Below are 56,072 nucleotides of genomic sequence, written 5' to 3' on the forward strand. Positions count from 1 at the left end.
CCACCGGCGAGCTGCCCGAGGAGGCTCCTGGCCTTCGCCCCCGGCCGCTTCGAACCCGCCGCCGCCCCCGTACTCCAGGAGCAGCCCGTATGACCCAGCAGCCCGCCGCACCGGAATCCACCGCGACCGCCACCGTTTCCGTCTCGGTGAACGGGGAAGCTCGTGCCGTTCCCGCCGGGACGGATCTGGGTGCCCTGGTCGGCGCCCTGACCCCGGCCCGCTCCGGGGTCGCCGCGGCCGTCAACGAGAGCGTCGTCCCGCGCGGCCAGTGGGCCGCCACGACGCTCGGCGAGGGCGACCGCGTCGAGGTCCTGACGGCCGTACAGGGAGGCTGACCATGTCGGACGACGTCTTCACGCTGGGACCTGCCACGTTCGGGTCCCGGCTGATCATGGGCACCGGCGGGGCCCCGAGCCTGGAGGTGCTGGAGCGTTCGCTGATCGCCTCGGGCACCGAGCTGACCACGGTCGCGATGCGCCGCCTCGACCCCACCGTGCAGGGTTCGGTGCTCTCCGTGCTGGAGCGGCTCTCCATCCAGGTCCTGCCGAACACCTCGGGCTGCTTCACCGCGGGCGAGGCGGTACTGACCGCTCGGCTGGCCCGGGAGGCGCTCGGCACGGACTGGGTGAAGCTGGAGGTGGTGGCCGACGAGCGGACCCTGCTGCCCGACCCGATCGAGCTGCTGGACGCGGCGGAGATGCTCGTCGACGACGGGTTCACGGTGCTGCCGTACACCAACGACGACCCGGTGCTCGCCCGGAAGCTGGAGGACGTGGGGTGCGCGGCGATCATGCCGCTGGGCTCCCCCATCGGCTCCGGGCTCGGTATCCGCAACCCGCACAACTTCGAGCTGATCGTGGACCGGGCGGGGGTGCCGGTGATCCTCGACGCGGGGGCCGGGACCGCATCGGACGCGGCGCAGGCGATGGAGCTGGGGTGTGCGGCTGTGATGCTCGCCTCGGCGGTGACCCGGGCCCAGGAGCCGGAGCTGATGGCGGGTGCGATGCGCCACGCGGTGGAGGGCGGGCGGCTCGCGTACCGCGCGGGCCGGATTCCGCGCCGGCACTTCGCCGAGGCGTCCTCGCCGGTGGATGGGCGGGCTGCGCTGGATCCGGAGCGGCCGGCGTTCTGAGCGCCGGTACGTGATCGGGGCGCTGCCCCCCCCCCCGCTCCTCAATCGCCGGAGGGGGCTTGAACTACCGGAGGGGCTTGGATTGCCCCCCGGGTGGGCCGGCCGGCCCAGGGCGTGACCAAGGGACGTGTCCCTGTCACGGATCGGCTGCAGAACGGCCCCGGGCGTGCCCCGGCCCGTCCGGGGTGTCCGTGGCGGCTCGTAGACTCTCGGGGTGGACACGACCCTCCAGGACCCTCTCGTCGGGCAGCTGCTCGACGGCCGGTATCGCATTGAGGCGCGCATCGCCGTCGGCGGGATGGCCACGGTCTACCGGGCCGTGGACACCCGCCTGGACCGGGTGCTCGCCCTCAAGGTGATGCACCCGGCGCTCGCCACCGACGTCTCGTTCGTCGAGCGCTTCATCCGGGAGGCCAAGTCGGTGGCCCGCCTGGCGCACCCCAATGTCGTCGCGGTCTTCGACCAGGGCGCTCAGGGCGCGTACGTCTATCTCGCGATGGAGTATGTGGCGGGCTGCACGCTGCGCGACGTGCTGCGCGAGCGCGGGGCCCTCCAGCCCCGGGCCGCGCTGGACATCCTGGAACCGGTCCTCGCCGCGCTCGGCGCCGCGCACCGGGCCGGGTTCGTGCACCGCGACATGAAGCCGGAGAACGTCCTGATAGGGGACGACGGACGGGTGAAGGTCGCCGACTTCGGCCTGGTCAGGGCGGTCGGCACGGCCACCGACACCACCGGCTCGCTGCTGGGCACGGTCTCGTACCTGGCCCCCGAGCAGATCGAGCACGGCACCGCGGACACCCGCAGCGATGTGTACGCCTGCGGGGTCGTGCTGTACGAGATGCTCACCGGCGCCAAGCCGCACACCGGCGAGAACGCCGCCCAGGTCATCTACCAGCACCTCAACGCCGACGTCCCGGCCCCGTCCGCCGTCGTGCCGGGGCTCCCGGTCGCGCTGGACTCGCTGGTGGCGAGCGCGACCGCCCGCAATCCCGAGGTGCGCCCGCACGACGCGGTGCTGCTGCTGGCCGAGACCCGTGAGGCCCGCGCCGGGCTGACCGACGCCGAGCTGGACGCCGTACCGCCGCAGGCGCTGTCGGACGCCCACGACGGCGCGGACGACCGTACGAGCGTGATCCCCCGGGCCCTTCCGGAAGACGGCGACGGGGACGGCGTGCACCGCACCAGCCGCCTGGCGATGCCGCCTGCGGGGCCCGCCGCTCCGGCCGGGCGCCGGGCCGGCCGGAGCGGTCCGTTCGGCGGGCCGCACCGCAGGCTCATCATCGCGCTCGCCGCCGTCCTGCTGACCCTGGGGATCGGCACGGGCGTCTGGTACATCAACTCCGGCCAGTTCACCCAGGTCCCCTCGGTGCTCGGGCAGACCCAGCAGACCGCCGAGAAGCGGATCGCGGACGCCGGGCTCGGGCTGAAGGGCGTGGACCGGGTCTTCAGCGACACGGTCGAGCGGGGCGAGGTCGTGAGCAGCGAGCCCGCCTCCGGCGACCGGATCCGGGGCAACGGCTCGGTGCGGCTCGTCGTCTCGCGAGGCCCGGAGATCGTGCGGGTCCCCGATGTGGTCGACGCCTCCCTCGCCGACGCCCGGCGCTCCCTGAAGAAGGTGGGCCTGGTCCCGGGGATGGTGACCAGGGAGTTCAGCGAGGACGTGGACCGGGGCAAGGTGATCCGCACGGATCCCCGCGCCGGTACGGACCGCAATCCGGACACGGCCGTGGCGCTCGTCGTCAGCAAGGGCGCCCCGATCGACGTCCCGGACGTCACCGGGCTCTCCGCCGGGGAAGCCACCGCCGAGCTGGAGGCCGAGGGGCTGAAGGCCGAGGTGCTGCCCGGCCGGGTCCACTCCCCCGAGGACGAGGGAGCCGTCGCCGAGCAGTCCCCCAAGGAGGGCGCCGAGGCGGCCGAGGGCGACACGATCCAGCTGACCGTCTCCAAGGGCCCCCGAATGCTGGACGTCCCCGACGTCACCGGCCGGGACGTCGACGAGGCGCGGAGCACCCTGGAGGAGGCGGGCTTCGAGGTGAAGGTCGACCGGCCGTTCCTCTCCTTCAGCGACACGATCGCAAGCCAGTCCGTGGACGGCGGCGAACAAGCCCCCGAAGGCTCCACAATCACCATCAAGACCAGGGGGCTCTAGAACCTGATGGACGTTCTGCGGAACCCGGTGGGCGGGCATGTCCCGGTGGCGGGCGGCCTCGCCAAGGTCGGCCTGGAGTACGCGCGCGAGCTGGCGGCGGAGACCGTGCAGGTCTTCGTGGCGAACCCGCGCGGCTGGGCGACGCCCGCCGGGAACCCGGCGCAGGACGAGCTGTTCCGCGCCGAGTGCGCGGCGGCCTCGATCCCGGCGTACGTGCACGCCCCGTATCTGATCAACTTCGGCTCGCACACCGAGGCGACGGTGGAGAAGTCCGTGGAGTCCCTGCGCCACTCGCTGCGGCGGGCGCGGGAGATCGGTGCGCTGGGCGTGGTCGTGCACACCGGTTCGGCGACCGGCGGGCGGCCGCGCGCCGAGGCGCTGGCCCAGGTGCGGGAGCACATGAGGCCGTTGCTGGACGAGCTGACCCATGACGACGATCCGGATCTGCTGCTGGAGTCGACGGCCGGCCAGGGCTTCTCGCTCTGTTCCCGGACCTGGGACTTCGGCCCGTACTTCGAGGCGCTGGACTCCCACCCGAAGCTGGGCATCTGCCTGGACACCTGCCACATCTACGCCGCCGGGCACGACCTGACCGGTCCGACGGGGATGCGGCAGACGCTGGACCTGCTGGTGGAGACGGTCGGCGAGGGGCGGCTGAAGCTGATCCACGCCAACGACTCCAAGGACGTCGTGGGCGCCCACAAGGACCGGCACGAGAACATCGGCGCAGGGCACATCGGGGCGGAGCCGTTCGCCGAGCTGTTCGCCCATCCGGCGACCGAGGGCGTACCGCTGATCATCGAGACGCCCGGCGGCAAGGAGGGGCACGCGGCGGACGTGGCCCGGCTGAAGGAACTGCGCGGCACCCGCTAGAGCGCTACAGCTCCGGGCCGTCGCCCGGCTCTTCCTGGTAGGAGTAGCGCTGCTCGGACCAGGGGTCGCCGATGTTGTGGTAGCCCCGCTCCTCCCAGAATCCGCGCCGGTCCGCCGTCATGTACTCGATGCCCCGGACCCATTTCGGGCCCTTCCAGGCGTACAGGTGCGGGACGACGAGGCGGAGCGGGAAGCCGTGCTCGGCGGTGAGGAGTTCGCCGTCCTTGTGGGTGGCGAAGAGGGTGCGCTCGGAGGCGAAGTCGGCCAGGCGCAGATTCGAGGAGAAGCCGTACTCCGCCCAGACCATCACATGGGTGGCGTCGGGGGCGGGCGGCGCCAGTTCGAGGATCGCCCTCGCCGGGACCCCGCCCCATTCGGCGCCGATCATGCTGAACTTCGTCACGCAGTGCAGATCGGCGACGACCGAGGAGAACGGCAGCGCCGAGAAGTCCTGGTGGTTCCAGCAGTGCTTGTCGCCGTCGGCGGTGGCCCCGAAGACCCGGAACTCCCAGCGGTCGGGCTTGAACTTGGGAACGGGCCCGTAATGGGTGACCGGCCATCCGCGCTGCAGTCGCTGTCCTGGTGGAAGCTCCGACTGCTCTGCTCCGCGATTCTCCCGGTTTTCCGGCTGACCCATGTCTCCATGGTGACAGACAGGCAGGGGTGGTCATGACCAGGGAGGACCCCCCACCGGGGCAACTCGTACTAAGCGTGCACTTACTGGACGGCCGCTGAGCACGGTGCGAGGATCTGGCCAACTTGCCAGATCGATCACCGGTTGGAAGGAGCCTTTGCCATGCAGGGCGACCCCGAGGTCCTTGAGTTTCTCAATGAGCAGCTGACCGCCGAATTGACTGCGATCAACCAGTACTTCCTGCACGCCAAGATGCAGGACAACTTCGGGTGGACCAAGCTCGCCAAGTACACCCGGGCCGAGTCCTTCGACGAGATGAAGCACGCCGAGATCCTCACCGACCGGATCCTGTTCCTGGACGGACTGCCGAACTACCAGCGGCTGTTCCATGTCCGGGTGGGTCAGACGGTGACCGAGATGTTCCAGGCGGACCGCCAGGTCGAGGTGGAGGCGATCGACCGCCTCAAGCGCGGTATCGAAGTGATGCGCGGCAAGGGGGACATCACCTCCGCGAACATCTTCGAGTCGATCCTGGAGGACGAGGAGCACCACATCGACTATCTCGACACCCAGCTGGAGCTGGTGGAGAAGCTCGGTGAGCCGCTCTACATCGCGCAGCTGATCGAGCAGCCGGAGAGCTGACCGCCGGGCGGCCGCTCAGGCGGCGTCGGAGAGGACCGGTCGGGCCACGGAGGCGGCCACGGGCTCCTGTCGCTGGTCGAGCAGCTCGCGGCGCGGGCAGTCGCCGCGTCCCAGCAGAGCCTGGATACGGCGCACACAGCCGCCGCAGTCCGTGCCGGCCTTGCAGGCCGACGCGATCTGCCGGGGTGTGCAGGCACCGGCGTCCGCATGCTTTTTGACCTGGGCCTCGGTGACGCCGAAGCAGGAGCAGACGTACATGCGGTTCACCTCCCTGCGGGTCGGTCGCTGGTGCCGCCCCGGTCTTCGTCGGTGAGGCTAACCTAACCTTACCCGTCCCCCGGGCGGCGCAAAAGTCCTGGGTACGACTGTGGGGCACGGATCACATGGATCCGTGCCCCACAGGTGCGTCCGGCGAAGACTTCTACTGGTCGCGGTACATCTCGGCGACGAGGAAGGCCAGGTCGAGCGACTGGCTGCGGTTGAGCCGGGGGTCGCAGGCCGTCTCGTAGCGCTGGTGCAGATCGTCCACGAAGATCTCGTGGCCGCCGCCCACGCACTCGGTGACGTCGTCGCCGGTCAGCTCCACGTGGATGCCGCCCGGGTGGGTGCCGAGGCCCTTGTGGACCTCGAAGAAGCCCTTGACCTCGTCCAGGACATCGTCGAAGCGGCGCGTCTTGTGGCCGGAGGCGGCCTCGAAGGTGTTGCCGTGCATCGGGTCGGTCACCCAGGCGACGGTCGCGCCGGAGGCGGTGACCTTCTCGACCAGCTCGGGGAGCTTGTCGCGGACCTTGTCGGCGCCCATGCGGACGATGAAGGTCAGCCGGCCCGGCTCGCGCTCGGGGTCGAGGCGGTCGACGTAGCCGAGCGCCTCGTCGACGGTGGTCGTCGGGCCGAGCTTGATGCCGATCGGGTTGCGGACCTTCGAGGCGAACTCGATGTGCGCGCCGTCCATCTGGCGGGTGCGCTCACCGATCCAGACCATGTGGCCGGAGGTGTCGTACAGCTGGCCGGTGCGCGAGTCGGTGCGGGTCAGCGCCGTCTCGTAGTCCAGCAGCAGCGCTTCGTGCGAGGCGTAGAACTCGACCGCCTTGAACTCGGCCGGGTCGGTGCCGCACGCCTTCATGAAGTTGAGCGCGTTGTCGATCTCGCGGGCCAGGGCCTCGTAGCGCTGGCCTGCGGGGGACGACTTCACGAAGTCCTGGTTCCAGGCGTGGACCTGGCGCAGGTCGGCGTAACCACCGGTGGTGAAGGCGCGCACCAGGTTCAGCGTGGAGGAGGACGCGTGGTACATCTGCTTCAGCCGCTGCGGGTCCGGGACCCGGGCCTCCTCGGTGAAGGCGAAGCCGTTCACCGAGTCGCCGCGGTAGGTCGGCAGGGTCACGCCGTCGCGGGTCTCGGTCGACTTGGAGCGCGGCTTGGAGTACTGGCCCGCGATCCGGCCGACCTTGACGACCGGCACGGAGGCGGCGTAGGTCAGGACGGCGCTCATCTGGAGCAGCGTCTTCAGCTTGGCCCGGATGTGCTCGGCGGACACGGCGTCGAAGGCCTCGGCACAGTCGCCGCCCTGCAGCAGGAACGCCTCGCCCTTGGCGACGGCTCCCAGACGGGCGCGCAGCTGGTCGCACTCGCCCGCGAAGACGAGCGGCGGATACGACGCGAGGTCCGCGAGTACATCGCGCAGCGCCTCGGAGTCGGGGTACTCGGGCTGCTGCGCCGCGGGAAGGTCTCGCCAGGTGTTGCCACCGGCGACGGAGGTATTGGCGTTCACGGTCACGTGCACAACATTACGGGGTCCCGGTGGGCGTCCATTCGAACGCTCAATAGGTGAGACACCCGCTCAGGTGCCCGGATCGTCCGCTAAGGTCGGGGCATGTCGACGCAACAGATCCAGATCTCGATCCAGAACTGGTGGTGGACCGCTCATCCGGCGGCCCGCTGATTCATCGCGCTGACACTTCGCGAAAGGCCGCCCGAGGGGCGGCCTTTTCTGTGTTCAGGAGCCGTTCCTCTCCCTGTGAACTTCGTGCGGATCCCCCCGTGGACTCCGTACGGACCGTCCGGAAGGAACCGCTCACCGTGTCCCAGACCCCGTCCCGATCCGCCTCAGTCCTCATGCGCCGACTGCTCGCCGAGGACGCCCCGCCGTTCGCGCTGTTGCGCCGCCGTGCGCCCGGCCGTGACCACGATCACGTCGAACTGCTGATCGGCGGGGTGCGGGAGGCGGACCGGCTGGCCGATCTGCCGGTGGGCGCGTCGCCCGCGCTGGCCCTGGTGCCGTTCCGGCAGATCGCCGAGCGCGGGTTCGACGTCCGCGACGACGGCACCCCGCTGAGCGTGCTGGTCGCCGACGAGTCGTACGAGCTGGAGCTCGCGGAGGTGCTGGCGGCGCTGCCCGCGCATGACGTGAGGGTCGAGGACCGCGGCTTCGATGTGCCGGACGGGGAGTACGCGGACATCGTGCGGCGGGTGATCCGGGACGAGATCGGGCAGGGCGAGGGCGCGAACTTCGTGATCCGGCGGACGTTCCGGGGCGAGATCCCCGGGTTCGGTCGGGCGGACGCGCTGGCGCTGTTCCGGCGGCTGCTGGCGGGCGAGCGGGGCGCGTACTGGACGTTCGTGGTGCACACCGGGGACAGGGTGCTGGTGGGGGCCAGCCCGGAGGTGCATGTGCGGATGTCGGGCGGGACGGTCGTGATGAACCCGATCAGCGGGACGTACCGCTACCCGGCGGAGGGGCCCACCGCGGAGAGCCTGCTGGCGTTCCTCGGGGACCGCAAGGAGAGCGAGGAGCTGTCCATGGTGGTCGACGAGGAGCTGAAGATGATGTGCACGGTGGGCGACATGGGCGGGGTGGTGGTCGGCCCCAGGCTCAAGGAGATGGCCCACCTCGCGCACACCGAGTACGAGCTGCGCGGGAAGTCCTCGCTGGATGTGCGGGACGTGCTGCGCGAGACGATGTTCGCCGCGACCGTGACCGGCTCCCCGGTGCAGAACGCGTGCCGGGTGATCGAGCGGTACGAGTCCGGGGGCCGCGGCTACTACGCGGGGGCGCTGGCCCTGCTGGGCCGGGACGCGAACGGGGCGCAGACGCTGGACTCGCCGATCCTGATCCGTACCGCCGACATCGCCCCCGACGGTTCGCTGAAGGTGCCGGTCGGGGCCACGCTCGTACGTCACTCGGATCCGGACAGCGAGGTCGCCGAGACGCACGCCAAGGCGGCCGGGGTGCTGGCCGCCCTCGGGGTGCGGCCGGGCCGCCCGGCGGCGGAGGCGGAGCGGCCGCGCCTGGCCTCCGACCCCCGGGTGCAGGCGGCGCTCGACGACCGGCGCGGGGGGCTCGCCCCGTTCTGGCTGCGGATGCAGGAGCGCGTCCGGGACCTGTCCGGGCACGCCCTGGTGGTGGACGGGGAGGACACGTTCACCGCGATGCTGGCCCATCTGCTGCGGGCGTCCGGGCTGGACGTCTCGGTGCGCCGGTACGACGAGCCGGGGCTGCGCGAGGTGGTCCGTGCGCACGGGGGGCCCGTGGTGCTGGGCCCCGGCCCGGGGAACCCGGGCGACCTCACCGACCCCAAGATGCGGTTGCTGCGGGAGATCGCCGCCGAGCTGGTGCGGGACCACCGGCACGGGCTGCTGGGGGTCTGCCTCGGGCACGAGCTGATCGCGGCGGAGCTGGGTCTGGAGATCGTCCGCAAGGCGGTGCCGTACCAGGGGGCGCAGACCAGGATCGAGCTGTTCGGGCGGCCGGAGACGGTGGGCTTCTACAACAGCTTCACCGCCCGGTGCGACGGCCCGGCCGCCGCCGAGCTGGCCGCGCACGGGATCGAGGTGAGCCGGGACGAGGAGAGCGGGGAGCTGCACGCGCTGCGCGGTCCGGGCTTCGCCTCGGTGCAGTTCCACCCGGAGTCGGTGCTGACCGTGCGGGGCTCGGCGATCGTGACGGAGCTCCTGGCGGGGCTGCCCGTGGCGGGCTGAGCCTAGGGATTCCTGGGTACGAGGACGTTCTCGCCGGTGCGGCGGGCCAGGTAGTCGGTGACGTTCTGAACGGTCGCGTCGATGATCTGGCCCACCGCGTCCTCGGTGTAATACGCCTGGTGGGAGGTGACGATGACGTTGGGGAAGGTCACCAGCCGGGCGAGGGTGTCGTCGTCGATGCCCTCCAGGGACTTGTCGAGGAAGAACAGCCCGGCCTCCGCCTCGTACACGTCGAGTCCGACGCCGAGGAAGCGGCCCGCGCGGAGTTCGGTGACCAGGGCGGCGGTGTCGATGAGGCCGCCGCGGCTGGAGTTGACGAGGATCGCATCGTCCCTCATCGCCTTGAGGGCGGCCTCGTCGATGAGGTGCTGGGTGCTGGGCAGCAGCGGCACGTGCAGGCTGATCAGGTCGGCCTCGGCGAACAGCCGCTCCTTCGCCACGTACTCCATGCCCAGCTCGGCGCAGGCCGGGTTCTCGACGACGTCCCAGCCGAGCAGTTTCATGCCGAAGCCGTGGGCGATCCGGGTGAACGCCTCGCCGATCTTGCCGGTGCCGAGCACGCCGACGGTGCGGCCGCGCATGTCCCGGCCGAGCAGCCCGTCGAGGCGGAAGTCGAAGTCCCGGGTGCGGCTCGCGGCCCGGATGATGCGCCGGTTGACCGCCATGGCCAGCGTCCAGGCGAACTCGGCGACCGAGTACGGCGAGTAGTACGAGACCCGGGCGACACGCAGGGCGAGCCGCTCGGCGACCTCCAGGTCGATGTTGTTGAAGCCGGTGGAGCGCTGGGCGATCATCTGCGTGCCGCCCGCGGCGAGCGTCTGGAGCACCGGGGCGCTCAGGTCGGCGTTGACACTCGTGGAGATGATCTCGTGGCCGGCCGCGATGGGGGCGGTGTCCCGGTTGAGGAAGACGTCCAGGCAGCGGACCTCGTGCACCCCCTCGAAGGCCTTCTCGATCAGGGGCTTCTCGTCGGACTGCACACCGAAGGCCAGGATTTCCACGGATTCTCCCGAGCTGTGTCCGGGGACGGGACAGGGCAGGGCCGGTCAGCCCGAATATACGGCCACGGCCCCGCCCCCGCCGGATCAGACGTCGTCGAGGCCGCGCTCGATGGCGTACCGCACGAGCTCCACCCGGTTGTGCAGCTGGAGCTTGCCGAGGGTGTTCTGCACATGGTTCTGGACCGTGCGGTGGGAGATCACCAGCCGTTCGGCGATCTGCTTGTACGAGAGGCCCTTGGCGACCAGCCGCAGGACCTCGGTCTCCCGGTCGGTGAGCTGCGGTGCCTTGGGCTCGTCGGACGCCACCGGTGCGGGGTCGGAGGCGAGCCGGCGGTACTCGCCGAGGACCAGGCCCGCGAGGCCCGGGGTGAAGACCGGGTCGCCGGCCGCGGTGGAGCGGACGGCGTCGGTCAGCTCCTGGGTGGAGGCGGACTTCAGCAGATAGCCGGTGGCCCCGGACTTCACCGCCTCCAGGACGTCGGCGTGCTCGCCGCTCGCGGAGAGGACCAGGACGCGGAGGCCGGGGTGGGAGCCGACGAGCTCCTTGCAGACCTGGACGCCGGGCATGCCGGGGAGGTTCAGGTCGAGGACGAGGACGTCCGGGCTCACCGCCTTGGCCCGGCGCACCGCCTGCGCGCCGTCCCCGGCGGTCGCGACGACGTCGAAGCCGGACTCGGTGAGGTCGCGGGCGACCGCGTCGCGCCACATGGGGTGGTCGTCGACGACCATGACCCTGATGGGCCGGTCCGCCGCCCCCTGCTCGTTCTGTGGTGTGTTCGTGCTCATCGGGCCGTTCCTGCCTTCCCCCGGGAAACCTTCGGTGCTTTGGGTACCTTCAACTCGACCTCGCAGCCCTGGCCGGGCACCGAGATCAGCTCTGCCGTGCCGCCCAGGTCGCGCAGCCGGCCGCGGATGGAGAGCGCCACCCCGAGCCGCCCCTCGCCCTCCGCCTGGGCGAGCCGCCCCTCGGGGATGCCGGGGCCGTCGTCCCGGACGGTGACGATCACCTCGTCCGGCTCGTCCTCGACCAGGATCCACGCCTGGGCGTCCGGGCCGGCGTGCACCCGGACGTTGTCCAGGGCGGCGCTGACGGCGGCGGCCAGCTCCCGGGCGGAGGCGGCGGGGAGCAGGACCGGGGCGCCCGGCTCGGCGAAGCTCGTGCGGGATCCGGCGTGCGGGGCGAGCAGGGCGCGCAGGTCGCAGGGGGTCTGGTCGGCGGGCCCCTCCTCCTCGTCGATCTCGACCGTGCGGACCACGGCTCCCTCGGCCGCGTCCTCGGAGACCCGGGTGGGAGGTACCAGGCCGCTGGAGACCAGGGTGCGCAGGGCGACCTCCTGTTCGCCGGCCATCCGGCCCAGGTCGGCCGCCTCGCCGCCGATGGCGGTGCCGCGGCGCTGGACCATGGCGAGGACCTGGAGCACGCTGTCGTGGATGTCGCGGGCGAGCCGTTCGCGTTCGCGGGTGGCGGCCTCGATCTCCAGGGCGCGGGCGAGGGTGCGCTCACTGGCGCGGGCGACCTCGACGACGTACCCGATGGCGATGGAGGCGACCCAGACCAGCAGGACGTTGTGGTAGGTGTCCCGGCTGGGCTCGCCGCGCTGGATGATATTGGCGGCGGCGACGAACGTGGAGGCGAAGGCCGCCCACCGCCAGCCGCCCTTGATGGCGAAGGCGAGGACCGCGCCGGCCGTCCAGATCGACGGCAGCGTCGGCCCGTCGAAGGACTGGGAGTCGACGTCGGCGAGCGGGGTGAGCAGGATGCCGGTCAGCGCGACGACGAGGTCGGCGCCGAGGAAGCGTTTGGTGCAGTTCGCCGCCGAGCGGACCTTGGGCAGGGTGGCGAGCGTCCAGACGCAGAGGAACACCAGATAGGCGACGGCGACCCAGGGCCGCTCGAACCTCTCCCGGCCGAGGTTGTCCTTGCCGAAGATCGCGAGCAGTACCGCGTAGATCATCGTCAGGACGCGGTAGCCCGTCAGCGCACGCCACAGCGGCAGCTCGACCGACATCCGTACGACCCGCTCACGCTTGGCCATGGCCACACCCCCCGGACGGTCAACGACGCGGTTAGGCGCCGGACCGTTCTGTTCCGTTTCCGTTGCCCGCGGCGGCCTGCTTCCGCTGCCGCTTGGCCTCCTCGGCCTTGGCCTTCGCCTCGTCGGCGAGCTGACGCTTGGCAGCGGTGGCGTAGATGTCCACGTACTCCTGGCCGGAGAGCTTCATGATCTCGTACATGACCTCGTCGGTCACCGAGCGCAGGATGAAGCGGTCGCCGTCCATGCCCTGGTAGCGGCTGAAGTCCAGCGGCTTGCCGATCCGGATGCCGGGGCGCATGAGCTTGGGCATCACCTGGCCGGGCGGCTGGATCTTCTCGGTGTCGATCATGGCGACCGGGATGACGGGGGCGCCGGTGGCCAGGGCCACCCGGGCGAGGCCGCCGGGCTTGCCGCGGTAGAGGCGGCCGTCGGGCGAGCGGGTGCCTTCGGGGTAGATGCCGAAGAGGCCGCCGCTCTCGACGACCTGTATGCCCGCTTTGATCGCCGCCTCACCGGCGCCGCGGGCTCCGGAGCGGTCGACGGGGAGCTGGCCGACGCCCTTGAAGAAGGCGGCGGTGAGCTTGCCCTTCACACCGGGCGAGGTGAAGTACTCGGCCTTGGCGATGAACGTGACCTTGCGGTCCAGCACGGCCGGGAGGAAGAACGAGTCGGAGAACGAGAGGTGGTTGCTGGCGAGGATCGCGGGCCCGCGCTCGGGGATGTTCTCCAGGCCCTCCACCCAGGGCCGGAAGGCGAGCTTCAGGGACCCGCCGATGGAGAACTTCATGGCGCCGTAGATCAACTCTGGTTCCTCCTGTGTGCTGTCGCTAGAGATTAGCCTGTGCCGCCGTCGCGGCCGCTGCCCGGCAGGGGGACCCGCCTCCCCGGCCGGGCCGTGCGGAGCGCTGCGTGGGGGCGTGAAGGCCCTGGTCGGTGTCGGTCCGGTCGCGTACGGTGAAGTCATCCGTCAAGCACTCCCCCAGGTGCGCCCTCCCGCCCCGTCCCACGAACAGGAGACCCTGGTGCCGGTCCTCCCTGGAGCCGAGCCGTTCCGCCACGAGGGCGGAGAGGTCGGCGTCCTCCTCTGCCACGGCTTCACCGGATCCCCGCAGTCGCTGCGTCCCTGGGCGGACTATCTCGCCGAGCGCGGACTGACGGTCTCGCTGCCGCTGCTGCCGGGCCACGGCACCCGCTGGGAGGACATGGCGGCCACCGGCTGGCAGGACTGGTACGCGGAGGTGGACCGGGAGCTGCGGGCCCTCGCGGAGAGGTGCGAGCAGGTCTTCGTCTTCGGGCTCTCCATGGGCGGCGCGCTGTCCCTGCGGCTCGCGGCCAAGCACGGGGACACGATCAGCGGTCTGGTGCTGGTCAACCCGGCCAACAAGGTGCACGGCCTCTCGGCGTACGCGCTGCCGGTCGCCCGTCATCTGGTGCGGACGACGAAGGGCGTGGCCGACGACATCGCGCTGCCGGGGTCGCACGAGGTGGGCTACAGCAAGGTGCCGCTGCACGCCGCGCACTCACTGCGGAAGTTCTTCCGTCTGGTCGACGGGGAGCTGCCGCAGGTGACCCAGCCGGTGGTGCTGCTGCACAGCCCGCAGGACCATGTCGTGCCGCCCGCCGACAGCGCGCGGATCCTCAGCCGGATCTCCTCCACGGATGTTTCCGAGATACTGCTGGAACAGAGCTACCACGTGGCGACGTTGGACCATGATGCGGAGCGGATCTTCGATGAGAGCTACCGGTTCATCGGCCGTCTCGCACCGAACGTCGGGATGAAGGGGAGCACGTCCGGTGGCTGAGCACGACGCGGAACGCACAGGCAGCGACGAGGAGCGCGAACCGCGCCCCACGGAGCCCGCGGCCGTCCCGGAGGGGACGAAGCCGGCGGGGTCCGAGGGAGCGGAGCAGGAGCGGGCGATCGACGAGGACGCGGCATGGGCCGCGATCGTCGCGGGGTACGGGGAGGAGCCGCCGGACCCGCCGGGCGCCAAGCCGTTCAAGTCCATCGAGGACCTGGCCCTGCTGGAGGACGACCAGCGCAATGTGACGGGGTCCGGCGACGGCTCCGCCGGGGACCCGGCGGACAAGGGGCCCGACAAGGCGCCCCCGAAGCCGCCGGAGAAGAAGGCGCTGGGCAGCTCGGTGGTCTTCGCGCCCGGCGTCGCGGGCCCCCGTGACTACGAACTGCCCGAGTCCAAGGACGACGGCATCGACGAGCCGGACGACGGGGACGAGGGCCATTTCGTGCCGCCGGAGCCGCCGCCGCTGCCGGAGGCGGACGTCACGGCGAAGTTCGCCTGGCTCGCGGTGATCGGCGGGCCGGTGCTGATGCTGATCGCGGTGCTGTTCCAGTGGGAGATGACGTGGTGGCTCACCACGCTCTGCATCGGCGGCTTCCTCGGCGGCTTCGCCACCCTGGTGGCCCGGATGCCGCACGACGACGATGACGACACCTACGGCGACCCGGGGCGCGGCGCGGTCGTGTAGCTCACTTCGCGGCAGGCACTCTGAGGGCGGCCAGGACCGGCAGATGGTCCGTGGCCGCCCTCAGATCGTCCTCGCCCACCCCCGGCAGCCCGCTCGGCACCCCGCAGCCGAGCACCTCGATGCCCGGGGTCGCGAAGACGGCGTCGATGCGCTTACGGGGCTCGTCGGGCGGGAACGTCAGCTCGCCGCCCCACGGGGCGACGGCCCGGCAGTCCTGGAGCGGCCCGGCCAGATGCCGGAACGCCTTCCCCGTCGGTACGTCGTTGAGGTCGCCGCCCGCCACCGCGTGCTCCACGCCCATCGAGGCCAGCCGCTCCAGCAGCAGGTCCGCCTGGGCGAGGCGTTCGTCGCGCTGGAGGCTCAGATGGCAGCTCAGCACCCCGAGCCGGGCCCCGGCGATCCGCACGACGGCGGTGGCGAAGCCCCGGCGGTGCAGGCCGGGGGTGAGGGGCAGCAGGACGTCCTCGGTGCGCTCGACCCTCGCCCGCAGCGAGCACAGCAGCAGGGGTCCGGCGGCGGTGGCCCCGCCGCTCAGCACCACCAGGTCGCTGCTCTTCGCGAGCCGGGCGGCGGCCTTGCGCCAGCGGAAGAAGCGCGGGGCCTCCTGGACGAGGACCAGATCGGGTGCCGCAGCCCCGGAGGAAGGGCGGCGGCGGGCGTCCGATGCGTCGTGCCGTACGGGACTCAGCCCTGGCGGGCCAGGTCGGCCGCGCCCACGAGCCCTGCCTTGCCGCCGAGTTGGGCGGCGAGCACCTGGGCGTGCGGGCGCCATTCGCCGCCGATCAGCCAGCGCCGGAACGACTTGCGGATCGGGTCGAGGACGAGCTCGCCCTCGTCCGAGACGCCGCCGCCGACGATGAACGCGGACGGGTCGAACAGCGAGGCGAGGTCGGCCAGTCCGGCGCCGGCCCAGCGGGCCAGCTCGCGGAAGGAGTCGATGGCCACCGGGTCGCCCTGGCGGGCGGCCTCGCTGATGTGCTTGCCCTCGATGCCGTCCACCGAGCCGTCGCCGAGGCCGAGCAGGACGGCGGCGTTCTCGGGGGTGGCGTTGGCGCGCTGCTTGGCGTACCGCACGAGGGCGCGGCCGGAGGCGTACTGCTCCCAGCAGCCCTGGCTGCCGCAGCCGCAGAGCAGACCGTCCGGGACGACCCGGATGTGGCCGAACTCGGCGGCCACGCCGAAGCGTCCGCGGCGCAGCTTGTTGCCGATGATGATGCCGCCGCCGAGGCCGGTGCCGAGCGTGATGCAGATGACGTCGTCGTGGCCCTGGCCGGCCCCGAAGCGGTATTCGCCCCAGGCTGCGGCGTTGGCATCGTTCTCGACGACGACGGGCAGGCCGACGCGCTGCTCGACCTTGTCCTTGAGCGGCTCGTGACGCCAGTTGATGTTCGGTGCGAAGAGGACGGTGGCGCGCTTGTCGTCGACGTAACCGGCGGCGCCGATGCCGACGGCCTCCACGTCGTGGCCCTCGCTCGCCCCGGCGACCGCCGCGCAGATCGCGTCGACGATGCCTTCGGCCGTCGGCGGGGTCGCCACCTTGAACGTCGAGAGGATCCGGCCCTCTTCGTCGACCACTCCAGCCGCGATCTTCGTGCCGCCGATATCGACGCCGATGGTGAGTCCCATGAATCCCTCAGTTTCGGTCGAGCCCCGCTAGGGGCAACCGTACCCGAGGCCGCGCCCGGTACCGGCCGGAGCCGGTCAGTCCAGGTCGATGCGTTCGGTGCCGGAAGGGCCCTCGTCCCGGGGGTCGGACGGGTCGTCGGCAGCCTTCTTCGAGGGGCCCGCGGTACCCGAGGCGCCCTCGGTGGTGCGGGTCCAGCGGCTCTCCTGGCCCTCCACCGCGGAGCGGTAGGCGGCGAGCAGTTCGTTGCCCGCGGCGGCGAGGTGGTCGAAGACCTGGGGGTTGCGTTCGATGACGGGTTCCACGGCGGACTTCGCCTGCCGGATGGCCTGCTGGACCGCGGGGGCGGCGACGCCGAACAGCGGGGTCTGGAGCGAGGAGACCTTGTCGGCGACGGCGTCGACCAGCTTGCGCAGCTCCTCGGCGGCGGATCCGGGCGGCGGGCCGTACTGCGCGCGGCGGCGGGCCTTCTCGGCCGCGAGGTCCTCGGCGCAGGCGTCGGCCCACGCGTCGCCGTCGACGGGACGATCGGTGGCTTCACTCATGGCGGACTCCTGCGACGCGGCAGGCCGACGGTCGGCCTGCGGTTCACGTACTACCGACGTTACCCGAATGGCCGCACGGCGTTCAGGAGGTGCGCGGCCACAGGGCCGGGTCCGGGGCGAACCGGACCCGGAGCACCCCGTCGGCCAGGGCGGCGCCGGAGACGGTGCAGCGGCGCAGCGCGGAGGCGATCCGCACGATCCGGTGGAAGGGGCCGACGGTCAGGAGCAGTTCGTCGCCCCGTCGGACCAGGCGCAGGTCCTCCTTGGCGGCCCCGGGCAGCGGCAGGCACCAGGCGATGGTCGTGGTCCCGTCCTCGGTGTCCTGCTCCTCCTCGGTCCACCAGGGGTCGTCGGCCCGGCCGGGCGTCCGGTCGTCGGGGGCGGGGATCTCCAGCGCGGCCAGGTCACCCGTGCCCTCGGGGTCGCGGCCCAGGTGGGCGGCCTCGTGCACGGGCAGGTCCGGGGCCACGTCCTGGTGCCAGTGGTCCAGGCACTTCTCCTGCTGGGCGGCGAGCGCGGCGAACCAGGGGTCCGAGGAGTGCCGGGGCAGCACCCGGGAGGCGACCAGCAGATCGGCCCGCAGTCCGTACAGGGCGAGGCCGGTCCGGGCGGTGCGCAGGGCGTCCTCGGCGGCCGGTCCTGGCTCGGCGACCAGCCGGAGCGTGGTGGCCCCGTCCTCGATGAGGGCCTGGACGGCGGCCAGCTCCTCGTCCTTGCGGGCGGCGGCCTCGTACAGCCACTGGGCGGGCATCGGGACCCCGGCGAGCTGGGCGAGGACGGGGCGCAGGGCGCGGGCGGCCTGGCGTTCGGCGGGGAGCAGCCGGCGCAGATAGCGGCGCAGCTGTTCGGGGAGGGCGAGCAGGGCCAGGGCCTCGGTCAGCGGCGGGAGGTCGACGACGAGGGTGTCGTAGCCGGACAGGTCGCCCTCGGCGGCGCGGCGCAGCGTGTGCAGCAGGGCGAGCTGCGGGGAGCCGGGGATCTCGGTGAGCTCCTCGCCGTCGAGCCGGCCCGCGCCGAGCAGGTCCAGGACGCCGGAGGCACGGTTCTGCAGCTCGGTGAGTTCGGCGCGGAAGTGCTCGCCGGAGTCGATGCGGACGTGGTCGAGGCGGTCGGTGACCGGGGTGGGTCCGGTGGCGGCCGGGAAGCCGGGTATGGCCTCGGCGGAGAGCAGCAGGGTGCGGCCGCCGCGGCTCGCGGCGGCCAGCGCGGTGGCCGCCGCGACGGTGGTACGGCCCGCGCCGCCGGGGCCGGTGACCAGGACCGTACGCATGTCGCTCAGGCCTTGGGGGCGGACTCGACGCGCTTCTTCAGACCTGCGAGGGCGCGGTCGATGATGACCTTCTCGGCCTTGCGCTTGATCATGCCGAGCAGCGGGATCTTGACGTCGACGGCGAGCCGGTAGGTGACCTCGGTGCGCTCGCCGCCGGCGACGGGGGTGAGGGCGTAGGTGCCGTCCAGGGAGCGCAGCATCTGGGACTTGACGAGGCTCCAGCTGACCTCGTTCCGGCCGGTCCAGGTGTAGGCGAGGACGTGGTCGTCCTTGATCGCTCCGGCGTCGAGGACGAGGCGGACCTGCTCGGCGCGGCCCTGGTCGTCGGTGGAGAGGACCTCGGCCTCCTTGACCTCGCCGGTCCACTCCGGGTAGCGGGCGAAGTCGGCGATCACGCCCATGACGTCGGCCGGTGCCGCCTCGATCGTGATGCTCGAGCTGGTGTGTTCAGCCATCGCCGTGGCCCTCCAGTGCGGTGATACCGGTCGCTGTCGGCAGGAGCCTGCCGCTGTGCAGGCTATCGCGTGCCCGGGGCGCTCCGGTCCACGCCCCGGCCGCCCGCGCTCACCAGGTCAGCGCCCAGGGCGTTCCGGTCGAGGCGAAGTGGCCGACGTTGACGCACTCGGTGGTACCGATGCGCATCCGGCGGACCAACGGCTGGTGAACATGGCCGAAAAGCGCGTACCGGGGACGGGTGGCGCGGATCGCCTCCAGCAGGGCGGTGCTGCCGCGTTCGAAGCGGCGGGCGACGGTGTCGTAGGTGAGCTCGGGGACCTCGGGCGGGATGTGCGAGCAGAGGACATCGACCGGGCCGAGCGCCTCGACCTTGGCGGCGTACTCCTCGTCGCTGATCTCGTACGGGGTGTTCATCGGGGTCTTGAGGCCGCCGCCGACGAAGCCGAAGACCCGGCCGCCGATCTCTACGCGTTCGCCGTCGAGCACGGTGGTGCCGGGGCGGGCGTACTCGGGCCAGAGGCCGGGGACGTCGACGTTGCCGTAGGTGGCGTACGTCGGAGTGGGGAAGGCCGCGAAGAGTTCGGCGTACTGCTTGCGTACGGCGGCGAGGATCTCGGTGTTGCGGTCACGGCCGGCCCACAGCTCGCGGCCGAAGGCGCGGGCCTCGTCGTAGCGGCGGGCGGTGCGCAGGGCGACGATGCGGCTCGCGTTCTCCCTGCCGAACAGGTCGGGGAAGATGCCGCGCGAGTGGTCCGCGTAGTCGAGGAAGAGGACCAGGTCACCGAGGCAGATCAGCGCGTCGGCGCCGTCCCCCGCGCGGGCCAGGGCCTCGGTGTTGCCGTGCACGTCGCTGACCACGTGGATCCGGGTCGGCCCGGCGCCCGGGTCCCGGCTGTCCGGTTCGCTGCCTCGCATGCGATCACCCTAGAGCGCGGCTTCCGTCCCTGGTAGACCGTCCGGACCTGCGGTTACTTCCACGTCGGGACGGCAGTGGACTACTGTGCGCGAAAGGGCCATTTATATGTGTGATGCATAAGACATCTGGCCGGAACCCCCTATCCGGAACCGAGTACCGGTGGGTAACGTCCGGGCAGTCCAGTCGTGCTCACCCCACTGAGCACCCGCCAATCTTGGACCGCAGCCGGTGCGTCACACAGAGCCGTGGCACCGGAGCCCGATGAGGAGCAGCAGTCTTGCGCGAGTTCAGCCTTCCGGCCCTGTACGAGGTCCCGACGGACGGCAACCTGACGGATCTCATCCGCCGCAATGCCGCTCAGCATCCCGAAGTCGCGGTGATGAGCCGCAAGGTGGCCGGCGTCTGGACGGACGTCAGCGCCACCCAGTTCCTGGCCGAGGTGAGAGCCGCCGCCAAAGGGCTGATCGCCTCGGGTGTGCAGCCCGGCGACCGGGTCGCCCTGATGTCGCGCACCCGTTTCGAGTGGGTGCTGCTGGACTTCGCGATCTGGAGCGCGGGCGCGGTGACCGTGCCGGTGTACGAGACCAGCTCCGCCGAGCAGGTGCAGTGGATCCTCGGTGACTCCGGGGCGGTGGCGGTGCTCGTGGAGAGCGACGCGCACGCCGCGGCCGTGGCCTCCGTACGGGACTCCCTGCCGGAGCTGGAGCATGTCTGGCAGATCGACGCGGGCGCCGTGGAGGCGCTCGGCAAGGCGGGTGCCGGGGTCTCGGACGAGACCATGGACCTGCGGATGGTCAGCGCCAAGGCGGACGACCCGGCGACGATCGTCTACACCTCGGGCACCACGGGCCGCCCGAAGGGCTGTGTGCTCACCCACCGCAGCTTCTTCGCGGAGTGCGGCAACGTGGTGGAGCGGCTGAAGCCGCTGTTCCGTACGGGCGAGTGCTCGGTGCTGCTGTTCCTGCCCGCCGCGCACGTCTTCGGCCGGCTGGTCGAGGTGGCCTCGGTGATGGCCCCGATCAAGCTCGGCTGCGTCCCGGACATCAAGAACCTCACCGACGAGCTGGCCTCGTTCCGGCCGACGCTGATCCTGGGCGTGCCCCGGGTCTTCGAGAAGGTCTACAACGCGGCCCGCGCCAGGGCGCAGGCGGACGGCAAGGGCAAGATCTTCGACCGGGCCGCCGACACGGCGATCGCCTACAGCCGGGCGCTGTCCACCCCGCAGGGCCCGACGCTGGGTCTGAAGCTCAAGCACAAGCTCTTCGACAAGCTGGTCTTCGGCAAGCTCCGCGCGGTCCTCGGAGGCCGGGGCGAGTACGCGATCTCCGGCGGCGCGCCGCTGGGCGAGCGGCTGGGCCACTTCTACCGGGGCATCGGCTTCACGGTCCTGGAGGGGTACGGCCTGACCGAGTCGTGCGCGGCCACCGCGTTCAACCCGTGGGACCGGCCGAAGATCGGCACGGTCGGCCAGCCGCTGCCCGGATCGGTCGTGCGGATCGCGGACGACGGCGAGGTGCTGCTGCACGGCGAGCACCTGTTCACCGGTTACTGGAACAACGAGGCGGCCTCCGCCGAGGCGCTGGCCGACGGGTGGTTCCACACCGGGGACATCGGCACGCTGGACGAGGACGGCTACCTCGCGATCACCGGCCGCAAGAAGGAGATCATCGTGACGGCGGGCGGCAAGAACGTCGCTCCGGCCGTCATCGAGGACCGGATCCGCGCCCACGCCCTGGTCGCCGAGTGCATGGTGGTCGGCGACGGCCGCCCGTTCGTCGGCGCGCTGGTCACCCTGGACGAGGAGTTCCTGAGCCGCTGGGCCGAGGAGAACGGCAAGCCGGCCGGCTCGACGGCCCTGTCGCTGCGCGAGGACGCGGAGCTGCTGGCCGAGGTGCAGCGGGCGGTGGACGACGGGAACTCGGCGGTCTCGAAGGCGGAGTCGGTACGTAAGTTCCGTATTCTGCCCACCCAGTTCACCGAGGAGGCGGGCCACATCACCCCGTCGCTGAAGCTGAAGCGGAACGTGGTGGCGAAGGACTTCGCGGACGAGGTGGAGTCGATCTACCGCGCCTGAGGGGTACGCCGGAGGGCCCGCGCTTTTCGCACAGCGCGGGCCCTTCGGCGTAAGTGTGAGCCGGGCGGCGGGCTCCGCATCCGGCCCGCCGCCGTACGGTCACAACAGCGTCTTGAGCTTCTCCGCGAGCAGGTCCCAGCGCCACTTCTCCTCGACCCAGGCCCGGCCGCGCTCCCCCATCCGCTGCCGCAGCTCCGGATCGCCGAGCAGCGTGACGATCCGGTCCGCCGACTCCTCGGCACTGCCGCCGCGCACCACCCACCCGGTCTCGCCGTCGAGCACCGCGTCCGGGGCGCCCCCGGAGTCGCCGGCCACCACAGGCAGCCCGGTCGCGGACGCCTCCAGGTAGACGATCCCGAGCCCCTCCACGTCGAGCCCGCCGCGCCGGGTCCGGCAGGGCATCGCGAAGACGTCCCCGGCCCCGTAGTGCGCGGGCAGTTCCGCCCAGGGCACCGGGCCGGTGAAGCGCACCGAGTCCTGCACCCCGGTCTGCTCCGCGAGCCGCTCCAGGTCCTTGGCGTACGGCCCGCCGCCCACGATCAGCAGCACCGCGTCCGGGATCCGCGCCAGGATCGCGGGCATGGCCAGGATCAGGGTGTCCTGGCCCTTGCGCGGCACCAGGCGCGAGACGCAGACGACCACCGGACGGCCGGAGAGCCCGAGGCGGGCCCGGACCCGGTCGCCGCCGGAGCCCGGGTGGAAGGTCTTCTCGTCGACGCCGGGCGGCAGTTGGACCATGCGGCCGGCCGCGTCGGGGGTGAGCGCGGCGGCGATCCGGGAGCGGGTGTACTCACCGAGATAGGTGATCGTGTCCGTGCCCTCCCCGATCCGGCGCAGCAGTTGCCGGGAGGCGGGCAGTTGGGCCCAGCCCGCCTCGTGGCCGTGGGTGGTGGCCACCAGGCGGCGGGCGCCCGCGCGGCGCAGCGCCGGGGCCATCAGGCCGAGTGGGGCGGCGGCGCCGAACCAGACGGAGGTGCAGCCGTGTTCGCGCAGCAGCTCGGTGGCCCGGCGGGTGGCACGCGGGGTCGGCAGCAGCATCGTCGTCCGGTCGCGGACCACGGGATACGGCTGCTCGGCGTCGAAGGCGGCGGTGGCCGCCGTGCCCTCCTCGCCGCGCTTCCAGGTGGAGGCGTAGACGACGACCCTCTCGGGATCGAGGCGCAGCGCCATGTTGTGCAGGAACGCCTGGATGCCACCGGGGCGGGGCGGGAAGTCGTTGGTCACGATCAAGGTCTTGTCCATCGCCGCCGACAGTACCGAACGGCCGCGCTTCACCGCTGACCCGCTCTCCCGACGGCATCATGAACCGCCGGGGGGGCGGCCGGGAACGAGCGACGACGAGGGCGGCGATGACGACGGGACGAGCACCCACCGGCACCGGACCGTGGCCGTACGCGGTGTGGGCGCTGACCCGGGTCTGGCTGCTGGCCTGCGTGTTCAAGGTGGTCACCGTGGCCGGCCCGGACGTCACGGTGGACGTCTCGGTGATCTACCGGGGCTGGTACGAGGTCCTGCTGACCGGCACGTATCCGCTGGACGACGTCACCTGGCAGTACCCGCCCGGGGCGGCCCTGGCCGTCCTCTCCCCCGCCCTGCTGCCGTTCTGGGAGTACGCGACCGCGTTCTTCGTGCTGGTGCTGGTCTGCGACGCGCTGGTGCTGGGGCTGCTGCTGTACGCGGGGCGGCGGCCGGGCACAAGGGCGGCGGGCGCCTGGGTGTGGGTCGTGGGGGTGCCGCTGCTGGGCCCCACGGTCTACGCCCGCTACGACCTGATGGTGACGGCGGTCGCGGTGGCGGCGCTGCTGGCGGGCGTGCGCAGACCCCGGGCGTTGGGGGCGCTGGCCGCGTTCGGGGCGCTGCTGAAGGGGTGGCCGGCGCTGCTGCTGGTGGGGGTGCGCAAGGGGCGTCCGACCCGGGCGGCCTGGACCTCGGCGGCGCTGAGCGCGGCCGGGCTCGCGGCGGCGTTCGCACTGTGGATGCCCGGGGCGTTCGCGTTCCTGGCCTTCCAGCGGGACCGGGGCACCGAGATCGAGTCGCTGGGGGCGCTGGTCTTCCACCTCGCGCGGCAGTTCGGCTGGGCGGGGCGGGTCGAGCTGCGGTACGGCTCGATGGAGTTCGTCGGGCCGCACGTGGAGCTGATGTCGACGCTGGCGCTGGGGCTCGCGGTCCTGGCGCTGGGCTGGCTGCTGCTGTGGCGGCTGCGGGCGCGCCTCTTCACGGTGCGCACCCCGGCCGAGGCGGCGTTCACGGCGGTGCTGCTGTTCACGGTGACCAGCCGGGTGATCAGCCCGCAGTACGTGGTGTGGCTGGTCGGTCTGGCGGCGGTGTGCCTGGTGTTCCGGGGGACGGCGATGACCCTGCCCGCGGTCCTGGTACTGGTGGCCGCCGGGGTGACGCTGCTGGAGTTCCCGATCGGCTTCGGCCATGTGGTGGCCAGCGACGCGCGCGGGGTGACGCTCCTGGTCGTACGGAACGGGCTGCTGGTGGCGGCCTCGCTGATCGCGGCGCGGCGGCTGTGGCGGTCGACGGTGCCGGGGAGGCCGCGGGCGGAGGCCGTCCCGGACGCGGTGGAGGGTCAGCCGAGCCGGGTGGCGAGGTAGTCGCGCCAGTCGGCGGTGAACTGCTCGGGGGTGGTGTCGAGCACCGCCTTCAGGGCCTTCTCCACCGCCCCCTGCCGCCCGTCGTGCGCGCCCACGGCCTCGTAGAAGGCGATCAGCTTCTCCTTGCCCCACCGCTCCGCGATCAGCTCGCAGGCCAGCCAGCCGCCCTCGTACGCCCCCGCGAGCTTCGCCGGGTCGCCGTCGAAGCCGAAGTCCGGGTCGGCGGGGAGTTCGGCGGGGGTCCGGCCGCTGCGGACGGCCTCGGCCAGTTCGGGGGCGACGGTGTCGGCGGCGCGGTCCTCGCCCCGGTAGGCGGTCCAGTCGGCGAAGCCCTCGGAGAGCCAGACCGGGGTGGCGGTGGAGGTGCTGGACCGGGTGGCGACATGGGTCGTCTCATGGGTCAGGACGATCCGCTGCCCGAAGCTGCCGAGGGTGGCGTACGCCTGCGGGTTGACGATCACCCGGTCGGCGATGGCTGGGCGTTCGCCGGTGCCGCCGACCTCGCCGGTGGTGACGGCGGCGATGCCCCGGTAGCTGGCCTCCGGCGAGCCGAGCAGCCCTGCCATGGACTCGACGGAGTCCGGGACGAGGACGACCACCCGGCGGTTCCAGGGGCGCGGCCAGGCGTCCGAGACGGCCGGTACGGCGAGGTCCACGGTGTCGGCGATCTGCCGCAGCTCCTCCTCGCCCCGTCCGACGCCCAGGACGATGCTGTGGGCGCCCTGGACGACCTCCACGTCCCCCTGCTGCCACAGCTGCCCGGAGGCGCCCTCGGCGGGCCGATCGGCGGTGATGTACCAGCGGTCGCCGACGCGCATCAGCTCCAGGACGCGGCGGGTGGCGACCGGGGCGGTGTCGTAGCCGTCGATCCGGTAGCGCAGCTCCACCTCGGCGGTGGCCCACCGCCCGTCCTGCTCGGTGATGTCCTTGACGTCGTACGTCCACGACTTCAGCGGTACGTCGGCGAGCCGGTCCAGTTCGGTGCGCTGGGCGGCCCGCAGCTTCGCGGCGTCCGGGGCGAGGCCGTCGAGGTAGCCCGCCGGGTCGTGGGCGAGGACGGCCGCCGCGCGGCGCTCCAGGGTGGCGTCGAGGGCGCCGGTGGTGAGGAAGGTGTCCGGGTCGGCGGAGGCCGTGCAGGCGGACGCGGTCAGGAGCGTGGCGAGCAGCAGGCCCGCCGCACGCCGCCGTCCCCGGGGGCCTCCCCCGCGCGCGTCACGTCCTCGTACGGCCACCCTGCCGATCGTACGGTCAGATCCGGGTGACCGAGGAGACGGGCATCATGCCGACCGGATCGTAGCGGACCGCGGCGCCGGGGTAGGGGGCGTGGATGACCTGGCCGTTGCCGACGTACATGCCGATGTGGCTGGCGTCCGCCCGGTAGGTGACCAGGTCACCGGGCCGGGCCTGGGAGAGGGGCACCATGCGGCCCGCGTGGCGCTGGGCCTGGGAGGTGCGGGGCAGGCTCACCCCGGCCTGGGCGTAGGCCCACTGCATCAGGCCGGAACAGTCGAATCCGGAGGGCCCGTTGGCACCCCAGACGTAGGGTCTCCCGAGCGCCTGGTGGACGGCGGCCACGGCGGACATCGCGCGGGCCGAGCCGGGGGCGGCGCCGGCGAGGTCGGGCAGTCCCTCGCGGCCGGAGCGGGTGGCCCGGTCGAAGGAGGCGCGTTCCTCGGGCGGCAGCGAGTCCAGCAGCCGGCGGGCCTCGCGGAGCTTGGCCTCGACGGCGCGTTTGTGGCGGGTGACGGCGGCCCGGTTGCGCTCCAGGTCGATCAGGGCACGGGTGGTCTCGGCGCGGGTCTGGGCGAGCCCCCGCTGGGCGTGCCGCAGCTTGTCCAGGGTCATCGCCTGGCGGGCGCCGGCCCGGTCGAGGGCGGCGGCCTGCTCCAGGTAGGTGTCCGGGTCGGCGGAGAGCAGCAGGGCGACCGACGGGTCGATGGTGCCGGTGCGGTACTGGGCACCCGCCATCGCGCCGAGCGCGTTGCGCATCTCGTTGACGCGTTCCTGGCCCCGGGCCGTGGCGTCCTGGGCGCGGTCCGCCTCGCCGCGCAGCCGCTTCACGTGCTCCCCGGCCGCGTTGAAGCGTTCGGTGGCCTGCTCGGCCTCCTCGTAGAGGCGGTCGACGGCGGCCTTGGCGCTCTCCCGGGTCTCCTTCGGGTCGGCGCTCGCCGGGGCCCCGGTCAGAGTGGCGGCCGCGGTGGCGGCGGCCGCCGAGACGACCGTGACCCGGACGCCTCTGGTGAAGCCGGACTGTGTGCAACGGCGATGGGACACCACTGGTAGCCGCACTCCCTTCCGCTGACGCGGTGGTGCACAGCCCCTGCCGCCCGGGCGGGCGGACGGAGTCCGGGAGCTGCGCAGCAGCCAGACAGTAATCGGACGACTACGCACCGGCCAAAGACCGCGCCGCGGTCGGAAGAGGGGCCCGAAAGCCGCCGCCCCGCCGGTGACCTTGGTCTCCGGCGGGGCGGGGGCGTCAGCGTGGTGCGCGGCGATTCCCTCGTTCGGGCGTGCCGTGGCGTGCCGCCCGGCGCGGTCCGGTCAGACGCGGACGCCGAACTGGAAGGTGCCCATGTAGTCCATCGACTCGTAGCGGACTACGGTGCCCGGCTTCGGGGCGTGCAGGATCTGGTTGTTGCCGGCGTAGAAGCCGACGTGCGACAGGCCGTTGAAGAAGACCAGGTCGCCCGGCTTGAGCTGGCTGCGTCCGATCCGCTGGCCGTCGTGCTGCTGGGTGTACGTGGTCCGGGTGATGGAGACGCCGGCCTGGGCGAAGGCCCACTGCGTCAGTCCGGAGCAGTCGTAGGAGTTGGGGCCGGAGCCGCCGGAGACGTACGGCTTGCCGATCTGCGTGGCGGCGGCGGCCAGGGCGGCGGCGCCGCGGTTGGACGCGGGGGCCTCGTTGCCGAGTTCGACCCGGTCGCTGGCGGCACGGCTGGCGCGCTGCTCGTCCTGCTGCATCTTGGCCCGCTCGGCCTGCGTCAGCGTGTTGAGGAGCTGCTGGGCGTCGGCCAGCTTGCCCTGGTACTTCTTCTTGTTCTCGCCGAGCGCCTTGCGGACGTCGGCGAGGTCGCCGAGCTTGTCCTGGGCCTCCTTGCGCTGCTGGGCGAGGGTGCGCTGCTTGGACTGGATCTTCTGCAGCGCTTCCGTCTGCTTGACCGTCAGCTGGTCGAGCGCGGAGGCCTGGTCGAGGAAGCTGTCCGGGTCCGAGGCGAGGAAGAGCGCGACCGACGGGTCGATGCCGCCGGAGCGGTACTGCGCGGTGGCGATCGAACCCAGCTCGGTGCGGAGCGTGTTGAGCTCGGCCTGACCGCGGGCGACCTTGTCCTGGAGCGCGTCGACTTCCTTCTTCAGGTTGTCCTGCTGCTCCTTGGCCCCGTTGTACTTCTCGGTGGCGGCCTCGGCCTCGTGGTAGAGCTTGTCGACCTTCGCCTTGACTTCGCTCTTGCTCGGCTTGGGGTCGGCGTGGGCGGCCTGGGAGGTCAGGGCCACGGCCGCGGCGGCGGTCGCGGTGAGCACGGTCACGCGGGTGCGGCTCGGCTGCTTGGGACGACGGTGGGACGCCACGAAGGCGAGCTCCTTCTTCCTCAGAGCCGCCTACCGGGCTTGTGGGGGACAGGATCCCCGGCTCCGTGCACATGACGGACTCGGCGGTTCCTTCGCCGCCACCCCCAATGGGTGGTCAACCGTGCGAAGGTTCGAGGCCTGACCCTAGTGACCATCTTGTGATCAGTTCAAATCCTCACAGGATTTTTCTCGTCACACCAGGCAACTCTTTACTCTCACCCCACCGCGTGTAGCGGCGACTTGACGGTACGTTCCCAGAAATCCGGCATGTCACACATGCCACCCAAAACCCTTTAGACGCGTGAAAGGCGCTTGAGGAGCAAGACGGACGCGACCGGACGCGCCCCGGCCTTCGCCACACCGTCCGCCACCTCGCGGTCGGTGGAGACGACCACCACGGGCCGCCCGGGCGGTTCCGCGCGGGCGAGTTGGCGGATCACCTCGTCCGCCGTGACGCCGGGCTTGCTGAACAGCACCCGTACGCCGCGCGGCGGGGCGAGCAGGACCGGGGCGGCCAGTTCGGCGCCATCGAAGACGCAGGTCATCTCGGCGCCGGTCTGCGCCGCGAGCACCGAGAGCCCGCCCAGCAGCCGCAACCGCTGCTTCTCCAACGGCATCTGGGGATAGCCGGTCTTGGTGACGTTGTAGCCATCCACGATGAGGTGCGCCTGCGGCAGGGCGAGCAGCTGGTCCAGCAGCGCCGGATCGGTCTCCGAAAGAGCGCGCGCGGCAATGTCCTTGGGCGACATCCGGCCCGGCTCCAGCGCGTCCACGGTGTCGGCGGGATGCGTGGTCGCCGGGGGGAGCGCCAGCTCCCGCCGCAGCCCCGCGGCCGCGTCCAGCACGGTGTCCAGGAGCAGCCGCAGTCGCATGTCCTCCACCGAGCGGCCCTCACGGGCGGCGCGGCGGCTCGCCTCCAGCGCCGCCTCGGCCTCCCCCAGCCGCCCCTTGAGCCGACGCGACTCGCTCTCCACGGCGGAGAGCTGGGCGGCGGACTCGGCCCGTACGGTGTCGGTCTCGGCGGCGCTGCGGCGCAGGGCGGCCTCGCCGCGCTTCACCTCGCTGAGCGCGCTGCGCAGTTTGCGGTGCAGCGACTCGGCCTCCTTGCGGGCCGCCTCCAGCTCGGTGCGCAGCCGCTCGGTCTCGGTACGGGTGTGGGCGCGGGCCCGCTCCAGCTCCTCGCGCAGCTGGTCCAGTTCCCGCCGGGTCTCCTCGTCCGCCCGTTCCGCGTCTGCGCGCTGGACCTCCTCGCCGGCCGATTCGACCAGCTTGACCCAGCCGGCCGGGCGCAGCACGTAGGCGGCCGCGGCCACATCGAGGGGATCGGCGGCGGCGGGCGGCGCGCCCGCCTCCAGCGCACCGGTCAGCTCGGGCTGGGACTGGCCGAGCCGCTCACCGATCCGCTGCCGGAAGACGGCGTCGCTCTCCAGCGCGGCGGCCATCGCGTTCCCCGCGAACTTCGCCCGCCGGGTCGGGGTGAACCGGGCGTACTGCCGCAGCTGGGCGGGGAGTTCGGCGACGGTCAGGGCGCCGAAGGCGTCCGAGACCAGCGCGATCACCCGCCGTCGCACGCCTTCGGGCAGCGGACGGCCGAGCGCCTCTGCACCGCCGTCGGCCTCATCGGCCGGTCCGGCGCCGCTGGTCGGCTGATCCACCGTCCGTCACCCCATAGATATGTCGAAGGGTGCGCTCCCTCAGGAAGCGGCACCCGGCCTGTCCACCAGTTCGATCTGGTCCACCGCGTTGCACCAACGACAGCGGACCGACTCGATGGTCTCACTGACGACCTCCCGCTCCTCGACACTCGACTCACCGGCCAGGTCGAGGTGCACGTACTCCACGACCTTGGAGGAGCGGGTCACGTCGAAGCGCGTGAGGTTGCCGCACAGGGTGCAGCGCCAGCGGGTCGAGTCCGTCGGCAGGGGAACCGTCGTCATCGTTTGCGTCCTCTTTCGTCGTTTCCAGGAGCCCGCGCCGGGCGCGCCGCCGCGACTCCACCTGTCTACGTCAAGGATCTCGCGGTGCGCCGTCGAACTGCGGAAGTCCTGGCGTAACCCTACGGCCTCGCGTATAGGCATCGGCACGGCGAGGCGCTCCATCCCGTTCCCGACCGGTACGTCATGCTCTGTACATGATCGAGTGGCGGCAGGCCGAATGGCGGACCACGGCCGGCAGGATCCGGGACGCGGCGGTGTCGAGCGGCGCCCCGGTCACGTACGGGCTGATCGGTGTCTGCGGGGTGGTCTTCCTGATCAGCCCGCTCTCCGGGTTCGGCGGCGCCGCCCACCGGAGCGAGGAGGCGCTGCTCGCCGCGCAGGCCGCGTACTTCGAGCGGTGGGGGGTGATCCCCGCCGAGCTGTGGGAGGGCTCCGCGCCCGCCCTGGCCACTCCGTTCACGGCGCTGTTCGTGCACGGCAGCTGGCTGCACCTGCTGGGGAACCTGCTGTTCCTTTACGTGTTCGGCGCGATGGCCGAGGAGCGCATGGGGCGGACGCAGTTCGCCCTGTTCTACATGGGCTGCGGCTATGTGGCGCTGGTCTGTTACGCGGCGGCGCACGCGGACTCCGAACAGACGCTGGTCGGGGCGTCGGGGGCGATCTCCGCGGTGCTGGGCGCGTTCCTGTACCTCTTCCCCAAGGCTCGGGTGACCAGCCTGTTCCCGTTCCTCTTCTTCCTGCCGCTGCGGTTTCCCGCCTGGATCGTGCTGATCTTCTGGTTCGGGCTCCAGTGGGCGGCGGCACAGGGCGCGGACGCCGGGCCGGGGGTGGCGTATCTGGCGCATGTGGCCGGGTTCGCGGCGGGGTTCCTCTACGCCTGGGTGCGGTATGGGCGGAGAGCTAGAGTGAAGGTTCCAGCCACGGCCACCGAGGGAGACAGCCAGCCGTGATCACCGCGATCGTGCTCATCAAGACCAGTGTGGACCGGATTCCGGAGATCGCCGAGGCCATCGCCGCGCTGGACAGCGTCAGCGAGGTCTTCTCCGTCACCGGCACCTACGACCTGATCGCCATGGTCCGGGTCGCCCGGCACGACGACCTCGCCGATGTCATCCCCGGCCGGATCAGCAAGATCCCGGGCGTCGAGGGCACGGACACCCACGTGGCGTTCCGTACGTACTCCCAGCACGACCTGGAAGCGGCGTTCGCCATCGGCCTCGACGCGTAACTCCGGCACGCTTCGGCCGGGGACGGGCAGCACGCCCGCCCCCGGCCGAAGTGGTTCTCAGGCCTCAGACCTGCGCGGCCTCGCCGCGGTCCGGGACGCAGCGGCCGTCCTCGGTGCGGTACTTCCACCGGGCGCCCTCGCGGACCAGCTCGGTCACCGCGCGCAGGAAGCGGTCGATGTGCTCGTCGGGCGTACCGGCCCCGAAGCTCACCCGGATCGCGTTGAGCGAGCGAAGCGAGGAGGGGGTCCCCCCGGCCGAAGGCTGGGGGAGCTCGCCCGGCTCGGCCTCGGGGGCGCCGCACTTCCCCGGGTCCTGCGGGTCGCTGCCGAGGAGGGTGCGCACGAGCGGGTGGGCGCAGAAGAGGCCGTCGCGGACGCCGATGCCGTACTCGGCGGAGAGCGCGGCGGCGAAGTGCGAGCTGTTCCAGCCGCGCACCACGAACGAGATGACGCCGACCCGGGGCGCGTCGTCGCCGAACAGCGAGAGCACCTGCACCTCGGGCACCTCGGCGAGCCCTTCGCGGACCCGGGACACCAACTCCTGCTCCCGGGCGACGAGGTTGTCGAAGCCCGCCTCGGTGAGGGCCCTGCAGGCGGAGGCGATGGAGTGGACACCGATGACGTTGGGCGAACCGGCCTCGTGGCGGGCGGCCGTGGTGTGCCAGTCGACGTCCACTCCGCCGTCGGCGCGCCGGGCGACTTTGCGGGACGCGCCGCCGCCGGCGAGGTACGGCTCGGCGGCCCGGAGCCAGTCGGCGCGGCCGGCCAGGACCCCGGAGCCGAAGGGCGCGTACAGCTTGTGGCCGGAGAACGCGACCCAGTCGACGTCCAGTTCGGCGATGTCGACGGGGTGGTGCGGGGCGAGCTGGGCGGCGTCCAGGACGATGCGGGCGCCGTGCGCGTGGGCGGCGGCGGCCAGTTCCCGCACCGGCCACAGCTCACCGGTCACGTTGGAGGCGCCGGTGACGCAGACGAGGGCCGGGCCGTAGGGGTCGCGGTCGGCGAGCGCGCGCTCCAGCGTCTCGACGGCCTGGCCCGGGGTGCGGGGGGCGTTGAGGTAGGTGACCTGGGCGTTCCGCCAGGGCAGCAAAGACGCGTGGTGCTCGGTCTCGTACACGAAGACCTGGCAGTCGGCGGGGATCGCGGCGGCCAGCAGGTTGAGGGAGTCGGTCGTGGAGCGGGTGAAGACCACCTGGTCCTCGGCGCGGCAGCCGAGGAACTCGGCGACCGTGCGACGGCTGTTCTCGAAAAGGTCGGTGGAGAGCTGCGAGAGGTAGCCGGCGCCGCGGTGGACGCTGCCGTAGTACGGGGCGTACGCGGCGACGTCGTCCCAGACCCGCTGGAGGGCCGGGGCGCTGGCGGCGTAGTCGAGCGCGGCGTAGGTGACTTCACCGCCGGTGACGAGCGGAACGGTGACGTCCTGGCCCAGAACGGGCAGCGGGGCACAAACCGACGGGTCGATGGCAGCGGTGGAGACAGACATGGCGAACTCCCGTAACAGGCAGGCGAGATCAACGCGCCTGCGGATACGCGGCGGCGCGGAGAAGGAAGGAAAAAAGTGCGCTGAAGAAGGGCGGTCAGCTCAGGGGCGTGGAAATGCCCTGGGACAGGCCCTAACGCATTCGCTTGCTCACAAGAGGCTCCCTAGGGACCAGGACCCCGGGGGCTGGCATCCGCTGGATGCCGAGGGGCCCGCGCTTGCCGCAGACCTCGCTGCCTACGGCCTGGTCTTCACCCGGGGCACCCCGCCACGGACGGAGGGTTGCCGGACAGCGGGCCGGGGCCGTAGTCGCTGTCACTCATGACCTGCGCAGCATCTTGCCATACGTGTCCGCACGCGCAAGGGCGCAGTCCGGCATCCGGACTGCGCCCTGGGTCACACCGTGTGCGCCGGAGGTGTGTCTCCGGCGCGCTCAAGCGTTGCTGGCCGCCACCCAGCGCTCCAGGGCCCGCTTGGCCGCCCCGGAGTCGATGGACTCGGCCGCCACCGCGATCTTCGCCGCGAGCTGCTCGGTCAGCGTGCCGGGGCCGGGGTCCAGGGCGACCAGGGCCGCCGCCGAGTTGAGCAGCACCGCTTCCCGTACCGCGCCCCCCTCGCCGTCCAGCAGGCGGCGGGCCACATCGGCGTTGTACGAGGCGTCGGCGCCGCGCAGCGCCTCGACCGGGACGATGGGCAACCCGACGTCGCGCGGGTCGAACGCCTCCTCGCGGACCGCGCCGTCGCGCACCACCCAGACCCGGGAGGTGGCGGTGGTGGTCAGCTCGTCGAGCCCGTCGTCACCGCGGAAGACGAGGGCGGAGTTGCCGCGGTCGGCGAGCACGCCCGCGACGATGGGCGCCATCCGGGCGTCGGCGACCCCGACGGCCTGGGAGCGCACCTGGGCCGGGTTGGTGAGGGGGCCCAGGATGTTGAACGTGGTCTGCGCGCCGAGCTCCTTGCGGGCCTTGGCGGCGTACCGCAGGGCGGGGTGGAACTTCACGGCGAAGCAGAAGGTGATGCCCGCCTGCTCGGCGACCTCGACCACCCGGCGCGGGGTCAGCTCAAGGTTGACGCCGAGCTTCTCCAGGACGTCGGAGGAGCCGCTCGCGGAGGACGCGGCCCGGTTGCCGTGCTTGACGACCTTGGCACCGGTGCCGGCGATGACGATCGCGGACATGGTGGAGATGTTGACGGTCTTGGCGAGGTCGCCGCCGGTGCCGACGATGTCGACGGTGCGGCCGGGCACCTCGATGGTGTTGGCGTGCGCGTACATCGCGCGGACCAGGCCGGTGACCTCGTCGACGGTCTCGCCCTTGGCCCGCAGCGCCACGGCGAACCCGGCGATCTGCGCGTCGGTGGCCTCGCCGCTCATGATGCGGTCCATGGCCCAGGCGGTCTCCTCGGCGCTGAGGTTCTCGCCGCGCAGCAGGGGGTTCAGGAGGCCGGGCCAGGAACGGTCCGCCACGCCGTCGCCGCCGCTCGGGGTCACCACGTTCATGGTCCGCTCCAGGGTCCACAGCCGGTCAGAAGAGTCGGTTCCACCCTATCCAGCCCCGGGGACCGCGAAGAGCCCCGTCCATCGAATGGACGGGGCTCTCGCGGTGGCGATCAGGTCAGGTGATCAGTGGTGGCCGTGGCCCTCGCTGATCTCCTTGTACTCCTCGGCGGTCGCCTTGGGGATCTGGTTCCCGTCGGCGAAGTACCCCTTGCTGAGCTTGGCGCGCAGCTTCTGCACCGGGGAGATCTTGCGCTTGACGCCGTTCTCGTCGACCGCGGGGCCGAGTTCGAGCGGCTTGTACTGCTCGTGCGCCGTGAGCGTGTGCAGCTGCTCCTGGCTGAGCGGCTCGTGGATCTCCACGAACTCACCGTGCGGCAGGCGCTTGATGATGCCGGTCTCGCGACCGTGCAGCACCTTCTCCTTGTCGCGGCGCTGGAGGCCGAGGCAGATCCGCTTGGTGACGATGAACGCGATGACCGGTCCGGCGAAGAAGAAGATCCGGACGAACCAGGTGATCGAGTTGATCGACAGGTGGAAGTGCGTGGCCCACAGGTCGTTTCCACCGCCGACGAGGCCGACGAAGTACGCCGTGATCCAGGCGACGCCGAACGCGGTCCGGGTCGGGGCGTTGCGCGGACGGTCCAGGATGTGGTGCTCGCGCTTGTCGCCGGTGATCCAGGACTCGATGAACGGGTAGAGCGCGATGACACCGAGCACCAGGCCGAAGGCGACCAGCGGGATGAACACGCCCAGGACGAGCGTGTGGCCCCACAGGTTGATCTCCCAGCCCGGCATCACACGGACCAGACCCTCGGCGAAGCCCATGTACCAGTCCGGCTGGGCGCCGGTGGACACCTGGTCCACCCGGTAGGGGCCGAGGGCCCAGATCGGGTTGATCGTGGCGATGGCCGAGATGATCGCGATGACGCCGAAGACGAGGAAGAAGAATCCTCCGGCCTTCGCCATGTACACGGGCAGCAGCGGCATGCCGACGACGTTCTTGTTGGTCCGGCCGGGACCCGCGAACTGCGTGTGCTTGTGGTAGAAGACCAGGATCAGGTGGGCCACCAGCAGGCCGAGCATGATGCCCGGCAGCAGCAGGATGTGGATCGAGTAGAACCGGGCCACGAAGTCGTGACCGGGGAACTCGCCGCCGAACAGGAACATCGAGATGTACGTACCGACGATCGGCACGGACAGGATCGCGCCCTGGGTGAAGCGGACACCCGTACCGGAGAGCAGGTCGTCCGGGAGGGAGTAGCCGGTGAACCCGGTGAACATGCCGAGCACGAACAGCAGGAAGCCGAAGAGCCAGTTGATCTCGCGCGGCTTGCGGAAGGCGCCCGTGAAGAAGACGCGCATCATGTGCACGAACATGCCGGCCAGGAAGATCAGCGCGGCCCAGTGGTGGATCTGCCGGACCAGCAGACCGCCGCGGACCTCGAAGCTGATCTTCAGGGTCGAGGCGTAGGCCTCGGACATCCGGATGCCCTGCATGGGCTCGTACGGACCGTGGTAGACGATCTCGCCCATGCTCGGCTGGAAGAACAGCGTCAGATACACACCCGTGAGGATGATGATGATGAAGCTGTAGAGGCAGACCTCACCGAGCATGAAGGACCAGTGGTCCGGGAAGATCTTGCGCATGTTGGCCTTGGCGAGGCCGTAGATGCCCAGCCGGCCGTCCGCCCAGTCGGCAACCCGCTCGCCGGCCGGAGCCTTGCGCCCGCTCGCCGGTTCGGCGGCGGAGGGGTTCTTTGTCGCAGTACTCATCCGCGCTCCCAGAAGGCAGCACCGACGGGCTCGTCGAAGTCGCCGAGCGCCTCGAGGTTGCCCTCGCTGTTGACACCGATCCGCAGCTGCGGAAGCGGGTGGCCGGCCGGACCGAAGATGACGCGAGCGCCGTCGGAGAGGTCGAAGGTGGACTGGTGGCACGGGCAGAGCACGTGATGCGTCTGCTGCTCGTACAGGCTGATCGGGCAGCCGACGTGGGTGCAGATCTTGGAGAACGCGACGATGCCCTCGTGGGCCCAGTCACGCTGGCGCTTGTCCTTGATGTCGTCCGGCTCGATGCGGACGATCATCAGGGCGGCCTTGCCCATCTGCGTCTGGAAGTCGTGCGACTCCGGGTCGAGCCCCTCGGGCATGGCGAAGGCCAGCGACCCGACGGTGATGTGCTCGGGGCGCAGCGGCTTCATCGTGTTCATGTTGATGAGCTGCTTGCCCTCCGCCCAGAGGGTGTTGCGGAGCTTCTTCTCCGGCAGCGGACCGAGGTCGCGCAGCAGGACCACACCGGAGAGCGGCACCAGGGCCAGCGCACCGAACATGGTGTTGCGGATCAGCTTGCGACGGCCGATCGCGGACTCCTCGGCGCCGGCCGCGAAGTCGGCCATCACCTGGGCCTTGACCTCGGGCGTCGCCTCGATCGGGTGACGCTCGGCGGCGACCTCGACGTCGGACATCAGGGTGCGCGCCCAGTGGACGGCGCCCGCTCCGATGAAGAAGAGCGCCGCGCCCAGGGTCAGCCCCAGGGAGAAGTTGAGCGCGCTCACATGGCCGAACGGCCAGATGTAGACGATCTTGTCCACCGGGAAGATGACGTAGGAGGCGATGAAGCCCACCGTCGCCAGCATCGAGAGGGTGAACATGAGCGCGACGGCCCGCTCGGAGCGGTTCGCGGCGCGTTCGTCCAGGTCCTGGATGCGCGGCTTGTGGGCCGGCAGCCCCGGGTCGGCGAACGGGTCGTCCGTACCCTCGACCGCGCCGTGCGCGGTCTCCTGCACCACGGGCAGGCTGTCTTCTGGAATCTGTTGGCTACTCATGACTTCTTGGCCTTAGCGGTGTGGGCCGCGACCCAAACGGCGACTGCGACGAGCGCGCCGAGTCCGAAGATCCAGGCGAACAGACCTTCGCTGACCGGACCGAGACCGCCGAGGGCCAGACCGCCGGGGCTCTCCGTCTCGTCACCGTTCACGGACTCGATGTACGCGATGATGTCCTTCTTCTCCTGCTCCGGCATCGTCGTGTCGGGGAAGGAGGGCATGCTCTGCGGGCCGGTCTGCATGGCCTCGTAGATGTGCTTCGGGCTCACACCTTCGAGGTCCGGTGCGTACTTGCCCTCCGTCAGGGCTCCGCCCTTACCGGTGAAGTTGTGGCACTGGGCGCAGTTGGTACGGAACAGCTCGCCGCCGTTGGCGACGTCCGCGCCCGCCGGGTCGACCTGCTTGTCGGTCGGGGTGACCGGACCGGCGCCGAGCGACGCGATGTACGCCGCGAGCTGGTCGATCTCAGCCTGGCTGTAGATGACCTTCTTCTTCGGTACCTGGGCGCCCGGCTGCTGCGCGGGCATCCGCCCCGTACCGACCTGGAAGTCGACGGCGGCGGAGCCCACGCCCACGAGGGACGGCCCGTCGGTGGTGCCCTGACCGCCGGTTCCGTGGCAGCTGGCGCAGCCTACGGCGTAGAGCTTCTTGCCCTCTTCGATGGCGAGGGACTGGGCGGTTTCATCGGCCTGCGCCTTGCCCGCAGGCGCAAACGCGGCGTACAGCCCCCCGGTAGCCGCCAGCGCGAGGAGTAGTACGACGACCGCCGCCAGCGGATGGCGTCGTCGTGCGGAGAGCTTTTTCACGGATTACCCCGGTGTCAGGATCTTCTGCGTCGATGGTGGGCGGGTGCGAGCCCGGGTTACTTGATCATGTAGATCGTTGCGAACAGGCCGATCCATACGACATCGACGAAGTGCCAGTAGTAGGACACGACGATGGCGGCGGTGGCCTGATCGTGGGTGAACCTCTTGGCCGCGTACGTTCTGCCGAGGACCAGCAGGAAGGCGATGAGACCGCCTGTCACGTGCAGACCGTGGAAGCCGGTGGTCAGGTAGAACACCGAGCCGTAGGGGTCGGACGAGAGGGAGAGCCCCGCGTCCTTGACCAGCTCGGTGTACTCCAGGACCTGGCCGCCGATGAAGATCGCACCCATCACGAACGTGATGATGAACCAGGTGCGGAGCTTCTTCACATCGCCCCGCTCGGCGGCGAAGACACCGAGCTGGCAGGTGAGTGAGGAGAGCACCAGGATCGTGGTGTTCGTCGCCGAGAACGGGAAGTTCAGATGGTCGGACATCTCCTTCCAGTAATCGGGTCCCATCACCGATCGCAGGGTGAAGTACATCGCGAAGAGGGCCGCGAAGAACATCAGCTCGGAACTCAACCAGATGATGGTTCCGACGCTGGTGAGGTTCGGCCGATTGACCGACGGGTGCGCGTGCCCGGTTTCTACTGTCGTTGCTGTCGCCACGACCGACATTATGTCGGTCGCTTATCCCGCCCTCACCCCGGGGGGTGCCGTTCGGTGTGTCCGTACCGTCCGCAGGGGTCCCGCCCTGCGCCGAACGGCCCATCGCATCGTCGTCATTACCGGTGCTGACGGCCGGTCGGGCGGAGTACGATCCGCGCATCGGTTCATGCCCCGAGAGCCCCGACGACGTCGATGTCACGGAGGAACAATGCAGGCGACCGCCACGGTCCTGGTCTACAGCGACGACGCCAACATCCGCGAGCAGGTGAGGCTGGCAGCCGGTCGCAGGCCTGCCGCGGACGTCCCACCGGTGGAGTTCCTGGAGTGCGCGACGCTCCCGGCCGTCCTGAAGGCGCTGGACGGCGGCGGCGTCGACGTCTGTGTGCTGGACGGGGAGACGGCCCCCGTCGGCGGCATGGGCGTCTGCCGCCAGATCAAGGACGAGATCTTCCACTGCCCGCCGGTCCTCCTGCTGATCGGCCGCCCGCAGGACGCGTGGCTGGCCACCTGGAGCCGTGCGGAGTCCGCCGTGACGCTGCCGGTGGACCCGGTGGAGTTCGCCGACGCCCTGGCGGCGCTGCTGCGGCAGCGGCTCGCCGTGGAGGCCTGAGAGCGGCCCGAGGCGCGGAGAAGCCCCCACGGCCCGCAGGAGGGCGTGGGGGCTTCTCGGCACCTTGCGGGCCCTGACCGTCAGACGTGGGGCCGCAGCCGGGCGGTCTGGAGCGTCTGCGGGCTGTCCGGCGCCCCTTCGTGCAGCGCGCTGCCCTGCTGCCACTTCTCCCAGGAGAGGTTCCAGTCGCCGAACCCGTTGCCGAACGGGTCCATGTCCTCGCCCTCGCTGCCGACGACCTTGACGATGTCGCCCATGCGCACGGTGTCGAAGAACCATTCGGCGTTGCTCGTGCTCATGCCGGTGCAGCCGTGGCTGACGTTGGCGTTGCCCTGGGAGCCGGTGGACCAGGGGGCGGCGTGGACGTACTCGCCGCTCCAGGTCACCCGGGTGGCCCAGTAGACCGGCAGGTCGTACGACTCCGAGGAGCCGGCGGCGATACCGATGGACTCGCCGCGCATACGGACGAACTGCTCCTTGGCGAGCACCACCTTGACCCCGTTGCGGGTGGAGAAGCCGGGCTTGCCGGTGGTGACCGGAATGGTATTGATCACTTCTCCGTTGCGGTACACCGTCAGGGAGTGGTCCGAGGCGTCGGTGATGGCCTCGATCCGGTCGCCGGTGGTGAGCTTGAGGGGCTTGGCCTCGGCTCCGTAGAGCGCGTTGGTCACCTTGATGCCGGCCAGGTTGGAGCGCACCTCGATGGTGGCGTTCGCCGGCCAGTACTCCTTCGGACGGTAGTGCAGCTTCTTGTCGTCGACCCAGTACCAGGAGCCGGTGGTGGCCGGGGTGGAGCGGACCTTCAGGGCGCGCTCGACGGTGGCCCTGGACGCCTTGTCGGTGATCGGAGCGCTGAGTTCCGCCGTGATGGGCTGTCCAACGCCGTAGGTGCCCGCCTCCGGGCCGAAGGCGACCTTCAGCAGCTTCTTGGGCGAGGAGGTGTCGAAGGAGAGCGTACGGACGCCTGGGGCGCCGTCGCCGTTCTCGGTGGAGACCCTGACGGTGTATCCGGTGCCGGCCGCGAGCGGGGCGGTGGAGCGCCAGCGCTTCCCGTCGGCGGAGAGCTCGCCCGCGAGGTGGCGGCCACCGGTGTCCACGGCGCTGACGTCGGTGATGCGCCCGTCGTCACCCTTGACGGTGACTTCCAGGGGCTTGTCGGGGTCGGCCTTCTCCTTGTCGGAGGGGCCGTTGAAGGAGACCTGGTCGCCCGCGTCGTAAGGCTTCGTCGAGAGCGGGTGGCCGTCGGGCGAGCCACAGGCGGTCGCACCCGCGGCGAGGGTCACGACCAGGAGGGTGCAGCTCACTACGGTGCGGATGCGTGGCGTGTGGTTCATGCGCTCCACGCTAGGAAGGTTCCTCCGTTGCAGCGCGTTCAGTGACTGCAAACGGGCGAAAGGCCCGCGTCGCTTGCGGCGGCGCGGGCCTTTCGTGGTGTAGCGCGTGTCACCGGCGGTGCGGTGGCACGGAGTGCGGTGTCACTGGGTGCGGTTCTCGCCCCGGTAGTACTCGAAGACCCAGCCGAAGAGGCCGATCAGGAGCAGGGGGGCGGAGAAGTAGAGCAGCCACCAGCCGAAGACGACGCCCATGAAGGCGAAGGCTCCGCCGACCGCCAGGGAGAGCGGCTGCCAGCTGTGCGGGGAGAAGAACCCCAGCTCGCCCGCCTCGTCGGCGACATCGGCTTCCTTGTTGTCCTGGGCCATCGCGTCGACCCGGTTGGCCGTGAAGGCCAGGTAGAAGCCGATCATGATGGCCAGGCCGAAGGCCAGGAAGAGGGCCGTGGTGCCGACCGGCTCCTTCGACCACACGCCGTACACGACGGCCATGCCGAGGATGAAGACGCTCAGCCAGATGAACATCTGTCCCTGGATCTTCACTTGCCTGCCTCCTTGCCGCCGGCCAGAGCCTTGTCCGACTCGGAGTCATGGCCGAGCTGCTCCAGCGCGGTGATCTCCGGGTGGTGCAGGTCGAACGCCGGGGATTCGGAACGGATCCGCGGCAGCGTGAGGAAGTTGTGCCGCGGCGGCGGGCAGGAGGTCGCCCACTCCAGCGAACGGCCGTAACCCCACGGGTCGTCGACCTCGATCTTCTTGCCGTACTTCGCGGTCTTCCAGACGTTGTAGAAGAACGGGAGCATCGACAGGCCCAGCAGGAACGAGGAGATCGTCGAGATCGTGTTCAGCGCGGTGAAGCCGTCGGCGTCGAGGTAGTCCGCGTAACGACGCGGCATGCCCTCGGCACCGAGCCAGTGCTGCACCAGGAACGTGCCGTGGAAGCCCACGAACAGCGTCCAGAACGTGATCTTGCCGAGCCGCTCGTCCAGCATCTTCCCGGTGAACTTCGGCCACCAGAAGTGGAATCCGGAGAACATCGCGAAGACCACGGTGCCGAAGATGACGTAGTGGAAGTGCGCGACGACGAAGTACGAGTCGGAGACGTGGAAGTCCATCGGGGGCGAGGCGAGGATGACGCCGGTCAGACCACCGAAGGTGAAGGTGATCAGGAAGCCGACGGCCCAGAGCATCGGTGTCTCGAAGGACAACGACCCCTTCCACATCGTGCCGATCCAGTTGAAGAACTTCACACCGGTTGGTACGGCGATGAGGAACGTCATGAAGGAGAAGAACGGCAACAGCACACCGCCGGTGACGTACATGTGGTGCGCCCACACCGTCACGGAAAGGCCGGCGATCGCGATCGTCGCGGCGATCAGACCGATGTAGCCGAACATCGGCTTGCGGCTGAAGACCGGGATGACCTCGGAAATGATTCCGAAGAATGGCAGCGCGATGATGTACACCTCTGGATGCCCGAAGAACCAGAAGAGGTGTTGCCAGAGCAATGCGCCGCCGTTGGCGGAGTCGAAGATATGCGCACCGAATTTACGGTCCGCCTCCAGCGCGAAGAGCGCGGCGGCGAGGACCGGGAAGGCCAGCAGAACCAGAACACCGGTCAGCAGGACGTTCCAGGTGAAGATCGGCATGCGGAACATCGTCATGCCGGGGGCGCGCATGCAGATGATCGTGGTGATGAAGTTGACCGAGCCGAGGATCGTGCCGAAGCCGGAGAAGGCCAGACCCATGATCCACATATCGGCGCCGATACCCGGCGAACGGACCGCGTCGTTGAGCGGGGCATAGGCGAACCAGCCGAAGTCCGCCGCACCCTGCGGGGTGAGGAACCCGGCCACCGCGATGAGCGAGCCGAAGAGGTACAGCCAGTACGCGAACATGTTCAGCCGCGGGAACGCCACGTCGGGCGCGCCGATCTGCAGCGGCATGATCCAGTTGGCGAATCCGGCGAACAGCGGCGTCGCGAACATCAGCAGCATGATCGTGCCGTGCATCGTGAACGCCTGGTTGAACTGCTCGTTCGACATGATCTGCGTGCCCGGACGGGCCAGCTCGGCGCGCATGAAGAGCGCCATGAGTCCGCCGATGCAGAAGAACACGAACGAGGTGACCAGGTAGAGCGTACCGATCGTCTTGTGGTCGGTGGTGGTCAGCCACTTCACGACGATGTTTCCCGGCTGCTTGCGCCGCACGGGCAGTTCGTCCTCGTACGAGTCGTCTGCCGGAGCGGCACCCTGAGGTTCGTTGAGGATGCTCACAGTTGGTTCTTCTCCGCATTCCTGGCCGGGTCCGTCTGCGCGATCCCCGCCGGCACGTAGCCCGTCTGGCCCTTCTCAGCCAGCTCCTTGAGGTGCTGCTGGTAACGCTCCGGGGAGACGACCTTGACGTTGAAGAGCATCCGGGAGTGGTCGACGCCGCAGAGCTCGGCGCACTTGCCCATGAAGGTGCCCTCGCGGTTGGGGGTCACCTCGAACACGTTGGTGTGGCCCGGGATGACGTCCTGCTTCATGAGGAACGGCACCACCCAGAAGGAGTGGATGACGTCACGCGAGGTGAGGACGAAGCGGACCTTCTCCCCCTTCGGCAGCCACAGGGTCGGGCCCGGGTTGCCGTTCTGCGGGTTGCGGGTCCCGGGGATGCCCACGTCGTAGACGCCGCCGGCGCCCTCGGGGAAGTCCTTCTGGAACTTGTCGGGGATGGCGTTGAGCTCCTTGGGGACCTCGGGGCCCGCTGCGGGCTGGCCATCCACCTTCTCGATGTAGTTGAAGCCCCAGCTCCACTGGAAGCCGACCACGTTGATGGTGTGGGCCGGCTTGTCGGAGAGTTCGAGGAGCTTCGACTCATCACGCGCGGTGAAGTAGAAGAGCACCGAGACGATGATGAGGGGAACCACTGTGTACAACGCCTCGATGGGCATGTTGTACCTGGTCTGCGGAGGTACCTCCACCTTGGTCCGGCTACGCCGGTGGAAGAAGACGCTCCAGAGGATCAGCCCCCAGACAAGGACACCCGTGACGAGCGCTGCCGCCCACGAGCCTTGCCAGAGGGAGAGGATCCGAGGGGCCTCTTCCGTTACCGGGGTGGGCATACCGAGGCGGGGAAAATCCTCCCAGTTGTATGAACAACCGGAGGCCGTCGCCAGGACCAGGCCCGCAGTCAGCACCTGCGGCAGCTTCCGCCGCATCGGGCGCCGCGACGAGCGGTCGGAGCCGTTGGGACTCACGTAGCGCCTTCCCGAGAGTCTCGCCCGCACGGTCGGCGCGCCCGTATGTCTCTGGTCGGTCGCCGGCCCTGACGCGGGCAGGGGTTTGGATGTTTATGCGGACCAAACCCTACTGGACGCTATTTGGGGTCGCGCGGGGAGGGTGCCCAACGCGCCGCCCGACACCCCCTTGGGGTGGAATGCGGGCCTCCGGACCTCATCTGACGCCCACTCGCCCGTCCGTCAGGAGCGGCCCCCGGCGAGGTGGGGCCGGGTGCGGGCTAGCGTGGCGGGGTGCCCTACTTCGATGCCGCCTCCGCCGCCCCCCTGCACCCCGTCGCACGCCAGGCGCTGCTTGCCGCGCTCGACGAGGGCTGGGCCGATCCCGCCCGCCTGTACCGGGAGGGGCGGCGGGCCAGGCTGCTCCTGGACGCGGCCCGGGAGGCGGCCGCGGAGGCCGTCGGGTGCCGCCCCGACGAGCTGGTCTTCACCTCGTCCGGGACGACGGCGGCGCACGCGGGAATTGCCGGGGCTCTTTCGGGGCGTCGGCGTGTCGGCCGCCATCTGGCCCATTCGGCGGTCGAACACTCGTCGGTGCTCCATTCGGCGGCGGCACACGAGGCGGCGGGCGGTTCGTGCACCGAGGTCCCGGTGGACCGGTTCGGGGCGGTGGACCCGGCGGCGTACGCGGCGGTGCTGCGGTCGGACACCGCGCTGGCCTGCCTCCAGTCGGCCAACCACGAGGTGGGCACCGAGCAGCCGGTGGCCGAGGTCGCCGCGCTCTGCGCCGAGGCCGGGGTGCCGCTGCTGGTGGACGCGGCCCAGTCGCTCGGCTGGGGGCCGGTCCCGGCGGGCTGGTCGCTGCTGACGGCGAGCGCGCACAAATGGGGCGGGCCGGCCGGGGTCGGGCTGCTCGCGGTCCGCAAGGGGACCCGCTTCTCACCCCAAGGCCCGGCCGGGGAGCGGGAGTCGGGGCGGGCTCCGGGGTTCGAGAACCTGCCGGCGATCGTGGCGGCGGCGGCCTCGCTGCGCGCGGTACGGGGCGAGGCGGCGGCGGAGGCGGTACGGCTGCGGGCCCTGGTGGACCGGATCCGGGGCGTGGTGGCCGAGCGGGTGCCCGATGTGGAGGTGGTGGGCGATCCGGTGCGGCGGCTGCCGCATCTGGTCACCTTCTCCTGTCTCTATGTCGACGGGGAGACCCTGCTGCACGAGCTGGACCGGAGGGAGTTCTCCGTTTCATCCGGTTCGTCCTGTACGAGCAGCACGCTGACGCCGAGCCATGTGCTGAAGGCGATGGGGGTGCTCTCGGAGGGGAACGTCCGGGTGTCGCTGCCGCCGGGCACGGCCGGGGCGGACGTGGACCGCTTCCTGGAGGTACTGCCCGAGGTGGTCGCGGAGGTGCGGGAGCGGCTCGGGGCCCCGGCGTCCGCGCCCCCCTCCCCCGCGCCCGCCGCATCCCTGGTGGTCGACGCGCTGGGCCGCCGCTGCCCGATCCCGGTGATCGAACTCGCAAAGGTGATCGGAGAGGTAGCGGTGGGCGCCACGGTGACGGTGCTCGCCGACGACGAGGCGGCGCGGCTGGACATCCCGGCCTGGTGCGAGATGCGGGGTCAGGAGTACGTCGGCGAGGAGCCGGCGGACCGGGGTTCGGCCTATGTGGTCCGCCGGCTCTCCTGATCAGGCCAGATGCTGCTGGACCTCGGCGGCGGCCTCGTGGCCGTACGCCTTGGTGAAGCGGTCCATGAAGTGGGTGCGGCGCAGGGTGTACTCCTGGGTGCCGACCGTCTCGATGACCAGGGTGGCGAGCATGCAGCCGACCTGGGCGGCGCGCTCCAGACCGACGCCCCAGGCGAGACCGGAGAGGAAGCCGGCGCGGAAGGCGTCGCCGACGCCGGTGGGGTCGGCCTTGGTGTCCTCCTCGGGGCACCCGACCTCGATGACCGGCTCGCCGACCCGCTCGATCCGGACACCGCGGGCGCCGAGGGTGGTGACGCGGTGGCCGACCTTGGAGAGGATCTCCTCGTCGCTCCAGCCGGTCTTGGACTCGATGAGCCCCTTCTCGTACTCGTTGGAGAAGAGGTAGGTGGCGCCGTCGAGGAGGATGCGGATCTCCTCGCCGTCCATCCGCGCGATCTGCTGCGAGAAGTCGGCTGCGAACGGGATGTTCCGGGAGCGGCACTCCTCGGTGTGGCGGAGCATCGCCTCGGGGTCGTCGGCGCCGATGGAGACGAGGTCGAGGCCGCCGACGCGGTCGGCGACGCTCTTCAGCTCGATGAGGCGGGCCTCGCTCATCGCGCCGGTGTAGAAGGAGCCGATCTGGTTGTGGTCGGCGTCGGTGGTGCAGACGAAGCGGGCGGTGTGCAGGACCTCGGAGATACGGACCGAACCGGTCTCGACGCCGTGCCGGTCGAGCCAGGCGCGGTACTCGTCGAAGTCGGCCCCGGCGGCGCCGACCAGGATCGGCTTCGTGCCGAGCAGCCCCATGCCGAAGCAGATGTTGGCGGCGACACCGCCGCGGCGGACGTCGAGGTTGTCGACCAGGAAGGAGAGGGAGACCGTGTGCAGCTGATCCGCGACCAGCTGGTCGGCGAAGCGGCCGGGGAAGGTCATGAGGTGGTCGGTGGCGATCGAGCCGGTGACTGCAATACGCACGGGGAGACTGCTCCTGCGGAAGGCGAAGGGCCGTGAGTGCGCCCTCCGGGACGACGTGACAGTTCACGCTACCGGGTGACCCGACCACCAGGAAAAGGGAAAACTACCCGATAGTAGGGCTTTCTACCTGAGCGCGACCGTGGTTACGGTGCGGATATGTCGAAGCACACCGCATTGCCCGAGTCGGAATTGAGCCTGGCCGCATTGCGCGGTGACTGCGCGCGGATGGCTCCGCACTGGACGGCGTCGGTGAAGACCACCCCGGCCCCGGTGAAGCCGTCCCTGATCAGCGGGGTGACGATCCCGCCCTCGTCGGCGCGGCTGATCGACGCGATGTCCGAGTACGGGGACTGAGGACCGGCGCGGACCGGGAGAAGAACCAGCCGGGGGCGTCGCCTTTCGGCCTTTCCGCGTCCGCCCCGGCGCGAATCGTGCGGTGTGTTCGTGTCCGCGGCTCCCCCGGCCGTTGGAACCGTACGCTCCTCGGCTCCGTCCCACCGGTGTCCCCGCCCGGGGACACGCGGTAGGCGCCGCGACGGCAACGCAGTCGAAGGAGCGATCCGGTGAGCACCGAGCGACCCGACAACGACGTGACCGGCCCCCGGCGGCGGCGTCCGCCGCTCGCGGTGGCCTCGGTGGCCGCGGCCGTGCTGCTGGCCGGGGGCGGCGGGGCGTACTGGGCCTCGACCGCCTCGAGCGACGGCGGCGGGGCCGACAGCGGTACGGCGGCGAAGAGGTCGGCCCCGCTGCTGGCCCTGGACGCCCCGGCGGACGGCCCGGGCTCCACATCCTCGGCCTCGGACTCCCCGCCCGCCGGTATCGCCCCCGGTGAACCGGACCCGGGCGGCCCGCCCGTGATCTACCGGGCCGCGGGCGAACTCCCCGACGGTCCGGACGAGGCGGCCGTCCACCGGGCGAAGGGCACGGTGGCGTCGGCCGATGTCGCCAGGCTGGCGAAGGCGCTCGGCATTCCGGGCTCGCCGCGCACCGAGGGCACCTCGTGGGTGGTCGGCGACGACGACGGGCCGGGCGCGCTCCTGAAGGTGGCCAAGCAGGCCCCGGGCACCTGGACGTTCGCCCGCACCACCCCGTCCAAGCCCTGCGAGCCGGGGAAGATGTGCGCGAACGGCGCCACGGAGACCGGCGGCGACCCGGTGAGCGAGAAGGCGGCGAAGGCGGCCGCGGTCCCGGTGCTCAAGGCGGCGGGCCAGGACGACGCGGCGCTGAACGCGGGCCAGCTCATGGGCGACGTCCGCGTGGTGAACGCCGACCCGAAGGTCGACGGGCTTCCGACGTACGGCTGGTCGACCGGGGTCCAGGTGGGCCCGGACGGCAAGGTGGCCGGCGGCAGCGGACATCTGAAGGCGCTGGAGAAGGGCGCCACCTACCCGGCGGTCGGCGCGGACGAGGCGCTGAAGCAGCTGAACGAGGCGAGCAAGGGCAAGGGGGACGGCGGCCGGGACATCGGCGGCTGCGCCACTCCCGTACCGCTGGAGGGCGAGCCGAAGCCTCCGGCCGATCCGCAGTGCGTGCCGTCGAACGGCAAGCGGGCGCCGGTGACGCAGACGGTCGAGGACGCGGTGTTCGGTCTCGCGCTGAACTACGTGGACGGCCGGCAGACGCTGGTGCCGTCCTGGCTCTTCACGGTCCGCCAGGCGCCGGGCGGTCCGGAGAACACGGTCACGCAGGTGGCGGTGGACCCGAAGTTCATCGAGAAGCCGGACGCGCCGACGACGCCCTCCGGGGACCGGAAGGTGACCTCGTACGGTGCGGACGGGCGGACCCTTGAGGTGACCTTCTGGGGCGGGGTGTGCAGTACGTACACGGCGAGCGCGAAGGAGAGCGCGGGCCAGGTGCGAATCACGGTGACGGAGAAGCCGCAGGAGGGCAAGAAGGCCTGCATCATGATCGCCAAGGAGCTGACCCGGACGGTGACGCTGGAGAAGCCGCTGGGCGACCGCACGGTGATCGACGCGGCCTCCGGCGGCGCGGTGCCGCGCGGCTGACGCGGACGCGCGCGGCNGGAGGCGGCCCCGGGAATCACTCCCGGGGCCGCCTCCGTCTGCCGTGTGTTTCCCGCTCGCAGCGTTTAGCTGAACGAGTCGCCGCAGGCGCAGGAGCCGGTGGCGTTGGGGTTGTCGATCGTGAAGCCCTGCTTCTCGATGGTGTCGACGAAGTCGATGGAGGCGCCGCCCAGGTACGGGGCGCTCATCCGGTCGGTGACGACCTTGACACCGTCGAAGTCCTTCACCACGTCACCGTCGAGCGAGCGCTCGTCGAAGAAGAGCTGGTAGCGCAGGCCCGAGCAGCCGCCGGGCTGAACGGCGACGCGCAGCGCCAGGTCCTCGCGGCCTTCCTGCTCCAGCAGGGCCTTGACCTTGGCTGCGGCGGCGTCGGACAGGAGGATGCCGTCGCTCACGGTGGTGGTCTCGTCCGATACGGACATCTGCTTCTCTCCCGGGTTGTACGGACTGCTTGCCGACGGTTCAACCGTCTCAGCCCCGGAATCATTCCGGGCCAAGCGCGTGTCTGTTCCTTTTCATGCTCGCACACCCGCTCGCCCGGGGGATGCGTCACATCGACGCTATCGGCATCGTCAAAGTGACACGAAGCGGCTATCATAGATAGCGTCAAATAGACGAAAAGGCGCGTTCGCCGAAGCCGCAGAGCAGAACGCAGAGAAGAAAGGGTGCGTGACGTGACCACGGCCCAGCCCCTGGACGTAACTCCCACACCCCTCGCGCTGCTGCTGCTCGGCCGCGAGGCCGATCCGAGGAGCGAGCGCGGCGTCGAATGCCCCGGCGACCTCCCCTCCCCGTCCGACCCGGACCTGGTGGAGCGCGCCCGCGCCGCGAAGGAGAAGCTCGGGGACAAGGTGTTCGTCCTCGGCCACCACTACCAGCGCGACGAGGTCATCCAGTTCGCGGACGTCACCGGTGACTCGTTCAAGCTGGCCCGCGACGCGGCCGCGCGCCCGGAGGCGGAGTACATCGTCTTCTGCGGTGTGCACTTCATGGCCGAGTCGGCGGACATCCTCACCACCGACGCCCAGGCGGTCGTGCTGCCCGACCTGGCGGCCGGCTGCTCGATGGCCGACATGGCCACCGCCGAGCAGGTCGCCGAGTGCTGGGACGTGCTGACGGAGGCCGGTGTCGCCGACCAGGTGGTGCCCGTCTCGTACATGAACTCCTCCGCCGACATCAAGGCCTTCACCGGCAAGCACGGCGGCACGATCTGCACCTCCTCGAACGCGAAACGCGCCCTGGAGTGGGCCTTCGAGCAGGGCGAGAAGATCCTCTTCCTCCCCGACCAGCACCTGGGCCGCAACACGGCCGTGCGGGACATGGGAATGAGCCTGGACGACTGCGTCCTCTACAACCCCCACAAGCCGAACGGCGGCCTCACCGCCGAGCAGCTGCGGGACGCGAAGATGATCCTGTGGCGCGGCCACTGCTCGGTCCACGGCCGCTTCTCGGTCGAGTCGGTCGAGGACGTCCGGGCCCGGATCCCCGGGGTCAACGTGCTGGTGCACCCGGAGTGCAAGCACGAGGTCGTCGCCGCCGCGGACTACGTGGGCTCGACGGAGTACATCATCAAGGCCCTGGAGGCGGCCCCGCGCGGCTCGAAGTGGGCCATCGGCACGGAGCTGAATCTGGTACGCCGCCTGGCGAACCGTTTCGCCGACGAGGACAAGGAGATCGTCTTCCTCGACAAGACGGTCTGCTTCTGCTCGACGATGAACCGCATCGACCTGCCGCACCTGGTCTGGACCCTGGAGTCGCTGGCCGACGGCAAGCTGGTCAACCGGATCGAGGTCGACCCGGAGACGGAGAAGTACGCCAAGCTCGCCCTGGAGCGGATGCTGGCGCTGCCGTAACCGGGAGCCGTCTCCACTGCCGGAAGCCCCGGTATGCCGCTGGTCGGCGTACCGGGGCTTTCGCGTGCGCGGGAGCCATGGCCGGGAGGGGGGACCGGCGGCGCGAGGCCGAGCGGGGCACCTACGCGGAGCGGAACGGGAACTTCTGTCCGGACGACCTCGCCGCGCTCCTGCGCAAGGCGCCGGAGGAGACCCGGGCCCGGGTGGTCCGGGAGACGGTCTCCGTGAGCACCCGGCTCCCCGGGCAGCGAAAGGAGATGGGGCACCGGATCGTCCGGGCGCCGGGCGGGGACGACTGAGAGCCGCCGTACGGGGCGGCCGTGCACGCCGCCGTACGCGGCAGGGGCCCGGCTCACGCGGGTGCGTGGACCGGGCCCCTGCCTTTCGGGTTCCGCCTGCGGGTCAGGCCTGCGCGGGCTCGGCCTCGCGGGCCTCCTCCGGCTTCGGCTGGTCCGGGACGCCGGCCTTGGCCGCGCGCTTGGCGGCCTTCTTCTTGGCGCGGCGCTCCTTGCGCAGCTCGACCATCGCGTACAGCGTCGGCACGAGCAGCAGGGTCAGCAGCGTGGAGCTGATCAGACCGCCGATCACCACGACGCCCAGCGGCTGCGAGATGAAGCCGCCCTCGCCGGTGACGCCGAGCGCCATCGGGAGCAGGGCGAAGATGGTCGCGAGCGCCGTCATGATGATCGGGCGGAAGCGGTGGCGGCCGCCCTCGATGACCGCCTCCATGATCCCGAGACCCTGGGCCCGGTACTGGTTGATCAGGTCGATCAGCACGATCGCGTTGGTGACCACGATGCCGATGAGCATCAGCATGCCGATCATCGCGGGGACGCCCAGCGGGGTGCCCGTGATGAGCAGGAGGGCCAGCGCGCCGGTCGCCGCGAACGGTACGGAGACCAGCAGGATCAGCGGCTGGACGAGCGACCGGAAGGTGGCCACCAGCAGCATGAAGACGATCGCGATGGCCGCCAGCATGGCGAGGCCGAGCTGCATGAACGCTTCGTTCTGGTCCTCGGTGACGCCGCCGATGGTGGCGGTGGCGCCTTCCGGCAGGTCCAGGGCGTCGATCTTCGTGGCGAGATCGGTGCTGACCGCGCCGGTGTTGTCGCCGACGGGCTTGGCGGTGACCGTCGCCGAGCGCTGTCCGTCGATCCGGGTCATCGAGACCGGGCCGGGGACGACCTTCACGTCGGCGATGTCGCCGAGCTTGACCGGGCCGAGCGGCAGGGCCTTCAGCTCGGCCACGGTGGCGGCCGGCTTCGAGGACCGGATGACGATGTCGCGCTCGGTGTCGTCCAGCGTCGCGGAGCCGGCGGGCGTGCCGCGGACGGCTCCGGCGACGATTCCGCCGAGGGCGGCGGAGTCGAATCCGGCGGCGGCCGCCTTGTCGTTGGCGGTGACCGAGACGCGCGGGACGCTCTGCGCCAGGTCGCTCTGGACGTCGGTGACGTCCTTGATGGTGGCGACTTCGTCGCGGACCGCCTCGGACGCCTTCTTCAGGACGTCGGCGTCGGCGGCCTTGACCACGACGCTGAGGTCCTGGGCGCCGAAGCCGTCGCCCGCGGCGATGGTGGTGTCGCCGATGCCGTCGAGCTTGCCGAGGGCCTCGTCGATGCGGTCCTGGGCGTCCTCGTAGTCCGCGGCGTCCTTCAGGGTGACCTGGTAGGAGGCCTGGTTGGAGCCGGTGCCGCCGCCGAAGGCGGCCATGAAGCCGGAGGAGCCGACGGTGACCTGGTAGTCCTTGACCCCCTTGTCCTCGGTCAGGACCTTCTCGACCTTGCGGGCGGCCTCGTCGGCGGCTTCCAGGCTGGTGCCGGGGGCGAGTTCCTGCTTGACCGTCAGGACCTCCTGCTCGCCGGCGTCGAAGAAGTTCGTCTTCAGCAGCGGGACCATGCCGAAGGTGCCCAGGAGCACGGCGACGGCGATGACGAGGCTGGTGATCCGGCGGCGGGTCGCGAAGCGCAGGACCGGGACGTAGATCCGCTGGAGCCTGCTGGCCGCCTCCTTCTCCTCGGCAAGGCGCCGGGCCTCCGCCGCGTCCTCGGGGGTGCCCTTGGGCGCGCGCAGGAACCAGTACGACAGGACCGGGACCACGGTGAGCGAGACCAGCAGGGAGGCCAGCAGCGCCGCGGTGATGGTCAGCGAGAACGAGCCGAAGAGCTGGCCGACCATGCCGCCGACCAGGCCGATGGGCAGGAAGACCGCGACGGTGGTGAGGGTCGCGGAGGTGACCGCTCCGGCGACCTCCTTGACCGCGTTGATGATCGCCGCGTGGCGCTCCTCGCCGTAGCCGAGGTGGCGCTTGATGTTCTCCAGGACCACGATCGAGTCGTCGACGACCCGGCCGATGGCGATGGTGAGCGCGCCGAGGGTGAGCATGTTGAGCGACAGGTCGCGGGTCCAGAGCACGATCAGCGCGAGGACGATCGAGAGCGGGATGGAGACCGCGGTGACCAGCGTCGAGCGGATCGAGGCGAGGAAGACCAGGATCACGACGACCGCGAAGACCAGGCCGAGCGCGCCCTCCGTGGTCAGACCCGAGATCGACTTGGAGACCGCGGGGCCCTGGTCGGAGACGACGGTCAGCTCGGCGCCCGCGCCGAGGTCCTTGCGGAGGTCGGGAAGCTTGTCCTTGACGGCGTCCGAGATGGCGACGGCGCTGCCGTCCTTGTCCATCGTCGCCATCACGGCGAGGCTCGGCTTGCCGTTGGTGCGGGTGATGGAGACCGCCGTGGACGGCTCCTGCTTCACCTCGGCCACGTCACCGAGGCGCACCGGCTTGCCCGGCTCGTCCGCGGCGCCCGCCGGGTCCTTGGCGACGACCTGGAGGTCCTCGATCTGCTTCAGGGAGGTGTAGGAGCCGCCGACCTGGATGGTGCGGCTCTTGCCGGACTCGGAGAAGGAGCCGGCCGGGACGGTGGCGCCGCCCGACTGGAGGGCCTGGGCGAGCGTGCCCGCGTCCACACCGGCCGCGGCGAGCTTCCTGTCGTCGGGGACGACGGAGACCTGGAGGTCCTGGACGCCGTCCACGGTGACCTGGCCGACGCCGTCGATGTCCTGGAGGGCCGGGACGACCGTGCGGTCGAGCCGGTCGGCCAGCGTCTGCTGGTCCTCGTCGGAGGTGACGGCGAGGACCACGGTCGGGATGTCGTCCGTGGAACCGGCGATGACCTGCGGGTCGACATCGGTGGGCAGCTGGGCGCGGGCCCGGTTCACCGCCTGCTGGATGTCCGCGACGAGCTGCTTGGTGCCCTCGTCGCCGAAGTCGAAGGTCGCCATGATGAGGGCGTTGCCCTCACTGGCGGTGGAGGTGATGGACTCGACGCCGTCGACGGCCTTGAGGGAGTTCTCCAGCGGTTCGACGACCTGCTTCTCGACCACATCGGGAGACGCACCCTGGTAGGGCGCCAGCACCGAGACCATCGGCAGTTCGATGGTCGGCAGCAGCTGCTGCTTGAGCTGTGGGATCGCTATCGCGCCGAAGACCAGCGCGACGATCGAGATCAGCCCGATCAGGGCCCTTTGCGCGAGGCTGAATCTGGACAGCCAGGACATGGGTGGGTCTCTCTTCTGTGGCGTACGCGGCAGAGGGCGGGGAGGGGAGAACATCGGGGACCGCCCCTCCAGCCCAGTCCTACGATCTCCGCTCCGCACAGCCGAAACGTCGCCCGCCGGGCTGCTTTCTTATGCCGCGCATACCGCAGGTGGAGTACACCGCCGTACACCGTGCCGCCTCCGGGTCAGTCCCCGCGGGGGCGCACCAGGCCCGATTCGTAGGCGATGACCACCAATTGCGCCCGGTCCCGGGCGCCCAGTTTCGCCATCGCCCGGTTCACATGGGTCTTGACGGTGAGCGGGCTGACCTCCAGCCGCTCGGCGATCCGGTCGTTGGGGTGGCCGCCCGCGACCTGCACCAGCACCTCGCGTTCGCGGCCGGTGAGCGCCGCCAGCCGCTCCGCGTACTCCGCGCTGTCCGGCCCCTCCTCCGAACTGCCGCCCTGGGCCAGGAACGTGGCGATGAGCCCCTTCGTCGCGGCCGGGGAGAGCAGCGCCTCGCCGGCCGCGGCGATCCGGATGGCGTTGAGGAGTTCGTCCGGCTCCGCGCCCTTGCCGAGGAAGCCGGAGGCTCCGGCGCGCAGCGACTGGACCACGTACTCGTCGACCTCGAACGTGGTGAGCATGACCACGCGCACCGCGGACAGCTCCGGGTCGGCGCTGATCATGCGGGTGGCGGCGAGCCCGTCGGTGCCCGGCATCCGGATGTCCATCAGGACCACGTCGGCGCCGGTGGCGCGGGCCAGCTCGACGGCCTGGGCCCCGTCGGCGGCCTCTCCGACCACCTCCATGTCCGGCTCGGAGTCCACCAGCACCCGGAACGCGCTGCGCAGCAGCGCCTGGTCGTCGGCGAGCAGCACCCTGATCGGCGCCTCCCGCGCGTCGGGCGTCGTGGCCGGAGTCGGCTGGGTCATCGGTGGAGCCCCGTCCCGCCCGCTGTGCCCGGCCGCTCCGGTTCACCCGTGCGGGCCTCGACCGGAAGGATCGCATGGACCCGGAAGCCGCCGCCGTACCGAGGGCCCGCGGTGAGGGCCCCGCCGAGGGCGGTGACGCGTTCCCGCATGCCGACCAGGCCGTGGCCGCCGCTGTCCAGGCCGTCGCCGTCACCCGGAGGGCCGTCGGCCGGTCCCGGCCCGCCGCCCGGTGCGGACCCTGGGCGCCGGCCGGCGCTCCCCCGGCCGTTGTCGAGCACGGTGACCTCGACGGTGGCCCCCACCCGTACGACGCTGACCTCGGCCTTGGCCCCGGCGCCCGCGTGCTTGCGGACGTTGGTCAGGGCCTCCTGGATGACCCGGTAGGCGGCGAGGTCGACGGCCGCGGGCAGCCGGTCGCGGTCGGCGCAGGCCACCTCTACGGGGAGCCCGGCATTGCGGAAGGTGGCGACCAGTTCGCCGAGGACGGCGAGCCCGGGGGCCGGTTCGGTGGGCGCCTCGGGGTCGCCCTGCTGGCGCAGGAGCCCGACGGTGACGCGGAGTTCGTTGAGGGCGGAGCGGCTGGCGTCGCGGACATGGGCGAGCGCCTCCTTGGCCTGGTCCGGGCGCTTGTCCATGACGTGGGCGGCGACCCCGGCCTGGACGTTGACCAGGGCGATGTGGTGGGCGACGACGTCGTGGAGGTCCCGGGCGATCCGCAGCCGCTCCTCGGCGACCCGGCGGCGGGCCTCCTCCTCCCGGGTGCGTTCCGCCCGCTCGGCCCGCTCCCGGATGGCGTCGACGAACGCGCGCCTGCTGCGTACGGCGTCCCCGGCGGCGGAGGCGAGACCGGTCCAGGCGAAGACGCCGAAGTTCTCCTGGCTGTACCAGGGGGTCGAGCCGAAGACCATCGCGGCGGCGGTGAGCCCTCCCATGGTCAGCAGCCCGACCCGCCAGGTGGTGGGGCGGTCGGTGCGTGAGGCGACGGTGTAGAGGGCGATGACGGTGGTCATGACCACGGGGGCGGGCGGGTCCATCAGGACGTACTCGACGGCCGCGAGCGCCGCGGTGACGGCGAGGACCTGCATCGGGCGGCGGCGCCGCAGGACGAGGGCCGCGGCGGTGAGGGTCATCAGGAGCACGCTGAACAGCTCGGGGGTACGGGCCCCGAAGGCGGGCGGCCCGTGACCGTCGCCCGGGTCGGTGAACGAGCTGCAGATCATCGCGACGAGGGTGCAGAACGCCAGGGTCGCGTCGAACGCGAGCGGATGTTCCCGGAGCCAGCGGCGGGCACGCGCGAAGCCGGACGAGAGGGTGGTCACGTCCAGCAACGGTACGCGGCCGGTCCTCGGCGGCGGGAGCCTTCCCCGACGAGAGCCGGCGGGAACCCACCGGCCGGGACCGGCCCGGCCCGGAAAGCACCTCTGCCCCGCGGCCGGGGGACCGGACGCGGGGCAGAGAAGTGCTGAGTGCTGGTGGGCGGCCCGTGG

At 71.1% G+C, this 56,072-nt stretch carries 53 protein-coding genes and 1 riboswitch; of the genes, 19 read left to right on the forward strand and 34 right to left on the reverse strand.

What is annotated here, in order from left to right:
* Positions 1–89: 89 nt before the first annotated feature.
* From thiS to D3105_RS15265, 4 genes are all read left to right on the forward strand, one after another.
* Positions 90–335 carry a sulfur carrier protein ThiS gene (thiS, locus tag D3105_RS15250; protein WP_118903758.1) on the forward strand — a complete coding sequence of 82 codons (246 nt, stop codon included), beginning with the start codon at positions 90–92 and terminating at the stop codon, positions 333–335.
* 2 nt (positions 336–337) lie between these two features.
* Entirely contained in the window at positions 338–1,132 is a 795-nt protein-coding gene (locus D3105_RS15255; RefSeq protein ID WP_118903759.1) for a thiazole synthase, read from the forward strand.
* A 214-nt stretch (positions 1,133–1,346) separates the two neighbouring features.
* Positions 1,347–3,281 carry a Stk1 family PASTA domain-containing Ser/Thr kinase gene (gene pknB, locus D3105_RS15260; protein WP_118903760.1) on the forward strand — a complete coding sequence of 645 codons (1,935 nt, stop codon included), beginning with the start codon at positions 1,347–1,349 and terminating at the stop codon, positions 3,279–3,281.
* A 6-nt stretch (positions 3,282–3,287) separates the two neighbouring features.
* Positions 3,288–4,154 (forward strand): deoxyribonuclease IV, encoded by an 867-nt coding sequence (locus D3105_RS15265; protein ID WP_118903761.1) that lies wholly within the window; start codon positions 3,288–3,290, stop codon positions 4,152–4,154.
* Between the two features lie 4 nt (positions 4,155–4,158).
* On the opposite strand, the gene D3105_RS15270 is transcribed toward D3105_RS15265, so the two are convergent.
* Positions 4,159–4,791 carry a sulfite oxidase-like oxidoreductase gene (locus D3105_RS15270; protein ID WP_030718893.1) on the reverse strand — a complete coding sequence of 211 codons (633 nt, stop codon included), beginning with the start codon at positions 4,789–4,791 and terminating at the stop codon, positions 4,159–4,161.
* Positions 4,792–4,950: 159 nt separating this feature from the next.
* Between D3105_RS15270 and bfr the strand changes: the two genes are divergently transcribed.
* Entirely contained in the window at positions 4,951–5,430 is a 480-nt protein-coding gene (gene bfr, locus D3105_RS15275) for a bacterioferritin (protein WP_007451289.1), read from the forward strand.
* Positions 5,431–5,445: 15 nt separating this feature from the next.
* Here bfr and D3105_RS15280 read toward each other — a convergent pair whose 3' ends face one another.
* A complete protein-coding gene (locus D3105_RS15280) occupies positions 5,446–5,688 on the reverse strand; it encodes a (2Fe-2S)-binding protein (protein ID WP_118903762.1) in 243 nt (80 codons plus the stop codon).
* A gap of 163 nt (positions 5,689–5,851) precedes the next feature.
* The gene (locus D3105_RS15285; protein ID WP_030805921.1) at positions 5,852–7,198 is read right to left on the reverse strand and encodes a class II 3-deoxy-7-phosphoheptulonate synthase; all 1,347 of its coding nucleotides are present in this window, start codon (positions 7,196–7,198) and stop codon (positions 5,852–5,854) included.
* Between the two features lie 102 nt (positions 7,199–7,300).
* Here D3105_RS15285 and D3105_RS36045 point away from each other — a divergent pair, with 102 nt between their 5' ends.
* Positions 7,301–7,369, forward strand: coding sequence for a trp operon leader peptide (locus D3105_RS36045; protein ID WP_106429850.1), 69 nt, complete (start codon positions 7,301–7,303; stop codon positions 7,367–7,369).
* Between the two features lie 137 nt (positions 7,370–7,506).
* Positions 7,507–9,405 carry an anthranilate synthase family protein gene (locus D3105_RS15295; protein WP_276311828.1) on the forward strand — a complete coding sequence of 633 codons (1,899 nt, stop codon included), beginning with the start codon at positions 7,507–7,509 and terminating at the stop codon, positions 9,403–9,405.
* Between the two features lie 2 nt (positions 9,406–9,407).
* Here the strand turns inward: D3105_RS15295 and D3105_RS15300 are convergent, their stop codons facing one another.
* The 4 genes from D3105_RS15300 to D3105_RS15315 all read right to left on the reverse strand — a co-directional run bounded on the left by D3105_RS15300 (position 9,408) and on the right by D3105_RS15315 (position 13,244).
* Positions 9,408–10,406, reverse strand: coding sequence for a 2-hydroxyacid dehydrogenase (locus D3105_RS15300; protein WP_118903763.1), 999 nt, complete (start codon positions 10,404–10,406; stop codon positions 9,408–9,410).
* Between the two features lie 84 nt (positions 10,407–10,490).
* The gene (locus D3105_RS15305; RefSeq protein ID WP_118903764.1) at positions 10,491–11,192 is read right to left on the reverse strand and encodes a response regulator; all 702 of its coding nucleotides are present in this window, start codon (positions 11,190–11,192) and stop codon (positions 10,491–10,493) included.
* Positions 11,189–12,442: a MacS family sensor histidine kinase gene (gene macS / locus D3105_RS15310; protein ID WP_118903765.1), complete on the reverse strand. Its 1,254-nt coding sequence runs from the start codon at positions 12,440–12,442 to the stop codon at positions 11,189–11,191. Before macS ends, D3105_RS15305 begins: the two co-directional genes overlap by 4 nt.
* Before the next feature lie 31 nt (positions 12,443–12,473).
* Positions 12,474–13,244, reverse strand: coding sequence for a lysophospholipid acyltransferase family protein (locus D3105_RS15315; RefSeq protein ID WP_118903766.1), 771 nt, complete (start codon positions 13,242–13,244; stop codon positions 12,474–12,476).
* A gap of 220 nt (positions 13,245–13,464) precedes the next feature.
* Between D3105_RS15315 and D3105_RS15320 the strand changes: the two genes are divergently transcribed.
* Together D3105_RS15320 and D3105_RS15325 are read left to right on the forward strand one after the other, a co-directional pair.
* Positions 13,465–14,244 carry an alpha/beta hydrolase gene (locus tag D3105_RS15320; RefSeq protein ID WP_118903792.1) on the forward strand — a complete coding sequence of 260 codons (780 nt, stop codon included), beginning with the start codon at positions 13,465–13,467 and terminating at the stop codon, positions 14,242–14,244.
* Positions 14,237–14,932: a hypothetical protein gene (locus D3105_RS15325; RefSeq protein ID WP_118903767.1), complete on the forward strand. Its 696-nt coding sequence runs from the start codon at positions 14,237–14,239 to the stop codon at positions 14,930–14,932. The genes D3105_RS15320 and D3105_RS15325 overlap by 8 nt, the downstream gene beginning before the upstream one ends.
* Before the next feature lies 1 nt (position 14,933).
* On the opposite strand, the gene D3105_RS15330 is transcribed toward D3105_RS15325, so the two are convergent.
* From D3105_RS15330 to D3105_RS15355, 6 genes are all read right to left on the reverse strand, one after another.
* Entirely contained in the window at positions 14,934–15,704 is a 771-nt protein-coding gene (locus D3105_RS15330; RefSeq protein ID WP_425315740.1) for an endonuclease/exonuclease/phosphatase family protein, read from the reverse strand.
* A complete protein-coding gene (locus D3105_RS15335) occupies positions 15,617–16,558 on the reverse strand; it encodes an ROK family glucokinase (protein WP_030086593.1) in 942 nt (313 codons plus the stop codon). The genes D3105_RS15330 and D3105_RS15335 overlap by 88 nt, the downstream gene beginning before the upstream one ends.
* A gap of 75 nt (positions 16,559–16,633) precedes the next feature.
* Positions 16,634–17,101 (reverse strand): DUF5304 domain-containing protein, encoded by a 468-nt coding sequence (locus D3105_RS15340; protein ID WP_097875235.1) that lies wholly within the window; start codon positions 17,099–17,101, stop codon positions 16,634–16,636.
* Positions 17,102–17,183: 82 nt separating this feature from the next.
* Positions 17,184–18,371, reverse strand: coding sequence for an ArsA family ATPase (locus D3105_RS15345; RefSeq protein ID WP_118903768.1), 1,188 nt, complete (start codon positions 18,369–18,371; stop codon positions 17,184–17,186).
* A gap of 5 nt (positions 18,372–18,376) precedes the next feature.
* Positions 18,377–18,826: an SRPBCC family protein gene (locus D3105_RS15350; protein WP_118903769.1), complete on the reverse strand. Its 450-nt coding sequence runs from the start codon at positions 18,824–18,826 to the stop codon at positions 18,377–18,379.
* Between the two features lie 109 nt (positions 18,827–18,935).
* Positions 18,936–19,742, reverse strand: a complete 807-nt coding sequence (locus tag D3105_RS15355; protein ID WP_118903770.1) for a metallophosphoesterase family protein — start codon at positions 19,740–19,742, stop codon at positions 18,936–18,938.
* A 278-nt stretch (positions 19,743–20,020) separates the two neighbouring features.
* On the opposite strand from D3105_RS15355, the gene D3105_RS15360 reads away from it, so the two are divergent.
* Complete coding sequence (locus D3105_RS15360; protein WP_118903771.1) at positions 20,021–21,817, forward strand: AMP-dependent synthetase/ligase; 1,797 nt, start codon at positions 20,021–20,023, stop codon at positions 21,815–21,817.
* Positions 21,818–21,916: 99 nt separating this feature from the next.
* On the opposite strand, the gene D3105_RS15365 is transcribed toward D3105_RS15360, so the two are convergent.
* Positions 21,917–23,059: a glycosyltransferase family 4 protein gene (locus D3105_RS15365; protein ID WP_118903794.1), complete on the reverse strand. Its 1,143-nt coding sequence runs from the start codon at positions 23,057–23,059 to the stop codon at positions 21,917–21,919.
* Positions 23,060–23,166: 107 nt separating this feature from the next.
* Here D3105_RS15365 and D3105_RS15370 point away from each other — a divergent pair, with 107 nt between their 5' ends.
* A complete protein-coding gene (locus tag D3105_RS15370; RefSeq protein WP_118903772.1) occupies positions 23,167–24,417 on the forward strand; it encodes a glycosyltransferase 87 family protein in 1,251 nt (416 codons plus the stop codon).
* Here D3105_RS15370 and D3105_RS15375 read toward each other — a convergent pair.
* The 5 genes from D3105_RS15375 to D3105_RS15395 form a co-directional block, all read right to left on the reverse strand.
* Complete coding sequence (locus tag D3105_RS15375; protein WP_118903773.1) at positions 24,393–25,649, reverse strand: hypothetical protein; 1,257 nt, start codon at positions 25,647–25,649, stop codon at positions 24,393–24,395. The two genes, D3105_RS15370 and D3105_RS15375, sit on opposite strands and share 25 nt — an antisense overlap.
* A gap of 16 nt (positions 25,650–25,665) precedes the next feature.
* A complete protein-coding gene (locus D3105_RS15380) occupies positions 25,666–26,694 on the reverse strand; it encodes a C40 family peptidase (protein ID WP_118903774.1) in 1,029 nt (342 codons plus the stop codon).
* A 264-nt stretch (positions 26,695–26,958) separates the two neighbouring features.
* Positions 26,959–27,984: a C40 family peptidase gene (locus tag D3105_RS15385; RefSeq protein WP_109174841.1), complete on the reverse strand. Its 1,026-nt coding sequence runs from the start codon at positions 27,982–27,984 to the stop codon at positions 26,959–26,961.
* Positions 27,985–28,277: 293 nt separating this feature from the next.
* The gene (locus D3105_RS15390) at positions 28,278–29,639 is read right to left on the reverse strand and encodes an NYN domain-containing protein (protein ID WP_118903775.1); all 1,362 of its coding nucleotides are present in this window, start codon (positions 29,637–29,639) and stop codon (positions 28,278–28,280) included.
* Positions 29,640–29,678: 39 nt separating this feature from the next.
* Positions 29,679–29,921 carry a hypothetical protein gene (locus tag D3105_RS15395; protein WP_003969643.1) on the reverse strand — a complete coding sequence of 81 codons (243 nt, stop codon included), beginning with the start codon at positions 29,919–29,921 and terminating at the stop codon, positions 29,679–29,681.
* 194 nt (positions 29,922–30,115) lie between these two features.
* Here D3105_RS15395 and D3105_RS15400 point away from each other — a divergent pair, with 194 nt between their 5' ends.
* A complete protein-coding gene (locus tag D3105_RS15400; RefSeq protein WP_118903776.1) occupies positions 30,116–30,871 on the forward strand; it encodes a rhomboid family intramembrane serine protease in 756 nt (251 codons plus the stop codon).
* A complete protein-coding gene (locus tag D3105_RS15405) occupies positions 30,868–31,149 on the forward strand; it encodes an Lrp/AsnC family transcriptional regulator (protein WP_003969641.1) in 282 nt (93 codons plus the stop codon). Before D3105_RS15400 ends, D3105_RS15405 begins: the two co-directional genes overlap by 4 nt.
* A gap of 64 nt (positions 31,150–31,213) precedes the next feature.
* Here D3105_RS15405 and D3105_RS15410 read toward each other — a convergent pair whose 3' ends face one another.
* The 6 genes from D3105_RS15410 to D3105_RS15435 form a co-directional block, all read right to left on the reverse strand.
* Positions 31,214–32,632, reverse strand: coding sequence for an aminotransferase class V-fold PLP-dependent enzyme (locus tag D3105_RS15410; protein WP_118903777.1), 1,419 nt, complete (start codon positions 32,630–32,632; stop codon positions 31,214–31,216).
* Between the two features lie 206 nt (positions 32,633–32,838).
* Positions 32,839–32,956, reverse strand: a riboswitch (SAM riboswitch).
* Positions 32,957–33,062: 106 nt separating this feature from the next.
* Positions 33,063–34,127, reverse strand: a complete 1,065-nt coding sequence (gene trpD, locus D3105_RS15415) for an anthranilate phosphoribosyltransferase (RefSeq protein WP_118903778.1) — start codon at positions 34,125–34,127, stop codon at positions 33,063–33,065.
* Between the two features lie 123 nt (positions 34,128–34,250).
* Positions 34,251–35,900: a cytochrome b gene (locus D3105_RS15420; protein ID WP_032780256.1), complete on the reverse strand. Its 1,650-nt coding sequence runs from the start codon at positions 35,898–35,900 to the stop codon at positions 34,251–34,253.
* A complete protein-coding gene (locus D3105_RS15425; RefSeq protein WP_075266834.1) occupies positions 35,897–36,949 on the reverse strand; it encodes a ubiquinol-cytochrome c reductase iron-sulfur subunit in 1,053 nt (350 codons plus the stop codon). The genes D3105_RS15420 and D3105_RS15425 overlap by 4 nt, the downstream gene beginning before the upstream one ends.
* On the reverse strand, positions 36,946–37,755 hold the full coding sequence (locus D3105_RS15430) for a c-type cytochrome (protein ID WP_032784632.1): 810 nt from the start codon (positions 37,753–37,755) through the stop codon (positions 36,946–36,948). The genes D3105_RS15425 and D3105_RS15430 overlap by 4 nt, the downstream gene beginning before the upstream one ends.
* Positions 37,756–37,811: 56 nt before the next feature.
* Complete coding sequence (locus tag D3105_RS15435; RefSeq protein ID WP_003969635.1) at positions 37,812–38,432, reverse strand: cytochrome c oxidase subunit 3; 621 nt, start codon at positions 38,430–38,432, stop codon at positions 37,812–37,814.
* Between the two features lie 199 nt (positions 38,433–38,631).
* Between D3105_RS15435 and D3105_RS15440 the strand changes: the two genes are divergently transcribed.
* Positions 38,632–39,033 carry a response regulator transcription factor gene (locus D3105_RS15440; protein WP_010057808.1) on the forward strand — a complete coding sequence of 134 codons (402 nt, stop codon included), beginning with the start codon at positions 38,632–38,634 and terminating at the stop codon, positions 39,031–39,033.
* Between the two features lie 80 nt (positions 39,034–39,113).
* Here the strand turns inward: D3105_RS15440 and D3105_RS15445 are convergent, their stop codons facing one another.
* The 4 genes from D3105_RS15445 to coxB form a co-directional block, all read right to left on the reverse strand.
* A complete protein-coding gene (locus D3105_RS15445) occupies positions 39,114–40,367 on the reverse strand; it encodes a L,D-transpeptidase (protein WP_118903795.1) in 1,254 nt (417 codons plus the stop codon).
* Between the two features lie 141 nt (positions 40,368–40,508).
* Entirely contained in the window at positions 40,509–40,907 is a 399-nt protein-coding gene (locus D3105_RS15450; protein ID WP_010057805.1) for a cytochrome c oxidase subunit 4, read from the reverse strand.
* Positions 40,904–42,640: a cytochrome c oxidase subunit I gene (gene ctaD, locus D3105_RS15455; RefSeq protein WP_118903779.1), complete on the reverse strand. Its 1,737-nt coding sequence runs from the start codon at positions 42,638–42,640 to the stop codon at positions 40,904–40,906. The genes D3105_RS15450 and ctaD overlap by 4 nt, the downstream gene beginning before the upstream one ends.
* Positions 42,637–43,605 (reverse strand): cytochrome c oxidase subunit II, encoded by a 969-nt coding sequence (coxB, locus tag D3105_RS15460; RefSeq protein ID WP_006123921.1) that lies wholly within the window; start codon positions 43,603–43,605, stop codon positions 42,637–42,639. Before coxB ends, ctaD begins: the two co-directional genes overlap by 4 nt.
* 273 nt (positions 43,606–43,878) lie before the next feature.
* On the opposite strand from coxB, the gene D3105_RS15465 reads away from it, so the two are divergent.
* On the forward strand, positions 43,879–45,261 hold the full coding sequence (locus D3105_RS15465; RefSeq protein ID WP_118903780.1) for a cysteine desulfurase/sulfurtransferase TusA family protein: 1,383 nt from the start codon (positions 43,879–43,881) through the stop codon (positions 45,259–45,261).
* Here D3105_RS15465 and D3105_RS15470 read toward each other — a convergent pair whose 3' ends face one another.
* Positions 45,262–46,236 carry a carbohydrate kinase family protein gene (locus D3105_RS15470; protein ID WP_010057798.1) on the reverse strand — a complete coding sequence of 325 codons (975 nt, stop codon included), beginning with the start codon at positions 46,234–46,236 and terminating at the stop codon, positions 45,262–45,264. It lies immediately after the preceding gene.
* A 156-nt stretch (positions 46,237–46,392) separates the two neighbouring features.
* Between D3105_RS15470 and D3105_RS15475 the strand changes: the two genes are divergently transcribed.
* A complete protein-coding gene (locus tag D3105_RS15475) occupies positions 46,393–46,590 on the forward strand; it encodes a hypothetical protein (RefSeq protein WP_118903781.1) in 198 nt (65 codons plus the stop codon).
* 209 nt (positions 46,591–46,799) lie between these two features.
* Entirely contained in the window at positions 46,800–48,242 is a 1,443-nt protein-coding gene (locus D3105_RS15480; protein ID WP_118903782.1) for a hypothetical protein, read from the forward strand.
* An 83-nt stretch (positions 48,243–48,325) separates the two neighbouring features.
* On the opposite strand, the gene D3105_RS15485 is transcribed toward D3105_RS15480, so the two are convergent.
* Positions 48,326–48,682: an iron-sulfur cluster assembly accessory protein gene (locus D3105_RS15485; RefSeq protein ID WP_006123927.1), complete on the reverse strand. Its 357-nt coding sequence runs from the start codon at positions 48,680–48,682 to the stop codon at positions 48,326–48,328.
* A 243-nt stretch (positions 48,683–48,925) separates the two neighbouring features.
* Between D3105_RS15485 and nadA the strand changes: the two genes are divergently transcribed.
* Both nadA and D3105_RS15495 read left to right on the forward strand, forming a co-directional pair.
* Positions 48,926–50,113: a quinolinate synthase NadA gene (nadA, locus tag D3105_RS15490; protein WP_179887501.1), complete on the forward strand. Its 1,188-nt coding sequence runs from the start codon at positions 48,926–48,928 to the stop codon at positions 50,111–50,113.
* Between the two features lie 77 nt (positions 50,114–50,190).
* Positions 50,191–50,412: a hypothetical protein gene (locus tag D3105_RS15495; RefSeq protein ID WP_118903783.1), complete on the forward strand. Its 222-nt coding sequence runs from the start codon at positions 50,191–50,193 to the stop codon at positions 50,410–50,412.
* Positions 50,413–50,515: 103 nt separating this feature from the next.
* On the opposite strand, the gene D3105_RS15500 is transcribed toward D3105_RS15495, so the two are convergent.
* The 3 genes from D3105_RS15500 to D3105_RS15510 all read right to left on the reverse strand — a co-directional run bounded on the left by D3105_RS15500 (position 50,516) and on the right by D3105_RS15510 (position 55,904).
* Positions 50,516–53,671, reverse strand: a complete 3,156-nt coding sequence (locus D3105_RS15500; protein ID WP_118903784.1) for an efflux RND transporter permease subunit — start codon at positions 53,669–53,671, stop codon at positions 50,516–50,518.
* Positions 53,672–53,856: 185 nt separating this feature from the next.
* The gene (locus D3105_RS15505; RefSeq protein WP_118903785.1) at positions 53,857–54,585 is read right to left on the reverse strand and encodes a response regulator; all 729 of its coding nucleotides are present in this window, start codon (positions 54,583–54,585) and stop codon (positions 53,857–53,859) included.
* Positions 54,582–55,904 (reverse strand): sensor histidine kinase, encoded by a 1,323-nt coding sequence (locus tag D3105_RS15510; protein ID WP_118903796.1) that lies wholly within the window; start codon positions 55,902–55,904, stop codon positions 54,582–54,584. Before D3105_RS15510 ends, D3105_RS15505 begins: the two co-directional genes overlap by 4 nt.
* Positions 55,905–56,072: the final 168 nt, after the last annotated feature.

The sequence above is a fragment of the Streptomyces globisporus genome (genome assembly GCF_003501885.1).
In the GTDB taxonomy this organism is placed as follows: domain Bacteria; phylum Actinomycetota; class Actinomycetes; order Streptomycetales; family Streptomycetaceae; genus Streptomyces; species Streptomyces globisporus_D.

Bases quoted from the DNA above. Each gene is read 5' to 3' on its own strand.
- D3105_RS15445 (WP_118903795.1), bottom strand. From the start codon at position 40,367: ATGAACCACACGCCACGCATCCGCACCGTAGTGAGCTGCACCCTCCTG.
- D3105_RS15265 (WP_118903761.1), top strand. From the start codon at position 3,288: ATGGACGTTCTGCGGAACCCGGTGGGCGGGCATGTCCCGGTGGCGGGC.
- D3105_RS15335 (WP_030086593.1), bottom strand. From the start codon at position 16,558: ATGGGACTCACCATCGGCGTCGATATCGGCGGCACGAAGATCGCGGCT.
- D3105_RS15340 (WP_097875235.1), bottom strand. From the start codon at position 17,101: ATGAGTGAAGCCACCGATCGTCCCGTCGACGGCGACGCGTGGGCCGAC.
- D3105_RS15420 (WP_032780256.1), bottom strand. From the start codon at position 35,900: ATGAGTACTGCGACAAAGAACCCCTCCGCCGCCGAACCGGCGAGCGGG.
- D3105_RS15495 (WP_118903783.1), top strand. From the start codon at position 50,191: ATGGCCGGGAGGGGGGACCGGCGGCGCGAGGCCGAGCGGGGCACCTAC.
- D3105_RS15505 (WP_118903785.1), bottom strand. From the start codon at position 54,585: ATGACCCAGCCGACTCCGGCCACGACGCCCGACGCGCGGGAGGCGCCG.
- D3105_RS15395 (WP_003969643.1), bottom strand. From the start codon at position 29,921: ATGACGACGGTTCCCCTGCCGACGGACTCGACCCGCTGGCGCTGCACC.
- D3105_RS15410 (WP_118903777.1), bottom strand. From the start codon at position 32,632: ATGTCTGTCTCCACCGCTGCCATCGACCCGTCGGTTTGTGCCCCGCTG.
- D3105_RS15280 (WP_118903762.1), bottom strand. From the start codon at position 5,688: ATGTACGTCTGCTCCTGCTTCGGCGTCACCGAGGCCCAGGTCAAAAAG.
- D3105_RS15435 (WP_003969635.1), bottom strand. From the start codon at position 38,432: ATGTCGGTCGTGGCGACAGCAACGACAGTAGAAACCGGGCACGCGCAC.
- D3105_RS15355 (WP_118903770.1), bottom strand. From the start codon at position 19,742: ATGCGAGGCAGCGAACCGGACAGCCGGGACCCGGGCGCCGGGCCGACC.
- D3105_RS15270 (WP_030718893.1), bottom strand. From the start codon at position 4,791: ATGGGTCAGCCGGAAAACCGGGAGAATCGCGGAGCAGAGCAGTCGGAG.
- D3105_RS15475 (WP_118903781.1), top strand. From the start codon at position 46,393: ATGTCGAAGCACACCGCATTGCCCGAGTCGGAATTGAGCCTGGCCGCA.
- D3105_RS15350 (WP_118903769.1), bottom strand. From the start codon at position 18,826: ATGGCTGAACACACCAGCTCGAGCATCACGATCGAGGCGGCACCGGCC.
- D3105_RS15485 (WP_006123927.1), bottom strand. From the start codon at position 48,682: ATGTCCGTATCGGACGAGACCACCACCGTGAGCGACGGCATCCTCCTG.
- bfr (WP_007451289.1), top strand. From the start codon at position 4,951: ATGCAGGGCGACCCCGAGGTCCTTGAGTTTCTCAATGAGCAGCTGACC.
- D3105_RS15440 (WP_010057808.1), top strand. From the start codon at position 38,632: ATGCAGGCGACCGCCACGGTCCTGGTCTACAGCGACGACGCCAACATC.
- D3105_RS15400 (WP_118903776.1), top strand. From the start codon at position 30,116: ATGATCGAGTGGCGGCAGGCCGAATGGCGGACCACGGCCGGCAGGATC.
- D3105_RS15255 (WP_118903759.1), top strand. From the start codon at position 338: ATGTCGGACGACGTCTTCACGCTGGGACCTGCCACGTTCGGGTCCCGG.
- D3105_RS15345 (WP_118903768.1), bottom strand. From the start codon at position 18,371: ATGCGTACGGTCCTGGTCACCGGCCCCGGCGGCGCGGGCCGTACCACC.
- macS (WP_118903765.1), bottom strand. From the start codon at position 12,442: ATGGCCAAGCGTGAGCGGGTCGTACGGATGTCGGTCGAGCTGCCGCTG.
- thiS (WP_118903758.1), top strand. From the start codon at position 90: ATGACCCAGCAGCCCGCCGCACCGGAATCCACCGCGACCGCCACCGTT.
- D3105_RS15365 (WP_118903794.1), bottom strand. From the start codon at position 23,059: ATGGACAAGACCTTGATCGTGACCAACGACTTCCCGCCCCGCCCCGGT.
- D3105_RS15330 (WP_425315740.1), bottom strand. From the start codon at position 15,704: ATGGCGCCCGCACGCCCAGGTGCTCGCCGCCCAACTCGGCGGCAAGGC.
- D3105_RS15425 (WP_075266834.1), bottom strand. From the start codon at position 36,949: ATGAGTAGCCAACAGATTCCAGAAGACAGCCTGCCCGTGGTGCAGGAG.
- D3105_RS15500 (WP_118903784.1), bottom strand. From the start codon at position 53,671: ATGTCCTGGCTGTCCAGATTCAGCCTCGCGCAAAGGGCCCTGATCGGG.
- D3105_RS15305 (WP_118903764.1), bottom strand. From the start codon at position 11,192: ATGAGCACGAACACACCACAGAACGAGCAGGGGGCGGCGGACCGGCCC.
- D3105_RS15370 (WP_118903772.1), top strand. From the start codon at position 23,167: ATGACGACGGGACGAGCACCCACCGGCACCGGACCGTGGCCGTACGCG.
- trpD (WP_118903778.1), bottom strand. From the start codon at position 34,127: ATGAACGTGGTGACCCCGAGCGGCGGCGACGGCGTGGCGGACCGTTCC.